Source organism: Streptomyces sp. NPDC001914 (genome assembly GCF_042891215.1).
GTDB lineage: Bacteria > Actinomycetota > Actinomycetes > Streptomycetales > Streptomycetaceae > Streptomyces.
In genome coordinates, this window is the sequence record NZ_JBIASW010000007.1 from 431,687 (window position 1) to 488,410 (window position 56,724).

A 56,724-nucleotide genomic window follows, 5' to 3' on the forward strand; every position below is an offset into this window, starting at 1 on the left:
CCAAGTCGATCATCCGGGTCACGCCCACCCGCTGGGGCCCGGTGGCCACCGGCGGCGTGCCCCCCCCCCCCGGCCCCCCCCCCCCCCCCCCCCCCCCCCCCCCCCCCCCCCGCCCCCCCCCCCCCCCCCCCCCCCCCCCCCCCCCCCCCCCCGCTTCGTACACCTCGGCCGCGACGTCCTTCAGCTCCTCGGCGTCCCGGACCTCGCTCTGCAGATCGAGGAAGATCTCGTCGAGGCCGACCTCGGCGTGGGCGACGAGGTCCGTCACGATCTGCCCGACGTCCCCCTGGAAGGGCCGCCGGTCGTCGCCCGCGTACGGTTTGGGCGTGTAGCGGGGATTGGTGCGCAGCACGGTCCGCAGCGGCCGGGTGCGCCCTCGCTCGGCGGCCAGATCCTGCAACCGGCGCCACTGCGCGGCCAGTTGCCCGGCCCCCATGCCGATCGGCATCCACCCGTCCGCGTGGTCCACGAGCCGGCGCCGCGCCCTGCCCGTGTTGGCGGCGAGCAGGATCGGGATCGGCCGGGCCGGCTTGGGGCCGACCACCGCCGAGGCGATCCGGGTGAGGGTGCCGTCGTACACCACGGGGTCGGGGCCCCACACCGCGCGGCACACCTCGATCACCTCGTCCAGGGCGTCGCCGCGCTCCTCGAAGGGCCGCGCGGAGGACGCCGCGTACTCGTCGAGGGACCAGCCCGTGCCGAGGCCCGCCACGACCCGGCCGCCGCTGGCCGCGTCGAGCGTGGCGAGGGACTTGGCGAGCTGGAAGGGCGTGTGCAGCGGCGCGACCAGGACGCTGGTGCCGAGCTCGGCGCGCTCGGTGACCGCCGCCGCGAGCGTCAGGGTCACCAGCGGGTCGGCGACCGCGCGGTAGGAGTCCGGCCAGGCCAGCCCCTCGACGCCGTACAGCCCCTGCCTCGGGGGGTCCGGGAACAGGGCCCGCTCGAAGACCCACAGACTGTCGAACCCGATCGCCTCCGCGGCGCGGGCCACGTCGGGCACGTCCTTCCCGAGGTCGTAGTGCTTCATCTGCGGGAGGGTGATGCCGAGTCGCGTCGTCATACGGGTGTACTCCTTCGCATCCGGGGTGTGCCGGAAGGTCAACGTACTGTGGGCGTCCGGTCGTTCCGGCGAGGACCGCGGGGCGTGGCCGGATCAGTCCGGCAGGGGAGTGAGCAGCATCCGGCCGACCAGGCCGACCGCCGCGTCGAGCCGGTCTGCGAACTCCTCGGCCAGGTCGGGCAGTCCGCGCAGCGCCCACAGGGCCCGCGCCGCCGCCCAGGTCGCCTCGCGGGCCCGCTCCAGACTCCACGAGCCGAGCAGATGGGTGAGCGGATCGGCGACCTGGAGCAGGTCGGGTCCCGGCATCAGCTCTTCGCGGACGCGCTCCTCCAGCGATACGAGGAGGTCGCCCACGCGGTCGAACTCGTCCTCCAGATCGGCCGGTTCGCAGCCGAGGGTACGACAGGCGTCCACGACGGCGAGCGCGAGATCGTGTCCGATGTGCGCGTTGATGCCCGACAGCGCGAACTGCAGTGGCCGTACTCCCGGATGACGGCGGAAGCGCAGCAGCGGCCGCCAGCAGGCGGGCGCGCGGCCCTCCTCGGCCACCGCCAGATAGCGCTCCGCGAACCGCACGTCCAGTGTCGCCGCGGCCCGCCGGTCGGGGAACGTCCCGGCGTCCAGACGACGGTCGAACTCCTCGGTGACCGTGAGGTAGACACGGTTGAAGACCGCCAGACCGTCGCGCTCGGGAAGCGCCGCGTCCAGGGCGCGCATACGGGCCAGGACCATGTCAACAGAAGTGGTGAACTGTGCCGACTGCACCATGAGGGCAGCGTCCCAGTCCTAGGGTGGCCCGCGTGCCGCCGGGCCGAAGGCTTCCCCAGAACGGGGGAACGCGGCCGGGGCCGGAGTGGGAGAACCGAACGTGTCAGGCTCACGTGGCCGGCGGCTCGTCGAGCGCGGGGCCGAGCGCGGCAGGTCGATGGGGCGCGGTGTCATGGTCGCCGTCGCCTCCCTCGTGGTGGCGACCGGCACCGTGACGGGATCGGTGTCCGCGCTCGGGCACCCCACGCGGGACGAGGGACGGCCGGTGGCCCGCCCGTCCGCGCACGGGCCGTCCGGCGCGCCGACGCCGGAGGGCGGTCCGGTCACCCTGTCCCCCGCGCGGCCCGCCTCCCCGGACGCGTCCGCCGGTCCCTCGCCGAGCGCGCGGAGGTCACGGACCGCGGCGCCACCGGCCCTCCTCTACCGCCACCCCGACACCCAGGCGCGCGCGTGGGTCGACGCGCATCCCGGCGACGCCCGGCGCGCGGTCATCGCGTCCCGGATCGCCGACCGCCCGGTCGCGGTGTGGTTCGCGGACTTCGCGCCCTCCACGATCACCGGGCGGGTCGGGGCCGTGACCTCGGCCGCCGCCGAGCGGGGGCGGGTGCCGGTCCTCGTGCCGTACGTGGTCCCGCGGCGCGACTGCGGCGGCGCCTCGGAGGGCGGGGCGCCCGGCCTCGCCGCGTACGACGGCTGGATCGACGGCTTCGCCGCGGGGCTCGGCTCCCACGAGGTCGTCGTCGTCCTGGAGCCCGACTCGATCGCCGATTCCGACTGCCTCACCGAACCGGAGCGGGCCGGCCGCTTCGCCTCACTGGCGCGCGCCGGCCGGGTCCTGAAGGCGGCGAACCCGAGAGCCCGGGTCTACTACGACGCGGGCAACTCCGACTGGAACCCGGCCGCCGCACAGGCCGCCCTGCTGCGCCGGGCGGGCGCGGCCTCGCCCGCGTCCTCCGACGGCGTCTTCACCAACGTCTCCAACTTCAACCGGACGGCCGACGAGACCGCCTACGCCCGGCGGGTCCTCGCCGCGCTCGGCGGGCCGTCGGGCCTCGGCGCCGTCATCGACACCAGCCGCAACGGCAACGGCGCGGCCCCCGACGGGGAGTGGTGCGATCCGCCCGGCCGCAGGATCGGGCCCGCGCCGACCCTCAGCACCGGGGAAGCCGGGATCGACGCCCATCTGTGGGTGAAGCCGCCGGGGGAGTCGGACGGCTGCCGGGGCGAACCGGGGACCTTCTCGGCCGAGTACGCCTATGAACTGGCGGGCTGATCCCCGGGCTCGTCGTACGCCGAGGTCCCCGAGTCGAGCAGCGGTTCCTGCTTGAGGTGGGCCGGGGCCATCGCCCGCAGCGCGTGATAGCCGGTGATCACGACGATGGTGCCCAGCGCGATGCCGTTCAGCGAGAAGTTGTCCGTGAACTTCAGGGTGACGCCGCCGATGCCGATGATGATGCCCGCGGCGGCGGGGACCAGGTTCAGCGGATTGCGCAGGTCCACCCGGGAGTTGAGCCAGATCTGCGCACCCAGAAGGCCGATCATGCCGTACAGGATGACGGTGATGCCGCCGAGGACGCCGCCCGGGATCGCCGCGACCACCGCGCCGAACTTGGGGCACAGCCCGAAGAGCAGGGCGAAGCCGGCGGCGGCCCAGTAGGCGGCCGTTGAGTAGACCCGGGTCGCGGCCATCACGCCGATGTTCTCGGAGTACGTGGTGTTGGGCGGGCCGCCGACCGCGGTGGAGAGCATGGAGGCGGCGCCGTCCGCGGAGATCGCGGTCCCCAGTTTGTCGTCCAGCGGGTCGCCGGTCATCTCGCCGACGGCCTTGACGTGTCCCGCGTTCTCCGCGACCAGCGCGATGACCACGGGCAGCGCGACGAGGATCGCGGACCACTGGAACGTCGGTCCGTGGAAGGAGGGAAGCCCGATCCAGTCCGCCTTCCCGACCCCGGAGAGGTCCAGGCGCCAGTGGTCGGTGACCTTGCCGCTCGCGTCCGCCGCGTGGATCCGGCCGAAGATCCGGTCGAAGGCCCAGGAGATCGCGTAGCCGAAGACCAGGCCCAGGAAGATCGCGATGCGGGACCAGAAACCGCGCAGGCACACCACGGCGGCGCCGGTCACCAGCATGGTGAGCAGGGCCGTCCACTGGTCCTGCGGCCAGTACGTGGAGGCGGTCACGGGCGCCAGATTGAAACCGATCAGCATGACGACCGCGCCGGTCACGATCGGCGGCATCGCCGCGTGGATGATCCTCGCCCCGAAGCGCTGGACGGCCAGGCCCACCAGGAACAGCGCGACGCCGACGACGAAGCACGCGCCGGTCACCGTGGCGCTGGTCCCGCCCTGCGCGCGGATCACGGCGGCCACGCCCACGAAGGAGAGCGAACAGCCCAGATAGCTGGGCACCCGGCCCCGGGTGGCGAGCAGGAAGATGACCGTCGCCACACCGGACATCATGATCGCGAGGTTGGGGTCGAGTCCCATCAGGACGGGTGCCACGAAGGACGCCCCGAACATCGCCACCACGTGCTGGGCGCCGAGCCCGAGGGTCCGGGGCCAGGAGAGGCGTTCGTCGGGGCGGACAACCGCTCCCGGGGCGGGAGTTCGTCCGTCGCCGTGCAGTTTCCAGCGCACGCCCAGGTCCATGGTGTCGAGTTCGCCTTCTGTCTACGTGAATGTGTCCGGACCATTGTCACGTCCGAACTGCCGCTCTACGCTCAACCGGTCCATCTCATGAACATCGTTCATATGTATGATCGGAGTGTTCTGTGAGTGCACGATCCAGACTGGCCCTGACGATCGCGGCGGCCACGGTCACGCTCGTGTCCCTCGTCACCCCCTCGGCGCCGGCCCGCACGGCGTCCCCGTCGGTCTCCGCCCTCGCTCGCGCCGCGTCCGCGACGGCCCCCGCGGTGTCCGGCCGGACCACGTCCGGACCGCCGCGGACCGTGGTCCTGGACGGCGCCCGGCTGTGGCGCACCCGAGCTCGGCTGGAGAAAGGGGACCGCAGACTCGCGCGTGCCCTTGGGGAGTTGACCGCCCGCGCCGACAACTGGCTGGACCAGGGCCCCTGGACGGTCGTCGACAAGCCGAAACCCGCCCCCGGCGGCGACGTTCACGACTACCTCAGCCAGGCTCCCTACTGGTGGCCCTCGCAGCCCGCCACCGCCGACAACCCCTGGGGCTGCCCGTACGTCCAGCGCGACGGGCAGCGCAATCCCGAGGTGGACACCGGCACCGACCGCCAGGACGTGGAGAAGGTGTTCGACTCGACGTACGACCTCGCGCTCGCCTGGTACTACACGGGCGAGAAGCGGTACGCCGTGAAGGCCGCCCAGGTCCTGCGCACCTGGTTCCTGGACCCGGCGACCCGGATGAACCCGAACCTGGACCACGGCCAGTTCATCCCCTGCAGGTACGACGGCCGGGCCATCGGCATCATCGACTTCTCGCAGTCCTACACGAGCGTCCTCGACGCGATCGCCCTCCTGGACACCGGCGCCCCCGGCTGGTCCCGGCGTGACAGGGCCGCGATGCTCGCCTGGAACACCGGCTACCGCGACTGGCTGACGGACAGCGCCTTCGGCAAGGAGGAGGGGGCCGCGCGCAACAACCACGGCACCTTCTACGACATGCAGCTCGCCGCCCTCGCCTGCGCGACCGGCGACAGGGGCCTCGCCCGGCGGACCGTGCTCGCCGCGGGCGCCCTGCGCGTCGACCCGCAGATCGCCTCCGACGGCGGCCAGCCCCAGGAGCTGGCACGCACCCGCAGCTGGCACTACTCGACCTTCGACCTGGTCGCCTACACCCGGCTCGCGGCGATCGGCCGCAAGGTCGGCGTGGACCTGTGGGCGTACCGGGGGCCGGACGGCCAGAGCCTGTTCAAGGCCGTCGGCTACCTGCTGCCCGCGGCGACCGGAGCCGAGCCGTGGAACCATCCCGAGCTGGAGTTCCACCGCTTCGCGGCGAGCGACGTCGTGCACGCCGCGGCCGACGCGGGGGACCGGGCCGCGCGGGCCGCCGTGCCGAGGCTGGAGGCGCCGCCCGGCGGTGACCTGTGGGAGCTGCGGCCGGCCGCCGAGCAGCTCGACTCCATCGCGGGCTGATCCCGCCCGGACGGGGTTCCTGAGCGTTTGCTTAGGATGGAGGTGTCTTTTCAGCCAGGCCCGCCCAGTGGCGCGCGCCGCAGCACGCTCCAGGAGCCCCGCCCGTGACCGCCGAAGCACCCGTCGCCCCCGCCCTCCCGTACGGACGGCTGCTGCCCGTCACCGTCCACTTCGACGACCTCGACGCGCTCGGACTGCTGCACAACGGCCGCTACCCGGTTCTCGTCGAGCGCGCCTGGACCGCGCTGTGGAACGAGCGCGGCTTCGGCTTCGAGGGCGACTGGGAGGCGGCGGGCGACTCGTGCAACGCCGTCAAGGAACTGCGGATCACCTATGAGGCACCCGTCAGCCGTCCCGGCCCGTACGCCGTCCACGTCTGGCTGGAACGGCTCGGGAACACCGGACTGACGTACGGCTTCCGGTTCTGCTCCCCCGACGGCGCGCTCACCTACGCGCACGGAACCCGGGTCCTCGTCCGGCTCGACGCCGGGACGCTGCGCCCGGCGCCGTGGAGCAAGCGGTTCAGGGCCGTGGGCCGGGAACTGCTGCGCTCGGAGGGCTGACCTTCGGGCTCACGCGATCCCCGGCGCGCAGCACACCCGCCAGCGCGACCAGCCCGAGCGCCAGGATCGTCACCAGTACGAACGACACCATCAGGTTCGTCGCCTGTGCCACGGACCCGATCAGGCTCGGCGCGATGAGACCCGAGGTGTACGTGATGGTCGCGACGCCGGCGATGGCCTGGCTGGGGTTGGGGCCGCTGCGTCCGGCCGCCGCGAAGCAGAGGGGCACGACGACCGCGATACCGAGGCCGAGCAGCGCGAAGCCGCTCATCGCCAGCGCCGGATGCTCCGCGACGACGACCAGCAGCCCGCCGGCCACGGCCAGCGCACCGCCCGCCCGCACGGTGCGTACGGCGCCGAAGCGGTTCACCACCGTGTCGCCGGCCAGCCGTGCCACGGCCATGGTGAGCATGAAGCCGGTCGTGCAGGCCGCGGCGAGGGCGGCCGAGCTGTCCAGCCGGTCGCGCAGATAGACCGCCGACCAGTCCAGGCTCGCGCCCTCCGCGAAGACCGCGCAGAAGCCGACCGCGCCGATGAGCAGCGCCGACCGGGGCGGCAGCGCGAACCGCGGCGGCGGCTCCTCGTCCTCGGTGGGCTGAAGGTCGAGCACCCAGCGGCAGGCGACCAGGCCGAGCAGGGTGAGGGCCGCCGCGGCCAGCGCGTGGTGCAGGCGGGCGTCGGCGCCCAGATGCGCGGCGAGTGTGCCGGCCGCCGCGCCGATCAGGGCTCCGCCGCTCCACATGCCGTGCAGCCCGGACATGATCGACTTGTCCAGGCGGTTCTCGACCTCGACACCCAGCGCGTTCATGGCGACGTCCGCCATCCCCGCGGTGGCGCCGTAGACGAACATCGCCAGGCACAGGGTCGTCAGGTTCGGCGCCAGGGACGGCAGGACCAGAGCCAGCGTCCACAGGGCGATGAGCCCGCGCAGCGCCGTACGGCTGCCGAAGTGGTGGGTGATGCGGCCGGCCAGCGGCATCGAGCAGGACGCGCCGAGCGCGGTGAACGCGAGCGCGAAACCGAGCTGGCCCGCGCTGACCGACGCGTGGTCCTGGATCCACGGCACCCGGGTCGCGAAGGACCCGGTGACCGCTCCGTGCACGGCGAACACGGCCGCCACGGCGTACCGGGCGCGCCTGACCTCGCGTTGGTCGTGGACGACTTCACTCATGCTCGGATCCCTCCCCAGGTGATGGTTCCACGGTGTGCCGCCGTAAACTATCAGGAACCCTGCCTGATAAATAGATGACCGCCCGCCGCCCGGTCGCCCGGTGGCCCCGCCGGTCTGGGAGGATTCCCGCCATGCCCGCATCCCCGAGCACCGCACGGGCCATCAACGACCGGCTCGCCCTGCGGCTGCTGCAGCAGGAAGGCCCTCTGACGGCCACGCGGTTGAAGCAGCTCACCGGCCTGTCCCGGCCGACCGTCGCCGACCTCGTCGAACGCCTCACGGCCTCCGGCCTGGTCACCGTCGTCGGGGAATCGGGGGAGCAGCGGCGCGGCCCGAACGCGCGGGTCTACGGGATCGTCGCGGACCGCGCCCACCTGGCGGCCCTGGACGTCCGCACGGAGGGAGTCTCCGTCGTCGTCTCCGATCTGGTCGGCCGGGTCCTGGCCGAGGCGTCCGCGCCCATCGGGGAGGACGCCGGGACCGGACCCGCGGTGGAGCGGGCGGTGGCGCTGGTGGAGCGGGCGGCGAAGGAGGCCGGGAGCCTCGGAGCGCCGCCCCCGCGCGACCGCGACCGGGGGTGGGGCAGGCTGCACACCGTCGGCATCGGGGCGCCCGGTCTGATCGACCCCGCCAGCGGTGAACTCCGTGACTCCACCGGTCTGCCCGAGTGGCACCGGCGTCTGGTCGCGGCCCTCCAGGAACGGCTTCCCGAGGCCCGCGTCCTCGTCGAGAACGAGACCAACCTCGCCGCCCTCGCCGAACAGCGTGACGGCGTCGCCCGCGACCGCGACACGTTCGTCCTGCTGTGGCTCGGTCACGGCACCGGCGCCGCGGTCGTCCTCGACGGCGCCCTGCGCCGGGGCGCCTCGGGAGGGACCGGTGAGATCGGCTTCCTGCCGGTGCCGGGCACCGCGGGCCTGCCCTCGGCGACCGACTGCGGGGGCGGATTCCACTCGCTGGTCGGATCCGCGGCGATCGCGGAGCTGGCGGCGGAGCACGGCGTCTCGGCGCGGCCCGAGGGCCATGAACCGTACGCCGCGGCACTGGTCCGGCAGGCGCTCGCGTCCCCCGGCTCGGCGGCGGCCGACGCCTTCCTCGGCGTCCTCGCCGACCGCCTCGCCATCGGGGCGGCCTCCGTCAGCGCCGTACTGGACCCCGGTTGCGTGGTCCTCGGCGGCGAGGTCGGCCAGGCCGGCGGCGAGGCGCTCGCGGCACGGGTCGGGCGACGGCTCGCCGGTATCTCGCCGCTCCCGACCGAGGTGCGCGCGAGCACGCTGGGCGGCGGAGCGGTGCTGCGCGGCGCCCTGCTGACGGCACGCGACGGCGCCCAGGACGAACTGTTCGCTCCGCCGTCGTCGCGGTAGTCCCCGGTGGATCCGGTCCGGGGCCGGTGGGGGACCCGGCGGCGGGGCAAGGGCCTTCGTCACCGCCGCCGGGTCGCTCGTGGGGGACCGGCAATGAATGATCACGCAGTCTTGATCGAGGACACTAAGAGGACTAGACCAGAGCGTCAATAGGTATGGACCAGTTGTGGGAACCCGGGTCACGTCCCAAGGCCGCCCGGCGCGGGGGAGGTTGACCCGGGAGGCCGCTCCGTGGAAGTCCATGCCGAGCGGCTGTGAGCCACCCCACAGAGGTGAGGCCGTATGGCCGAGGACCGGGCGTGGCACACTGGCCATGTACCAGAAGCAGCGCACTCCGGGGTCGGTGTAATTCCGAACCGGCGGTTATAGTCCGCGACCCGGTCGCTTCCAGCGGCCGGTTGACCAGGTGGAATTCCTGGACCGACGGTTAAAGTCCGGATGGGAGGCAGTGCGCGGCGGGCGGGCATTTCGTGCGCGCTGCCGTTTGTTGCTGCTCGTCCTGCGGGACGGGTGTCCTTTCGGCGTCGCTCCCGGTGTGCCGTTGTCCGCTCATTCTGTCGTCATCGACAGCCCCGGAGTCCGTGCCCCATGAGGCAGGAGGACCCGGGAAGTGTTCACCGGAATCGTCGAAGAGCTGGGTGAGGTCACCGCCGTCGAGATGCTCGACGACGCCTCGCGTTTCCGGCTGCGTGGCCCCGTCGTCACGCAGGGCGCGCAGCACGGCGACTCCATCGCCGTCAACGGAGTCTGTCTCACCGTGGTCGAGCACGAGGGCGACGAGTTCACCGCCGACGTCATGGCCGAGACACTGAACCGCTCCAGCCTCGGAGCCCTCACCGTCGGCTCCCGGGTCAACCTGGAACGGCCGATGGCCGTGGGCGAGCGCCTCGGCGGCCACATCGTGCAGGGGCACGTCGACGGCACCGGCGCGGTCATCGAGCGCAAGCCGTCCGAGAACTGGGAGATCGTCAAGATCTCGCTGCCCGCGGACCTTTCGCGCTATGTGGTCGAGAAGGGCTCCATCACCGTCGACGGCATCAGCCTGACGGTGGTCGACGCGGGCCCGGACTTCTTCACCGTCAGCCTCATCCCCACCACCCTCGACCTGACCACCCTGGGCCACAAGCAGCCCGGCGACCCGGTCAACCTCGAGGTCGACGTCATCGCGAAGTACGTCGAGCGTCTGCTCGGCACGCGGGGCGAGCAGCCCGGCGGTCTGCCGGGTGACCTGGGGGCCGGCCGGTGAACTGGCTCAACTCCGAGGCCTTCGTCCTCCTGGACCAGCACATCATGTGGTCGGACATGATCGGCAACGTGATCGGTCTGATCGCCCTCGCGCTCGGCTGGCGGCGCTCCGTGTGGAGCTGGCCCGTCCAGCTCCTGTCCGGGGTCGTCCTCTTCGTCGCGTTCTTCGGCCACCTCACCGGCAGCGCCGGCAAGCAGGTCGTGGTCATCGCCGTCGCCCTGTGGGGCTGGTGGCAGTGGAACCGCGGCGAGGGCAAGGACGGGCGCGTCTCCGTGCGGTTCGCCACCTGGCGCGAACGCGCGTACATGGCGGGCGCCGCGGTGATCGGCACCCTCGCCGTCAGCGGCCTGTTCCACGCGTACCCGTCGCTGTCCTGGGACCCCTGGCCCGACGCCTACATCTTCGTCGGCACGATCGTCGCCATGTACGCGCAGGCCCGCGGCATGGTCGAGTTCTGGTTCGCCTGGCTGCTGGTCGACCTGGTGGGCGTCCCGCTCAACTTCGCCAACGGCTACGCCTTCTCCGGTTTCGTCTACGTCCTGTACGGCGCGCTCGTCCTGTGGGGCATGCGCGACTGGTGGCTGCGCTCCCGTGAGGCCGGGCAGCCCGTCATGGAAGGAGCCCCGGCATGACAACGGCGCCGGTTTGGTACAGCACCGGGCACGATCAGGATGCCTCGGACTTCGCGCTCGACCCCGTCGAGCAGGCCATCGCCGACATCGCGGCCGGCCGCCCCATCGTCGTCGTCGACGACGAGGACCGGGAGAACGAGGGAGACCTCGTCGTCGCCGCCGAGATGGCGACCCCCGAGATCGTCGCCTTCATGATGAGCGAGTGCCGCGGGCTGATCTGCGCGCCCATGGAGGGCGACGAACTCGACCGGCTGCGCCTGCCGCAGATGGTCGACGACAACACCGAGTCCATGAAGACCGCGTTCACGGTGTCGGTGGACGCGTCCGCCGCCCACGGGGTCACCACGGGCATCTCGGCGGCCGACCGCGCCGCCACCCTCAGGCTCCTCGCGGACGGTGTCTCGGAGGCGGACGACTTCGTGCGCCCCGGCCACATCTTCCCGCTGCGCGCGCGGCCCGGGGGCGTGCTCGCCCGCAACGGCCACACCGAGGCCGCCGTCGACCTGGCCCGGCTGGCGGGACTGCGTCCGGCCGGAGCGATCGTCGAGATCGCGGGCGAGGACGGCCGGATGCTCCGGCTGCCCGAGCTGATCCCCTTCGCCCGCAAGCACGGCCTGACGATCATCTCCATCGAGGACCTGATCGCCTACCGCCGCACCGCCGAGCGCACCCTGGCCGCCGAGACCGGGACGGCCCCCGCGGCCCCCACCGTCCGGCGCGAGGCCGAGGTCCGTCTCCCCACCGCCTTCGGCGAGTTCACCGCGTACGGCTACCGCTCCACCGCCGACGGCGTCGAGCACGTCGCCCTCGTCCACGGTGAGATCGGTGACGGCGAGGACGTCGTCGTCCGCGTCCACTCCGAGTGCCTGACCGGCGACGTCTTCCACTCGCACCGCTGCGACTGCGGCCCCCAGCTCCAGACGGCCATGGAGCGCATCCAGGCCGAGGGCCGGGGCGTCGTCGTCTACCTCCGCGGCCACGAGGGGCGCGGCATCGGCCTGCTCTCCAAGCTCCGCGCGTACGAACTCCAGGAGCGCGGCCGGGACACCCTCGACGCCAACCTGGAGCTCGGGCTGCCCGCCGACGCCCGGGACTACGGCGCGAGCGCCCGGATCCTGGAGGACCTCGGCGTCCGCAGCCTGCGTCTGATGACCAACAACCCGGACAAGACCGACGCGCTCGTCCGGTACGGGCTGCGGGTCACCGGCCGGGAGCCCATGCCCGTCCAGGCGGGCGAGCACAATCTCGGGTACCTGCTGACCAAGCGGGACCGGATGGGGCACGACCTGCCCTGGCTCGACTCGACCACCGTGTCGGCCTGCGGGAGCCAGTGACCCGTACGAACGGGACCACCGGCACCACGGCACGACCGGCACCACGGCACCACCGGTGCGCGACACCGGCGGCACAGCACCATCGGCAACACGGCAACACCGGCACTATCGGCAACACGGCACAGCGGGACTGAAGGAGAGACGTGAGCGGCAAGGGTGCACCTGAACTGTCCGTACGCAACTGCGGCGACCTGCGGGTCGCGGTCATCGCGGCACAGTGGCACGACAAGGTGATGGACGGTCTCGTCGACGGCGCGCTGCGCGCCCTGCGAGAGCTGGGAATCGACGAGCCGACCCTGTTGCGGGTCCCCGGCAGTTTCGAACTGCCGGTCGCCGCCAAGGTCCTGGCCGGCCGCGGCTACGACGCGATCGTGGCGCTCGGCGTCGTCATCCGTGGCGGAACCCCCCACTTCGAGTACGTGTGCCAGGGGGTCACCCAGGGCCTCACCCAGGTGTCCATCGACACCGGCGTCCCGATCGGCTTCGGTGTGCTGACCTGTGACACCGAGGAGCAGGCCCTGGACCGGGCGGGCATCGAGGGCTCCAACGAGGACAAGGGCCACGAGGCGGTGACGGCCGCCGTGGCGACCGCGGCCACCCTCCGCTCAGTATCTGAACCCTGGCACTGAGGGAGGGGCCCGAGCGCGTAGGGTGAGGACCACCATGTCCAAGAAGACGTTCGAGGAGCTCTTCACCGAGCTCCAGCACAAGGCCACCACGGGCGATCCCGCCACTTCGCGCACCGCCGAGCTCGTCGGCAAGGGCGTTCATGCCATCGGCAAGAAGGTCGTCGAAGAGGCCGCAGAGGTCTGGATGGCCGCCGAGTACGAGGGCAAGGACGCCGCCGCCGAGGAGATCTCGCAGCTCCTCTACCACGTCCAGGTGATGATGGTCGCGCGCGGGATCTCCCTCGACGACGTGTACGCGCATCTCTAGGGGCCACTGAACAGCGGCCCCCGCCGAGCACGTCCGTCCGTTCGTCCCACCCACCCCGAACACCATCGAGCAAAGGAAGCCGACCTCATGCTGCGCATCGCCGTCCCCAACAAGGGTTCCCTCTCAGGACCTGCGGCGGACATGCTGCATGAGGCCGGCTACCAGCAGCGCCGGGAGTCCAAGGAACTGCGGATCGTCGACCCGAACAACGAGGTCGAGTTCTTCTACCTCCGCCCCCGCGACATCGCGATCTACGTCTCCTCCGGCCGTCTCGACATCGGCATCACCGGCCGCGACCTGCTGATCGACTCCGGAGCCGACGCCGAGGAGATCCTTCCGCTCGGCTTCGCCCGTTCGACCTTCCGCTTCGCCGCCAAGCCGGGCACCGCGAACGGCATCGCGGACCTGAAGGGCAGGACGATCGCCACCTCCTACGAGGGCATCGTCGCGGGACACCTCGCCGACCACGGCATCGACGCCTCCGTCGTGCACCTCGACGGCGCCGTCGAGACCGCCATCGAACTCGGTGTCGCCGAGGTCATCGCGGACGTCGTCGAGACGGGCACCTCGCTGCGCAACGCCGGCCTGGAGATCTTCGGCGAGCCGATCATGAAGTCCGAGGCCGTCGTCGTCCGCCGCGTCGGAGCCGGCCCCACCGAGGACGCCGAGCCCAAGGTGCAGCAGTTCCTGCGCCGCCTCCAGGGCGTGCTCGTCGCACGGACGTACGTGATGATGGACTACGACTGCCGCGCCGAGCACCTGGAGAAGGCCGTCGCGCTCACTCCCGGCCTGGAGTCGCCGACCATCTCGCCGCTGCACAACGAGGGCTGGGTCGCCGTCCGCGCCATGGTCCCCTCCAAGGAGGCCCAGCGGATCATGGACGACCTGTACGAGCTCGGCGCGCGGGCCATCCTGACCACGGCCATCCACGCCTGCCGGCTCTGACGGGATTCACGGACATGTCGGACCTTCCCCCACTTCCCATAACCTTCCGCCCCTCCCGGACCCGGGCCGTGCTGCTCACCGCGGGCGTGTCGATCCTTGTGGTCATCACCACGGTCGCCATGCTTCTGGAGCAACTGGGCCCGGGGGAGCGGCTCAGCTTCGTCCTCACCGCGGCGCTCCTCTTCGGAGTGCTCCTGCTGCTCTCGCGGCCCAAGGTCGTCGCCGACGAGAGCGGTGTCACGGTCGTCAACATCGCGAGCCGCCGGCACCTGGACTGGGCGGAGATCGTCCAGGTCAACCTGCGTCCGGGCGACCCCTGGGTGTTCCTCGACCTCAGTGACGGCACCAGCCTCCCGGCGCTCGGCATCCAGCCGGGCATCGCCCGGCAGCGCGCCATCGAGGACGCCCGCGCCCTGCGCGCGCTCGCTTCGGCCCGCGCAATCCAGGAGCCCGACGGGCACCGCGGCGAACATCACGGCTGACTCTCGGCCCTCCACCCTGCCCTGAGAGCCCATGTCTTGATTAATCTGTCGGCGGAGGCGTTTTTCACCGCGCCTCCGCCTTTGATGTGCTCCCGCCCTCAGAGGCCCCCTGCTACCAAAGGAGTGACTCCCTCCAGCGATGGACGGATCGTCCTGTAGTACCTGCGCCGCCCCCTTCCGACATAGCGAGGCGGCGGCATGATCATCCCCCTGTTGCTCCTCGGCGCGGCGTTCCTGCTGATTCTCGCCAACGGCTTCTTCGTGGCCGCGGAGTTCGGACTCGTCACCGTCGAGCGCCCCGACGCCGAGAAGGCCGCGGCCGACGGCGACAAACGCGCGGGCACGGTCGTCGAGTCGCTCAAGGAGCTGTCCTTCCAGCTCTCCGGCACCCAGCTCGGCATCACCATCACCTCGCTCGTCGTCGGCATGCTCGCCGAACCGGCCCTCGCCCAGCTCCTGGACGGCCCGTTCGAGGCGGTCGGACTGCCCGAGGGCGCGGTGCCCGGCTTCGCCGTGGTGACCGGCATGCTGCTGGCCTCGGCCGTGCAGATGGTGGTCGGCGAACTCGTGCCCAAGAACTGGGCCGTGTCCAAGCCGCTCCAGGTGGCCCGCTTCGTCGCCGGCCCCCAGCACGTCTTCTCCCGCCTCTTCCGGCCGGTGATCGCCGCGCTGAACACCGTCGCCAACCGGCTCGTCCGCGCCCTGGGCGTGGAACCCGCCGAGGAACTGGCCAGCGCCCGCACCCCCGGCGAACTCGTCTCCCTCGCCCGTCACTCGGCCCGCGCGGGCGCCCTGGAACAGGACACCGCGGACCTCTTCGTCCGCACGATGTCCCTGGCCGACCTCACCGCGCAGCACGTCATGACACCGCGGGTGAAGGTCAGCGCCCTCCAGTCGTCGGCCACCGCCGAGGACGTCGTCAACCTCACCCGTGCCACCGGCCTGTCCCGCTTCCCCGTCTACCGGGAGCGGATCGACGAGGTCGTCGGCATGGTGCATCTCAAGGACGCCCTCGCGATCCCCTCGCACGACCGGCTGCGCACCCCCGTCGGCCGGATCGCCCAGGCCCCGCTGCTCGTCCCGGAGACCCTGCCCGTGCAGCCCCTCCTGGAGCGGCTGCGCAGCGAACAGCCCATCGCCGTCGTCGTCGACGAGTACGGCGGCACGGCCGGCGTGGTCACCCTGGAGGACATCGTCGAGGAACTGGTCGGCGAGGTCCACGACGAGCACGACGACGTGCTGGGCGAACAGCCCGAGCTCGCGTCCGCCCCGCCGGAGGACGGCAGGCCCGCCTGGGACGCCGACGGAAGCTGCCGGGTCGACATCCTGCAGCGCATAGGCCTCGACGTGCCCGAGGGACCGTACGAGACCGTCGCCGGCCTCGTCGCGGACCTGCTCGGCAGGATCCCGGCCCCCGGCGACAAGGCCGAGCTGCCGGGCTGGCGCCTCGTGGTGCGGCAGGTCGGGCACTACCGTGCCGAACGCGTCCGCCTCGTGCGCACCGCGCTCGCCCCGGAGGCCGTCCGATGAGCATGCTCCAACTGCTCTTCGCGGGCCTCCTGGTGCTCGCCAACGGCTTCTTCGTCGGCGCCGAGTTCGCGCTCGTGTCCGTACGGCGCAGCCAGATCGAACCGCTGGGCACCGCCCGCTCCCGGCAGGTCCTGTACGGCCTGGAGCGGCTGCCGCAGATGATGGCGGCGGCCCAGTTCGGCATCACCCTGTGCTCGCTGACCCTCGGCGCGGTCGCCGAACCCACGGTCGCCCACCTGCTGGAGCCGCTCTTCGAGGCGGTCCACCTGCCGGACGGGGTGATCCATCCCCTCGGGTACGTGATCGCGCTCGCCCTGGTCGTCTTCTTCCACCTCGTCATCGGCGAGATGGTCCCGAAGAACCTGGCGATGGCCGCGCCCGAGAAGACGGCCCTGTGGCTCAGCCCCGGACTGGTCGCCTTCGCCCGGGTGTGCCGCCCGGTCACGGTGGGCCTCGGCGCCTGCGCGCAGCTCATCCTCAAGCTGTTCCGGGTCGAGCCCAAGGACGAGGTCGAGGCGGTCTTCACCAGCGAGCAGCTCAACCGGCTCGTGGAGGACTCAGGACAGGCGGGGCTCCTCGACCCCGAGGAACAGGAGCGTCTGGAGGACGCCCTGGAACTCGGCTCGCGCCCGGTCACCGACGTCCTGCTCGACGGCGCCTCGCTGGTCACGGTGGACCCTTCGGTCACCCCGGGCCAGGTCGTCGCGCTCACCGCGCGCACCGGGTACTCCCGCTTCCCTGTGGTCGCGGAGAACGGCGCCTTCATGGGCTGCTACCTCCATGTGAAGGACGTCCTCGACCTGGAGGAGTCCGAGCGCGCGGTCCCGCAGCAGATGTGGCGGCCGATGACCACCCTGCGCTCCGAACTCCCCCTGGACGACGCCCTCACCGTCATGCGCCGCGCCGCCACCCATCTGGCCCAGGTCGCCGACGCCTCCGGGAAGGTCCTCGGCCTCGTGACCCTCGAGGACGTCCTGGAACTGCTGGTAGGCGAGGTGCGGGACCCGGCGCACCGCGATGTCGCACCGGTCCGCGTCGCGGAGCCGCGCCCCAGCCAGGCCGAGGAGGCGCTGGCGAGCTGACCGCGAGCCCGGTCCCGGTTCCCGGGAGCCGTGCGACCCGTGACGGTCGTACGGCTCCGGCGGGACCGGGGCCTGCTCACATCGCCGACGGATCCTGCGGGCCCCGGCCCGAAAGGACCTCCCCGTAGGCCTGCATGAGGTCGGGCAGCCGCAGGGTCGACAGGTCGTCGCGCGAGGGCGTGCCGGGGTATCCCGACAGCCGCAGATCGCGGTACGCGCAGCTCTTCTCGTACAGGGTGCGCAGGAAGCGGCCGTTGCCCAGCTCGTCGATCCAGCCCTGGTCGACGACGTGCCCGGCGATCGAACGCAGCTCGTCCAGCGCCTCCTCGTCCCAGACGTCGCCGTTCTCCGCGGCCAGCACCTCGCCGATGGAGGTCAGTTCGAGCGGACGGTAGGACGGGAAGTCCACGCGGCTGGTGAAGCGCGAGGACAGGCCGGGGTTGGCGGCGAGCAGCCGGTCCATGCCCTCGGGGTATCCGGCGAGGATGACGACCAGGTGGTCCCGGTTGTCCTCGGCGCGCTTCAGCAGCACCTGGAGGGCCTCGTCGCCGTACGCGTCGCCCTTGCCGTAGCCGGAGTTGGACAGCGAGTACGCCTCGTCCACGAACAGGACCCCGCCGATCGCCGAGTCGATCAGCTCGTTGGCCTTCACGGCGGTCTGCCCCAGGTACTCGCCGACCAGGTCGGCCCGCTGCGCCTCGACCAGATGGTCCCCGCCGAGGAGCCCGAGCGCGTAGAAGACCCGGCCGAGAATGCGCGCCACCGTGGTCTTGCCGGTGCCGGACGGGCCGGAGAAGACGAAGTGCCGTTTGGGCGGCTGCACGGGCAGCCCCTGTCCGGTGCGCAGCCTGGCCATGTTCAGCTGCGCGGACAACGCCTTGACCTGCCGCTTCACCGGCTCCAGGCCCACCATGCGCTCCAGCTCGGCGAGCGCCTCGTCGAGCAGGGCGGGATCGGTGGGTCCCGCCGGCATCGGCTGCACCGGGATCACGGCCTTCTCCCGGAAGCCGTCCGGCTGGGGCGGCAGCCCGCCCGGCGGCGACGGATCGGCGTCCGGGAGCCGCAGGTCGCGCCCCTCGGTGCCGAACAGCGCGTCCATGCCGTCCGGACCCTCCAGCACGTCCTGCCCGATCCCGGCGAGCGTGATCGCCGCGAGGTCGGCGGCGGCGTCGTCGTACCCGTCCCCCTCCGCGATGGCGGCGAGCCGGGCGGAGGTGTCCATGAAGGAGGGGTCGACCCGGTGCACCGCCCGGTACAGGGGCAGTGCGGCGGCGGACCGGCCGGTGCCTTCGTGGGCGCGGGCCAGCCAGTACCGCAGTTCCTTGCGCTGCGGCTGCTCGCTGCGGCAGCGCATCAGCGCGGACGACAGCAGCGGCTCGGCCTGTCCGTACATCTCCAGCCGGACCCTCGCCATGCCGCCGAACAGTCCGGCCTCGATGCCGAGCATGGGATCGTTGATGAGCGGATCGGTGTGCCGCACCAACTGCTCCCAGTCCTTGACCAGATAGGCGCGGCACGCGTGCAGGAACCGCACCTGGTGGTCCGCGTCCACCGGCGGCAGCCCGGCGAGCGCCCGGTCCAGTTCGGGTACATGACGCCCGTCGAGCCAGTGCGAGGCGTGCGCGAGCAGCAGGTCGCGCGGGCTCTCCAGCACCGGCTGGACCCACCAGCCCAGCCAGTACCAGGAGTTGAGGGTGCGCCGGTGACGGGAGCGCTGCTCGCCGAAGCGGTCCCGGTGCCGGAACATCCGCAGCAGCGCGGTCGTCGTGTCCACGCGCAGCGCGTGCAGTCCGAGCCAGCCGTCCGCCATACCGGGGTCCATCCGGACCGCGGCGCGGAACTCCTCCTCCGCCTGCGGGTAGGCGCCCATCGTGTAGGCGTCCACACCTCGCAGCCAGGCGAGGTCGGCCGGGGCCTCGGGGCCCTGCGTGCCGAAGTCCATCACATCCCCCACAAACCGTGCCCCCGATGGTCGGGGAGTGCCTCGCGGATCAGGCCATCCCCTCGCCGCCGGGCCGGTGCCCGTCGGCAGCTCTGGTCGAACGACTGTGCCACGGACGGGAGTTGAAGCGGTGCGGGCAGAGCAGCCGTCCGAAGGTCGCACCGAGAGGCATGGTACCTGCGGTTGACGGGCCTGCCGAAGGGTGCCGCACAGCCCGTTCTGCGAGGTGGGAGCAGATGGGGCGCACTGCGAACGGTGACCCAGGGTGAGCGAATCACGTCGTGGGGCGTCCGGAAAGAGGGGGTCTGGGCAGAACGAAGCCCCCGATCACGGGGGAACAACCGGGGGCTTCGCGACTGCGGGCGGCTCCCGAAGGGCCGCTGCTTCAGAACGTAAGACCTGTACGGCCCCCTGGTCAAGCAGAGTTGGGGCACTGAGGCAACTTCTCCGGAGTGGGTCTTCACAACTTCAGCACGCTGCGGATGGTCCATCACACTGAGTGATGAACTGGTCCGGTCCAAGCGCCTCAGCAGGCCCCGGCAGCACCTCGTACCCCTCGGGACTCTGCCGCACCAGATGGTCCGCGAACGGTTGTGTGGGGTCATCGGTGAAGTGCCGGTGCTCGGCGCGGACCCAGCCGTCCCAGAAGTCGCTCTGCGCCTGCCCGTCGCGTCGCCGCCCCCGTGCCCAGGCCTCGTCGTGGGGCAACTCCATCCACAGGAGCCGCGCGAGCCGGGGCCGCAGCGCGCGGCGTCCCGCGCCGACGCCCTCGAGGAGCACGACGGGCGCGGCCGGCAGCTCGCGGACGGGTCCGAACTCCCGGGCCGTCCAGTCGTAGGGGGTGTAGTGCGCCGTCTCGCCCCGCTCGAACGGCTCGATCACCCGGCTCAGCAGGCGACCGGTCCAGTCGAACAGTTCCTCGTGGGTGGCGATGTCGTCGAGGTGGAGCACGGGTGCGCCGCCCAGGGCCGTCGCCAGTCTCCCGGCGAACGTGGTCTTGCCGGAGCCGGCGTGGCCGTCCACGCCGATCAGGCGGACGGGTCCGCAGGAGGGCGGCAGCCGGAGCAGGCGTGCGGCGAGGTCGTGCACGGCGTTTCCCGGGGTGAGGTGCGGGGCTTTGGGGGCGCGGTCGGCGCGGCCCTGATGAACATTCTATCGATGTGTCGTCCACAGCGGATCCATGGGTTCAGGATGGTGTCCCATTGAACTATTGATTGAACAATCCTCAAGAACTTCGGCGAGCCGCACCGAAAATTCCCGGCCACCCGGAACCAGGTATTTCGGATTGAGCGTTCCGGTACTCGGAGATGCTGAGTAGGGTTCCTGTTGCGGAACGGAAGCGTCGCACGGGGATGGACAGGGGAAGATGGCCGCGGGGTTATTCGAGGGGCAGTATGTGTGGCATCCGGCGGCCGACGACCGCAGACTCGCGAGCGTCTGCACGGACGTCAGGGCCGGCCGCTATCTGAGCGCCCACGAAGCTCTGAAGGAGACCCGCTCCGACTACGGATTACGGGCCCATCGGTCGCTGGTCCTCGCCTCGGAGGCGGCCGACTCCGATCTCGCCGAACGCTGGCTGGCGGAGGAACAGACTCCCGAGGCCGCTCTGCTCTGGGCCCGCGTGGCCGTCCTGCGGGCACTGCGCGCGGCCGACGCCAAGGACGACCGGGCCGAGGCGCTGGAACGCATAGCGCTGAGCGCCTGCGACCGGGCCGCGCTGATGGACCGGGCGGATCCCACGCCCTGGGTCGCCCGGCTGTCCATGGCCCGGCTGCACGACCTGCGCGACCCGGCCCCGCAGGGGCTGCTGACCCAGCCCCCCGGACCCTGGCGCCTGTTCTCGCACGTCCTGCGCCTCGACCCCTGGAACCGTGAGGGCCACCACCGGTTCCTCGCCTTCTTCTTCACGCGCCACGGCGGCTCCGTGAACGCCGCCTGGGACGTCGCCGCCTTCCTGAGCCAGCGCGCCCCCGCCTCCTCGCCGTTGCGGCTGCTGCCGCTGGTGGCCCTGGTCGAGAGTTACAACCCCACGCAACTGCTGGTCGACCGCACCTGGGAACAGCCGCAGTGGCGCTCCACCGCGCTCGCGATCTACCAGAACTGGCTGCCGGAGGTGGCCGGATACCGCTTCACCCCGGTGCTCGACCTGGCGTATCTGGCCCACGCGCTGTTCATGGCGCAGCGCGAGTTCGAGGCGCGCGCGGTGCTCATGGCCATGGGGCCCTACGCCTGCCGCATGCCGTGGAGCGTGTTCGGCGAACCCGAGGAGCAGCTGTCCCGCGCCCGCCGCGCCTGCGGCCTGCCCGTGCCGGGGGCCGGCTGAGCGCCGGCCCTCCCCGACGTCCCGCACCACCCCCCCGAGAGAGAGGACAGCCGTGTCAGAGCGCATATCGGTCCCGAGCCGGAGAGCGGGCGCAGGAACGAGTTCCGCCGCCCTGGACGACGACGCGACGCTTCACGCGATGGGATATCCGAGAAAACTGACCCGTCGATTCCAGGCGTTCGACAATTTCGCGATTTCCTTCACGATCATCAACATCATTTCGGGTATTTTCTCGTCCTTCGGGTTCGGAATGAACGCCGGCGGCCCGCGCATTCTCGTGTTCGGCTGGATCGGCGTCTCCGTGATGGTGCTCTTCATCGGTGCCGCGATGGCGGAAGTCGCTTCCGCCTACCCGACCAGCGGGGCGCTCTATTTCTCCGCCGGAAAGCTCGCCAAGCGGCACAAGGGTGCGTGGTCCTGGTACACGGGGTGGCTGAATTTCGTGGGTCAGGTGGGAGGCACGGCCGCCACCGGGTACGCGGCCGCCACCTTCATCCAGGCGTTCATCGCCCTGCAGTGGCATTCATACGAGCCGACCGCCCAGCAGACGGTCCTCATCACGGCGCTGATCATCGTGCTCCAGGGTTTGGCCAATACCTACACGGTCCAGCTCGTCGCCGTGCTCAACCGCATCTCTGTGTGGTGGCTGCTGATCGGGCTCGTCGTGATCGTGGGCACACTCGTCGTGATGCCCGACGACCACCAGTCGGCCTCGTTCGTCACGCATTTCGCGAACAACACCGGTTTCACGAACGGGATTTACGGAGGGATGCTCGGGCTGCTGGTGACGAGCTGGACCTTCACGGGCTTCGACGGCAGCTTCCACATGTCCGAGGAAACGGTGCGGGCCACGGTCAACGCGCCGAAGGGGATCACCCGTGCGATCGGCTATTCGGCGATCACCGGGCTGATCCTGATGCTTGCCCTTGTGTACAGCATTCACGACTATGACCGGGTCGCCTCGTCCTCGGCGCCGCCCGTGCAGATCCTCATCGATGGGCTTGGCATGGGCATGGCTAAGTTCATCCTGCTCGTCGTGATCGGGTCCATGCTCTTCTGCGGGCTGGCCAACCTGACCAGCAACACCCGGCAGATCTTCGCCTTCTCCCGGGACGGGGCCATGCCGGGCTCCCGCTGGTGGCACTCGGTCTCGCCGCGCACCCGTACCCCCGTCAAGGCCGTCTGGCTGGCGGTCGCCTGTTCGCTGGCCCTGGTCCTGCCCGGCTGGTGGTCGCACACCGCCTTCACGGCGATCGTCAGTGTCAACGTCGTCGGACTCTTCCTCGCCTACGCCGTGCCGGTCTTCCTGCGGCTGCGGCTCGGCGACGAGTTCCAGCCCGGCCCCTGGAACCTGGGCCGCTGGAGCAAGCCCGTCGGCTGGGTGGCCGTGACCTGGATCCTCGCCAGCAGCGTGCTCTTCATGCTGCCCCAGGTCTCGCCGATCACCGGGGACAACTTCAACTACGCCTCGATCGCCCTGGCCGTGGTCCTGGTCGTCGCCACGGTGTGGTGGTTCGCCACGGCACGCCGCCGCTTCCAGGGGCCCGTCAGCTACGGCCGCCCCGACGAGGTGGCCGCCATGGACCTCGTCTGACGGACCGTCCCCTCGGCCCCGGCACCCGCCGGGGCCGAGGCCGTCCCAGGTCATGCCAGTGGTCCGGACCAATATTGGTGGGCGCGGCACGGGCTCAAGTGCTGGCAGAAGTTGCCCTCGGGCGTCCATAGTTGGCGCACAACAGAACATCAGTTGTCGCACGACAGAGCATTGGGCCCGCCCGTTCCGGACACCTGGGGGTTCTCCACCCATGAGCAGAGCCGAACAGCCGTCCCGCAGAATCGTCCTGGCCGCCGCGGTGGCCGCGGCGGCGGTGGGGGCCGCCGGCCCACCGGCCGCCGCCGCCCCGGCCCGCCGGACCAGAGCGCCCGGGAGGCTTGTCGACAACCGCGCCTGGACCTCGTACAGCGACTGGCGCTCGGGCAGCGCGCGCGGTGCAAGGGCCCTGCCGGGTGTCCGCCCCGGGCTGGTGATCGGGGCCCCGGCCGGCACGACGGACTACACCGACCCGCACACCGGCAGGACCGCCACCTGGGAGTACGCGACCTGGACCTCGCCGGTCCACCGGCTCGCCGTCCCGTCCACGGAGGCCATCGCCTCCTGGAACGCGCAGACCCCGGCCGGCACCTGGCTCCAGGTCGAACTGACCGGCACCTACTCCGACGGCACGGACACGCCCTGGTACGTGATGGGCCGTTGGGCCTCGGGCGACCAGGACATCCGGCGCACCTCCGTGGACGACCAGACCGACGGACGCAGCACGATCTGGACGGACACCTTCTCCATCGACGACGCCGCCTCCGGCCTGCGCCTCGTCTCGTACCGGCTGCGCCTGACCCTCTACCGCACCCCGGGTTCCAAGATCACGCCCACCGTCTGGCGGCTGGGCGCGATGGGCTCCGACATCCCGGACCGCTTCACCGTCCCCGCCTCGGCCCCGGGCCTCGCCCAGGAGCTGAACGTCCCGCCGTACTCGCAGGAGATCCACGCGGGTCAGTACCCCGAGTACGACAACGGCGGCGAGGCCTGGTGCAGCCCCACCTCCTCGCAGATGATCATCGAGTACTGGGGGCGCAGGCCCACCGCCGAGCAGCTCGCCTGGGTCGATCCGGCCTACGCCGACCCGCAGGTGTGCCTCGCGGCCCGCTCCACCTACGACTACCAGTACGCCGGGTGCGGCAACTGGCCCTTCAACGCCGCCTACGCCGCCACGTACAAGGACCTCCAGGGCGTGGTGACCCGGCTCGGCTCGCTCACCGACCTGGAGACGCTGATCGCGGCCGGCATCCCGGCCATAACGTCCCAGTCGTTCCTCAAGACCGAGCTGACGGGCGCGGGCTACGGCACCTCGGGCCACCTCATGACGGTCATAGGGTTCACCGCGGACGGCGACGTGATCGCCAACGACCCCGCCTCGCCCGGCGACGACGCGGTGCGCAGGGTCTACAAGCGCTCCGAGTTCGAGACGATCTGGCTGCGGACCAAGCGCTACAACGCCTCCGGGAAGGTCGTCTCCGGCACCGGCGGGGTCTGCTACCTGTACTTCCCGGCGCATCCCTCGCCGCGCCAGCGCAAGGCTCTCGCGGCGGTGGGCGTCCGGTGACCTGAAGGGCGGCCCCCTGGCGGCCCCCGCCTGCCGGGGGCGCCGCGGGAGCGCCGCCCCGCAGGGGTGATCCCGGCCCGGCCCGAGCCGTGTGACGAGACGCACACGCGCGACGGCCGGGCGGAATTCAGCGGGATCCGGGGCGTCCGGCCGCGCACGTGACCTGGGTCTCTACCGGCGACGGTGGCTCCGGTGGCAAGGTGGTCGGGTCGGTGGGGAGCCGACGGGAGGCGGGGGACGTCACCGCACCACTACGTCAGCGAGATGCCATGACCGCGAGTTCCGCCACCGCCCCGCACCTGCGCACCCGTACGGGAGGCCCGAAGGACGACGGCCCGAAGATCCTCGAACACGTCGTGGGCTGGATCTTCGTGGTGGTCGTGGCGATGCTGGTGACGCAGCTCGGCCTGATCTGAGACGGCTCCGCCCCGGGCCCCGCTGCGCGGTCCCGGCCGGGACGCCGATCGCCCCCGGATGACGGTCGGCACGGTTCTGCCATACTGCGCATGTTCCGTCGGCAGTTGGAGACCAGGGCCGGAATTGAATAATAGTCAACAACGCGAGGTCGACCGCCCCCGGGCGCGGGGTACCCACCGCTCACTGGCGCGCCGCGCCGAACTCATCGCCATCGGGCGGAAGTTGTTCGCCGACACGTCGTACGACGCACTGTCGATGGACGACATCGCGCGGCAGGCGCACGTGGCCAAGGGGCTCATCTACTACTACTTCAAGTCCAAGCGCGGCTATTACCTCGCCATCGTCGAGGACTCGGTCGCGGAACTGGTCTCCCGGGCCGCCGACGGTCTGGAGCTTCCCCCGGTGGAGCGGGTCCAGCGCACGATCGACGGCTACCTCCGCTACGCCGAGCACAACCAGGCCGCCTACCGCACGATCATCGCGGGCGGCGTGGGCTTCGACGCCGAAGTGCAGGCGATACGCGACGGTGTGCGGGAGGCGATCGTCGCGACGATCGCCGAGGGGGCGTACGGCCGCAGAAGCGTGGGTCCGCTGCCCCGCATCGCCCTGCTCGGCTGGCTGCACAGCGTGGAGGGGGCCACCCTCGACTGGATCGGCCACCCGGTGCTGCCGCGCGAGACCATGCGCGAACTGCTGGTGAAGATGCTGGGGGGTGCGATGCGTGCCGTCGAGGAACTCGACCCCGCTTACGCGGCCCCGCCCGACGCCCGGCGGGACAACTGACTGAACGGTATGAGGACTAGACCACTCTGTCAATGGTTCGGACCAATTCCGTGCCCCCTCGGCAGCCCGGTCGTCGTCCGGGGGTGATGTGTCCGACGTGCCGTGTCCGCCGTGCCGTGTCCGATACGGCGTCAGGGGCAAGGTTCGACACGGTGTGCCGGTCAGGGGTCGTCACGTGTGCCGGGCGTGGCTCGGTGCGGTGTGCCGGGCGTTGCCCGGCGCGGTGTGGGCGGCAGGATTCGGCGCGGTGTTCCTGACGCGGCGTTCCTCCGTTCGGGCGTACTCCCGGCGCCACGGCCGCCGTTCGCCGGGTTCCGCGGCCGGGGCCGGGAGCATCGGCGGGGCCAGGTGAGTCCCGGCGGCGCGGCCCCCCGGGCGCGCGTCCGCCGCCGTGCCCGACCCCGTCAGGAGCGTCGCCGTGCCCGAACGCGCCCCGCAGCCGGTGGAACGCGACCTGCCCACGGACGAGGCCCGGGACCTCATCGCGCTCGTCCGTGACATGGCGCGCCGCGAGATCGCCCCGGACGCGGCCGAGGAGGAGGACGCCGGACGCTTCCCGCGTGAGCTCTTCCGGCTGCTCTCGGAGTCCGGGCTGCTCGGCCTGCCGTACGACGTCGCCGACGGGGGCGGCGGTCAGCCGTACGAGGTCTATCTCCAGGTCCTCGAAGAACTCGCCATGGCCCGCCTCACCGTGGGCCTCGGCGTCAGCGTCCACACGCTGGCCTGCCACGCCCTGGCGCACCACGGCAGTGACGAGCAGCGGGCCGGTCATCTGCCCGCGATGCTCGGGGGCGGCCTGCTCGGCGCCTACTGCCTCTCCGAGCCGTCCTCGGGTTCCGACGCCGCCGCGCTGCGGACGAAGGCGGTGCGCCGGGGGGACGACTGGATCGTCACCGGCACCAAGGCGTGGACCACGCACGGCGGGGTGGCCGACTTCTACACGGTGTTCGCGCGAACCGGCGGCGAGGGCTCCCGCGGCATCACCGCCTTCCTCGTGCCCGGCGACGCCGAGGGGCTGAGCGCCTCCCCGCCCGAGCGGAAGATGGGCATGAAGGGCTCGCCGACCGCCCAGGTCCACTTCGACGCGGTGCGGGTCCCCGACTCCCGCCGCCTCGGCGACGAGGGCCAGGGTTTCGCGATCGCCCTGTCGGCGCTGGACTCCGGGCGGCTCGGCATCGCGGCCTGCGCGACGGGCCTGGCCCAGGCTGCGCTCGACCAGGCCGTCGCGTACGCCGGAAGCCGACGCCAGTTCGGGCGGCCGATCGCCGACTTCCAGGGGCTCCGCTTCCTGCTCGCGGACATGGCCACCCGGGTCGAGGCCGGACGCGCGCTCTGCCTGGCCGCCGCCCGGCTGCGCGACGCCGGCCGGCCCTTCTCACGCCAGGCCGCCATGGCGAAACTGCTGTGCACGGACGGGGCGATGAAGGTCACCACGGACGCCGTCCAGGTCCTCGGCGGGTACGGGTACACCGCCGACTTCCCGGTCGAGCGGTATCTGCGCGAGGCGAAGGCGCTGCAGATCGTCGAGGGCACCAACCAGATCCAGCGCATGGTCGTCGCGCGGCACCTGCTCGGACCCGGGACGAGCTGAGGTCACCCGCGCGGGTCCGCGCCCATGCCGAACTCGTTCCGCGGATCCCGGGACACCCCGAAGCGGCCGTCGCCGTGCGGGTCCCGGCCCGGGGCGAAGCGTTCGTCCGCCCGCGGCTCGGTGAGCGCGCCGAACTGCCCGTAGCCGTACAGCACCGACGGCGCCGCGAGGCGCACCCACTCGGGGTCGTGACGCCCCGGCAGCGTGCGGCCGCGATCCGCCCAGGCGCGCATCAGGGCGCGGTAGATGGGCGGGTCCTGAGCCGGCGGGGCCGGCGGCGGTGGCGGTACCCAGTGAACCGATTCCGCCGGAGCCGGGACGAGGATCCGGCGCCGGTGCCCGGTCGCGGAAGGTGTGGGGCTCATACCGGGGCAACGTGCGGGCGGGCGGACAGGTCACCCGCCCGCGGAATCGGGCGTGTGTTCAGGACGGGACCCTCGCGGGCTCCGCGCAGGAGCACGACATCTGGTCCCCGACCGCTATCTGACGTACCGTCAATTCCGCCGCCGGGGGCCCGTGCCCCTCCGGGTGACCTCGCCTGCCCCGTCCCGCGTCTCCGCCGTGATCGACCGGACAGATCCCAGGAGGCCTGCCGTGAACGACGACCGTCCCGTCGCCCTCGACGAGTACCCCGTGCACCAGGTCCCGCTGTCCATGAAGCACGTGGCGAGCGGCGACCGCAACGCCTACGACCGCTGCATCTTCCACGTCCTCGACCACCGCGGACGGGCCCTGCTGATCCTCGGCCTCGGCGTCTATCCGAACCTCGGGGTGATCGACGCCTACGCCACGCTGCGCCTCGGCGACGCGCTGCACGCCGTCCGGGCGTCCGACGCGCTCGGCGACGACCGCATGAACCTGGCCGTCGGACCTTTGCGGATCACCGTCGAGGAGCCGCTGCGCAGGCTGCGGCTGCGCTCCGAGGACAGTGCCCTGGCGTACGACATCACCTGGACCGCCGACTTCCCGGCCCTCTGGGAGCCGCACCACGTCCAGCGGCGCGGCGGCCGGCTCACCCTGGAGGGCCGCCGCTTCGTACAGGCAGGGGGAGTCGAGGGCGTCATCCGTGTCGGGGGCGACGAGATACCCGTCGGCCCGGGGGAGTGGACCGGCACCCGCGACCGCAGTTGGGGGGTGCGCCCCCTGCCGGGCGAGGAGGGCGGCCGGCTCGCGGCCGAGCATCCGACGGAGGGATTCCACTGGATCTGGTGCCCGGTGCGCTTCGCGGACCGCTTCCTCATGGTCGTGGTCCAGGAGGACGCCGACGGATACCGCACGCTGGGCGACGCGACCCTCGTGCGCGACGGCGAGCGCGATCTCCAACTCGGTTGGCCCCAGGCCGACATCGCCTACCGCTCCGGTACCCGGCACCCCACCTCGGCCGTCATCCACCTGACCCGCTCCGTGGACCGCAAGCCGCTGGAGCTGGGGGTGGAGGTGCTGGCCTCGTCACCCCTCGCGGTCGGCGCGGGATACCCGCCCGCCGACGACTGGCAGCACGGCACCTGGCGCGGCCGCGGCTGGACCGACCACCGCGTCTACGACCTCTCCGACCCGGCCGCGCATCTCCTCGCCCGCTACGGGGTGACCGACCACGCGGCCCGCTTCACCCTCGACGGGCAGGTCGGGTACGGAATCTTCGAGCACGGCTCGTTCGGCCGCCACGATCCGAGCGGCTTCACCGGGTTCGACTCGGTCGCGCCCTGAGAGGAGTGCGAGATGGCCACGGCACCCCGACCGCGGACGACCACCCGCGACCCCGAGGACCTCGCGCGCAGGCTGACCGCCTGGCTGGACAAGCGGCTGCCGGGCGCCCGGGCGGTGGACGTGAGCGTCCCCGAGTCCAACGGCCTGTCCAGCGAGACCCTGCTCTTCGACATCGAACACCCCGAACCACCGCTGCGCGCCTGTGCGTTGAGACTCGCGGCGGACCCGGGGGCGTACACCGTCTTCCCCGTCTACGACATGGTCCGCCAGTACCGCACGATGCGTCTGGTCCGCGAGCGCAGCGATCTGCCGGTGCCGCGCGTGCGGTGGCTGGAGGAGGACCCCGGACCGCTCGGGGCGCCGTTCTTCGTGATGGAACGGGTCACCGGGCGCGTGCCGCCCGACGTCATGCCCTATACGTACGAGGGCAATTGGCTGCACGCGGCGACCGACTCCGAGCGCGAGCACCTGGAGGCCGCCTCGATCGCGCTTCTCGCCCGGCTCCACGATCAAGTCCCCCTGAAGGAGGCGGACTTCCTCGCGCTGCCCGGCGACGGCAGCCCGCTGCGCCGCCATGTCGCGGCCCAGCACGCCTACTACGCGTGGGTGACCGGGGGACTGTCCCGGTCCCCGCTCATCGAGAGCGCTTTCGGCCGGCTGGAGGAGCTGTGGCCGCGCGACGAGGGCGAGGCGGTGCTCAACTGGGGCGACGCGCGCATCGGGAACGTCGTCTACGACGGCTTCGACCCCGTCGCCGTACTCGACTGGGAGATGGCGGCACCGGCCCCGCGCGAGGTCGACCTGGGCTGGACCGTCTACCTGCACCGCTTCTTCCAGGACCTGACCACGGGGTTCGGGCAGGCCGGGCTGCCGGACTTCCTGCGCCGCGACCGCGTCGAGGACCGCTACGCCCGCCTCACCGGCCACACGCCCCGCGACATGGAGTTCTACACGCTCTATGCCGCCCTGCGGCACGCGATCGTCATGGTGCGCATCGCCTACCGGCAGGTGCACTTCGGCGAGGTGGGCGTCCCGCCGGACCCGGACACACTGATCCTGCACCACGGCAGCCTGCGGGCCATGGTGCAGGGCAGCTACTGGGACGAACGGGACGACGCCCGCTGAACGCGCCGAGCGGTCAGGCCGCGCGCCGCAGCGCGGAGACCCGCATCGGGACCGAGCCCGGTCCGCCCACGTGGGAGAACGGCTGCGTACGCCAGTTCAGGCCCTGAGGGAGCGTCAACAGGAGGGCGGTGTCCTGCTGCTGGGGTTCCGCGCTGTCGTCCGCGGACCGGGCCTCGGCGGCCGCGCGGCCGGTGCCCGAACAGACCGTGAGCCCGAACGGGTTCCACGGGGAGGCGCACAGGGCGTGCTCCGGCAGGACCTCCTCGTCCGCGAGCAGCGCGATGGGCTGCGCGCAGGCCGGGCAGATCACCCGATACATCTCGAAGGTGTCGTACGCGTCGAACTCGTCACCGTCCAGGGCGTCGGATTCGACGCCCTCCGGCTCGGGTTCGAGCACGGCCTGCTGCCGCTTGGGTGCGGTACGACCAGGGCGCTTAAGACTCTGCATGGGATTCTCCCCCTCGGGTGGGCCGACAAGGCGCTGCGACCTCGACCACAGCAAGCACTTCCCGTCCCGTCTCCGAGGTAATCACGCGAACGTGGCGGACCCGGTTGCATTCATGTGTCCTTCGTCACATGCCGCCCGCAGGTGCCCGGCGCCCGGCCGGACGAGTCGGCCACGTGGCGCGCGAACGGCGCCTCGCCACATCACAAAGCGGGTATGACCTGCGCCGCTGAGTACCCGGGGGGATCGGTCGCCCTGTAGGTTCTTGCGCCATGGAGGAGCTGGACCGACAGATCGTGCAGCTGCTCGTCGCAGACGGGCGGATGAGTTACACCGACCTGGGCAAGGCCACGGGCCTGTCCACGTCCGCCGTGCATCAGCGGGTGCGCCGTCTCGAGCAGCGCGGTGTCATCCGGGGTTATGCCGCGGTCGTGGACCCGGAGGCCGTCGGGCTGCCCCTGACCGCCTTCATCTCGGTGAAACCGTTCGACCCCAGCGCCCCCGACGACATCGCCGAACGTCTCGCGGGCGTCCCGGAGATCGAGGCCTGCCACAGCGTCGCGGGCGACGAGAACTACATCCTCAAGGTGCGTGTCTCGACCCCGCACGAACTCGAGGAACTGCTCGGGCGGCTGCGGGCGCTCGCCGGCGTCTCGACGCGCACCACGGTCTGCCTTTCCACGCCGTACGAATCCCGCCCGCCGCGCATCTGAGCCGGCCGCCGGGGCACGCTCGCGCGAACACGCCCGCCGGTCCGGACGGGCGGTCCGGGTCCGGCCGGCCCGCCGTGTCGACCCCACCCGGGCGACGGCCGGCCTCCGGCAGGCGCGAGACTGTCCCCATGAGTGAGAGCACCGCCCCGTCGGACACCGTGCTGCTGCGCGGTGGAGAAGTCCACAGCCCCGCCGACCCCTTCGCGACCGCCATGGTCGTGGAACGGGGACAAGTCGCCTGGGTCGGCTCGGAAGGCGCCGCCGACGCCTTCGCCGACGGGGTCGACGAGGTCGTCGACCTCGAAGGCGCCCTGGTCACCCCGGCGTTCACCGACGCACACGTGCACACCACCGCCACCGGACTCGCCCTCACCGGCCTCGACCTGTCCGACGCGCCGTCCCTGGACGCGGCCCTCGCCCTCGTACGCGACTTCGCCGCCGCCCGTCCGGCCGACCGGGTCCTGCTCGGCCACGGCTGGGACGCGGCCCGCTGGCCCGGCGGCCGCCCGCCGGCCCGCACCGAACTCGACGCCGCGACCGGCGGACGCCCGCTCTACCTCTCCCGCATCGACGTGCACTCCGCCGTGGCCACGAGCGCGCTCCTGGACCTGGTCCCCGGTGTCACCGCGCTCGCCGGGTACGAGCCCGACGGCCCCCTGACCCGCGACGCCCACCACGCCGTTCGCGCCGCCGCCCTGGGCGCGATCGGCGCGGCGCAGCGCACCGGGGCCCAGCGTGCCGCGCTCGCCCACGCCGCCTCGCTCGGCATCGGCTCCGTGCACGAGTGCGCGGGCCCCGAGATCTCCTCCGAGGACGACTTCACCGGACTGCTGCGCCTCGCCGCCGAGGAGCCCGGACCGCGGGTCGTCGGCTACTGGGCCGACCGCGACGTCGAGAAGGCGCGGGCCCTCGGCGCCGTCGGCGCGGCCGGCGACCTCTTCGTCGACGGCTCCCTCGGCTCGCACACCGCGTGCCTGCACGAGCCGTACCTCGACGCGGACCACACGGGCCTCGTCCACCTCGACGCCGACGCCGTCGCGGCCCACGTGGTCGCCTGCACCGAGGCGGGCCTCCAGGCGGGCTTCCACGCCATCGGGGACGCCGCGGTGACCTCCGTGGTCGACGGCGTCCGCGCCGCCGCCGAGAAGGTCGGCCTGGCCCGTGTACGCGCCGCCCGGCACCGCGTCGAGCACGCCGAGATGCTGACTCCGGACACCGTCGCGGGCTTCGCCGAACTCGGCCTCACTGCGTCCGTGCAGCCCGCGTTCGACGCGCTGTGGGGCGGCGAGGACGGCATGTACGCCCAGCGGCTCGGCGCCGAGCGGGCGCGGACGCTCAACCCGTTCGCGGCCCTGCTGCGCGCAGGTGTGCCGCTGGCCTTCGGTTCCGACAGCCCCGTGACCCCGCTCGACCCCTGGGGCACCGTGCGTGCGGCGGCCTTCCACCGCACGCCCGAACACCGGGTGTCCGTGCGGGCCGCCTTCACGGCCCACACGCGGGGCGGCTGGCGTGCCGTCGGACGGGACGACGCGGGGGTCCTGGTGCCGGGCGCGCCCGCGGACTACGCCGTGTGGCGCACGGGCCACCTCGTGGTCCAGGCCCCCGACGACCGGGTCGCGCGCTGGTCCACCGACCCCCGCTCCGGCACTCCCGGCCTCCCTGATCTGACCCCCGGCGGCGACCTGCCCGTCTGCCTGCGCACCGTGGTCGGCGGACGGACGGTATTCGTACGGCCCAACGAGTGATGTCCCGGGACGCCCGGTGCGCTTCCGGGGCCCGGCACCTCGTCGTTCGACCTGCGCATCCTCGGCCCTGACCAGGGCTTTGTCGGAAAAGGCGCAGATCAAGCCAGTGTTGACAGCCTGCGGCAGGGGGCGGGTAGGTTCTGCCGGGTCCACCACCGGACGGCCGACGGGGGAACTCCGCACGGCCTCGCGGCGCCGCTGGGTCAGGGGTGGTGCGCCGCACCGGCGTACCGCCACTGGGAGCCAGGCCCAGCACCGGCGCCACGAGGCGAGGGAACGTTCCGACAAGTCGGCAGGTGTGACCCGGGTGGGGCCCGGACGTTCAGTAGACAACGGCTTTCGGTCGACCCGCAGCCAGCGGGTCCCAGGTCGGCCCGAAGGGCGCCGGGCCCCGATCCGAAGGACGCGATCGGCCTCCGGCGCGTCCGCTCTTACCCACCTCTTGGTGATTCGACACCCCCGTAGGGCCGCCGCGACACAGTGGCGCAGGCTGGGCGCACTATGGTGGAGCCCTGCGTACGGATACGAAGGGGCAGCAGTGAACGACGGCGACGGGACCCTCGCGGCGGAAGCCCAGGGGAGGCGGTTCGGCCCGCTCGGCACGGCCTTGGTGATCATTCCGACCTACAACGAGGCGGAGAACATCAAGAAGATCGTCGGCCGGGTGCGCTCCGCCGTGCCCGAGGCGCACGTCCTGGTGGCGGACGACAACAGCCCCGACGGCACGGGCAAGCTGGCCGACGAGCTGGCCGCCGACGACGGACAGGTCCAGGTCCTCCACCGCAAGGGCAAGGAAGGGCTCGGGGCCGCCTACCTCGCGGGGTTCCGCTGGGGTCTGGAGCACGGCTACGGCGTACTCGTCGAGATGGACGCCGACGGCTCGCACCAGCCGGAGGAACTTCCCCGCCTGCTGACCGCGCTCAAGGGCGCCGACCTCGTCCTCGGCTCGCGCTGGGTTCCGGGCGGCCGCGTGGTGAACTGGCCCAAGTCCCGCGAGTTCATCTCGCGCGGCGGCAGCCTGTACTCCCGCGTCCTGCTCGACGTGCCCATCCGGGACGTGACCGGCGGCTACCGCGCCTTCCGCCGCGAGACCCTCGAAGGCCTCGGCCTCGGCGAGGTCGCCTCCCAGGGCTACTGCTTCCAGGTCGACCTGGCCCGCCGCGCGGTGAAGGCCGGCTACCACGTCGTCGAGGTCCCGATCACCTTCGTCGAGCGCGAGCTGGGCGACTCCAAGATGAGCCGGGACATCCTCGTGGAGGCGCTGTGGCGCGTCACCACCTGGGGTGTGGGCGAGCGGGTCGGACGGATCACCGCCCGCCGCAAGCAGCCCTGACCCCGCCCCGACACCCGGAGGCGCACGCACCCGGCCCGTCCTGGCGCCACGCGAGGCGCATGCACCGGCCCTTCCTGACACCACGCGAAGCGCACTCACCGGCTCGTCCTGGCACCACGGGCGTCCGGTGGGCGCTTCCTGGGCGGTCGGCCACGGTGCGGCCGCCGGTGCGCAGACGGGGCCGGGAGTCCGTTCCTGGTGGCCAGGGCGGTCCGGCCCGGATGACAGGCCCCGGTGGGGTTGAGCGTTCGCTTATCCCGATCTGAGGCGCGCCCAGGCACACTGGGAGCATGACGACAGGCGTTTCGACCCCCACCCGCCCGCAGCGCTCGCGGCTGCGCACCTTCCTGCCGCTCGGCGTCGCGGTGTGGCTGGTGCTGGAGATCTGGCTGCTGACGCTCGTCGCGCGTGCCACGAGCGGTTTCGTGGTGTTCCTACTGCTGGTCGCCGGGTTCGTCCTCGGCTCCGTGGTCATCAAGCGGGCCGGCCGCCGTGCCTTCCGCAATCTCAGCCAGACGCTGCAACAGGCGCAGGGCGGAGTCGCGCCCACGGGTGAGAGCGGCCGGGGGAACGGCCTGACCATGCTCGGCGGTCTGCTCCTGATGATCCCGGGCCTCATCTCCGACGCCGTCGGCCTGCTCCTGCTGGTCCCGCCGGTCCAGAAGGGCGTCAGCCGGTTCGCACAGAGCACCTTCGAGCGCAAGATGCGGCTCGCCGCTCCCGGCACCGTCGGGGACGCCTTCCAGCAGGCCCGTATCCACCGCCCCGACGGCAAGGTGGTCCAGGGCGAGGTCATCAGGGACGACGTCCCGCGCGAGCCCGGCGGCACCTACCCGCCGCTGAACCGCTAGCCATTGCGCCGCACCGCCCGGTGCCCGAGGACCGCACGCCGGTCCCCGGACACCGGGCGGCCGGCTTTCCGGTCCCGGGTCAGTGCTCCATGGAGGCCGGACAGCGGGTTTGGGTCCCGGGTCCGTGACCTACGCAAGCGGGGCGGCCGGCTTCCGGGCCCGGGGCCCGTGACGCGCCGAAGCCGGACTCCGGGCCGCGTCGGGCGACGGAAGGCCGGACGCCGAAGGCCCGACGCCGAGGTCCCTGCTGAGGGACGGACGCCGGACGCCGGGCCCCGTGGGCCGAGCCGACGGTTCCCGGCTCTCCAGTGCTGGAATTCACCGGAACGCACGAGACCGCGGGCCCCGTACCTGACGTACGGTGCCCGCGGTCTCGGCGTGCGGTGTCTGCCGCTCGACCCTCAGAAGGGGTCAGGCGGACTTTCGGCTGTCCCGCGGATGCACCGCGATGTTCATCGCGCCGGAGCGAAGAACGGCCAGACGCTCCTCGAGGACCTCTTCGAGCTCCTCGCGAGTGCGCCGCTCCATCAGCATGTCCCAGTGCGTGCGCGCGGGCTTCGCCTTCTTTTCCTCAGGGCCGTCGCCGTCGACGAGAAGTGCCTGGGCCCCGCAGACCTTGCACTCCCACTCCGGCGGAATTTCGGCCTCCACCGAGAAGGGCATCTCAAACCGGTGCCCCTTCTCGCATGCGTACTCCACGGCCTGGCGCGGGGCCAGGTCGATGCCGCGGTCCGTCTCATAGCTGGTCACTACGAGACGTGTGCCGCGAAGAGCTCGCTCACTCATGAATCGTGCCTCCCGGGCTTGTCGCCCACAGGACAGGTGTCGCTGTCGTCGTCATCCGGTCAACGTCCGGTCGGCGGTAAAGATTCCCGTTGTGGGTCATGCGTCGCCGTCGTAGCCGCCCCTTGTTGTACCCACCGTCGCCCGGTTTGTCACATCTGGCATCAGATGTCACCCAACGCTTCAGTATCATTGACGCGCAGTAACGGTACGCCAGGCAGGCCAAACGCGTACACTACCGCTCTTTGGCGCCGGACGCTAAATCATCTCGGGTACGGGATTGCCCGCGTCCCGGACCGCCCGACGCACCGGGACCCGCGCCAGCAGCACGAAGCCGATGACGAAGAAGGCCACGAGCGAGACGATCGCGTCCCGGTAACTTCCCGTGAGCTGGTAGGTCAGTCCGAAGAGCAGCGGGCCGAGCCAGCTCATCCCGCGGTCGCTCATCTCGTACGCGGAGAAGTACTCGGCCTCCTTGCCGCTCGGCACGAGGTGCGAGAACAGGGAGCGCGACAGCGCCTGGCTGCCGCCCAGGACCAGTCCGATGCCGGCGGCGAGCACGAAGAACCACACGGGCGCGCCCGCGGGCAGGAAGTACCCGGCGGCGAGGGTGAGCGTCCAGGCGACGAGTGAGCCGAGGATGGTGCGTTTGGCTCCGTACGTACGGGCCAGCCGGCCCATGCCCAGTGCGCCCCCGACCGCGAGCACCTGGACCAGGAGTACGGCCGTGATCAGGGTCGACTGGCTGAGGCCCAGCTCCTCGGAGCCGTAGACGGAGGCCTGCGAGATGACCGTCTGGATGCCGTCGTTGTAGATGAGGTAAGCGAGCAGGAAGGAGAGCGTGAGGGGCTGGCGGCGCATGTCGCGCACCGTGGCCGCGAGCTGCCGCCATCCGTGCGCGGAGGCCGGTCCGGCGGAGGCGGCGGTCCGGCGGTCGCGGAGCCGCTTCAGCGGGATGAGGGTGAAGGCGCCCCACCAGACACCCGCCGAGGCCAGACAGATGCGCACGGCCGTCGACTCGGAGACGCCGAAGCTGTCGTGGGCCGTGAAGAGGACCAGGTTCGCGACCAGGACCACGGAGCCCGCCGCGTACCCGAAGGCCCAGCCCCGGGACGAGACCGCGTCGCGTTCCTCGGGCGGGGCGATCTGCGGAAGGTAGGAGTTGTACAGGACCATCGACACGGCCAGCGAGGCGTTCGCGACGATCAGCAGCAGCCCGCCCAGCAGATAGCGGTCGCCGTCCAGGAAGAACATGCCCGTGGTGGCCCCGGCGCCCAGATAGGCCGCCGCCGCGAGCAGCGGCTTCTTGCGGCCCGTCCGGTCGGCGGCGGCGCCCGCCATCGGCATCACGACGATCGACAGGATCACCGAGGCGGAGACCGCGTACGCGAAGAAGGAGCCGGCGCGTACCGGTATCCCCAGCGGGTGGACGAACCCGTCCGCGTCCGCCGCGTGCTTGGCCACCGCCGTCAGATAGGGGCCGAGGAACACGGTGAGCACGCTCGTCGAGTAGACGGAGCAGGCCCAGTCGTAGAAGTACCAGCCGCGCTGTTCCCGCCTGCGCTCCGCGGCCTCCTCGGCCGCCCCCGCCCGCACGGTGTCGGTGCTCACCCGTGCCCTCGCTTCCCCGTGAACGGACCGCGCGAGGAGGTTCAGAACCAGGTGCCCCGGTCTTCCAGGACCTTGCGCAGCGTGTCGATGTGATCGGTCATGATGCCATCGACTCCCAGGTCCAGGAGCCGGTGCATGCGTTCCGATTCGTTCACGGTCCACACGTGCACCTGGAGCCCGCGGGCGTGGGCGGCCCGTACGAAGCGGCGGTCGACCACCGGTACGCCCGACTGCGTCTCGGGGACCTGGGCCGCGACCGCGGAGCGCCGGACCGCGGCGGGCACGCCCCAGGAGCGCAGCCGCAGGTTGAGCACCCCCCGGGTGCCGAACGAGGTGGCCAGCCGCGGCCCCGCCAGATGCTGGGCACGGGTCACGCGGGCCTCGGAGAACGAACCGACGCAGACGCGGTCCCAGGCGTCGGTGCGGCCGATCAGGTCGAGCAGCGGGGCGAGCGCCGGCTCGGCCTTGACGTCGACGTTCCAGCGCGTCTCGGGAAACTCCTCGAGCAGGTCCTCGAAGAGGGGGACCGGCTCCTTGCCCGCCACGCGTGCCTGGCTCACGTCGGCCCAGGGGAGGTCCGCGATCTTGCCGGCACCGTCCGTCACCCGGTCGAGGGTCGTGTCGTGGAAGGCGACCAGCCTGCCGTCCGCCGTGGCGTGCACGTCGGTCTCGATGTAGCGGTACCCGGCGTTCACTGCCCGCCGGAACTGGGTCAGGGTGTTCTCCAGGCCGTCCGCAGATCCGCCGCGGTGGGCGAAGGGAATCGGACCCGGGTGGTCGAGGTAGGGATGAAGAGTGCGGGTGCTCACCCGGGCAGTATGGCGCGCTCGGGTTGACCTGGGGCGACAACGGCGCTGACGACCGGTGCCGGACGGGCGGCGAACACCTTCAGGAAGAGCTGGGCCAGCGGTCCGATGGCGACGGCGTAGAGCACCGTGCCGACCCCGACCGTGCCGCCGAGCGCGAAGCCGGTCGCGACGACGGCCACCTCGAGGACCGTGCGCACCAGACGGACCGAGCGGCCCGTGCGCCGGTGCAATCCCGTCATCAGGCCGTCGCGGGGCCCCGGTCCGAAGCTGGCCGAGATGTACAGGCCCGTGGCCACGCCGTTCAGTACGACGCCCGCCACCAGCAGCGGAACCCGCAGGGCCAGGGAATGGACGTCCGGGACCAGTGCGAGGGTGCCGTCCATGGCCAGGCCGACCACGAAGACGTTGGAGACGGTGCCGAGGCCGGGACGCTGGCGCAGCGGGATCCACAGGAGTAGCACCGCGGCCCCCACGATGATCGACACCACGCCGATCGTCAGGCCGGTCAGCTCGGCCAGGCCCTCGTGCAGCACGTTCCACGGCTCGAGGCCCAGACCCGCCTCCACGAGGAGCGCCGAACTCGCTCCGTACAGGGCGAGTCCCGCGTAGAGCTGGACGAGACGGCGGGGGAGCCGCCCGGGCCCGGCGACCCCGGCGGGTGCGGATTCGGCGGTCCCGGCGGGTGCGGACTCGGCGCGTGTGGACAAGGGATGCCCCCCTCAGTGGTGATAGTGGCCTGGCGCATGACACTCTGTGGCTTGAGAAGTGGTCGCAACCATGGCCAATTCGGGGAAGGTGGACTGGAATCATGGCGCAGTGGACTTCGGCGGTGGGGGCCGCGCAGCTCGCCCGGCTCCTCAACTCCCAGCAGGAACGGCCCGCCGGCCCGGGCACCCGGCGTCCGCCCGCCTATCGCGCCCTCGCCGACGGCGTGCGGCTGCTCGTGCTCGAAGGGCGGGTGCCGGTCGCCGCGCGGCTGCCCGCCGAGCGGGAACTGGCGCTGGCCCTGTCCGTCAGCCGGACGACCGTCGCCGCGGCCTACGAGGCGCTGCGCGCGGAGGGCTTCCTGGAGTCGCGCCGCGGAGCCGGGAGCTGGACCGCGGTGCCCGCCGGGAATCCGCTGCCCGCGCGCGGCCTGGAACCGCTGCCTCCCGAAGCACTCGGTTCGATGATCGACCTCGGCTGCGCCGCGCTGCCCGCGCCCGAGCCCTGGCTGACCCGCGCCGTGCAGGGCGCGCTGGAGGAGCTGCCTCCGTACGCGCACACGCACGGCGACTACCCCGCGGGTCTTCCCGCGCTGCGGGCCATGATCGCCGAGCGGTACACGGCGCGCGGCATCCCGACCATGCCCGAGCAGATCATGGTGACCACCGGGGCCATGGGCGCGATCGACGCGATCTGTCATCTCTTCGCGGGCCGCGGCGAACGCATCGCCGTCGAGTCCCCCTCCTACGCCAACATCCTCCAGCTGATGCGGGAGGCCGGTGCCCGGCTGGTGCCCGTCGCGATGGCCGAGGGGCTGGCCGGCTGGGACATGGACCGCTGGCGCCAGGTCCTGCGCGACGCCGCGCCCCGGCTCGCGTACGTCGTCGCCGACTTCCACAACCCCACCGGCGCGCTCGCCGACGACGATCAGCGGCGCGGGCTCGTGGAGGCGGCGCGCTCGGCCGGCACCGTGCTCGTCGTCGACGAGACGATGAGCGAGCTGTATCTGGACGAGGGGCTGGAGATGCCGCGCCCCGTGTGCGGGTTCGACCCGTCCGGCTCGACGGTGATCACCGTGGGTTCGGCGAGCAAGGCCTTCTGGGCCGGCATGCGGATCGGGTGGGTCCGGGCCGCGCCCGACGTCATCCGCAGCCTGGTGGCCGCGCGCGCCTACGCCGACCTGGGCACGCCCGTGCTGGAACAGCTCGCCGTCAACTGGCTGCTCAGCACGGGCGGCTGGGAGGAGGCCGTCGACATCCGGCGCGGGCAGGGCCGCGAGAACCGCGACGCCCTCGTCGCGGCGGTCCGCAGGGAGCTGCCCGGGTGGGAGTTCTCCGTGCCGCGCGGTGGTCTCACCCTGTGGGTGCGTACGGGCGGGCTGTCCGGCTCGCGGCTCGCCGAGGTCGGCGAGCGCGTCGGCGTGCGGGTGCCCTCGGGGCCCCGGTTCGGGGTGGACGGCGCCTTCGAGGGGTACGTGCGGCTGCCGTTCACCGTGGGCGGCGCGGTCGCGGACGAGGCGGCGGCACGGCTGGCCGCGGCCGCCCGCCTGGTGGAGACCGGCGCGACCGGAGGAGAGGACGGCCCCCGCACGTTCGTGGCGTGACGCCGACGGGCCCGGGCGTACGTGGCATGACGCCGACGGGGTCCCGGGCCCGGGTCGGACATGCCGGGCCGCCCCGCTTGGTCCCGGGTCGCGCCAGGCGGGGCCTCGGCGGTTTTTGCATGACGTCCATACGTCGTCGGCGTCGCGTGTTCGTCGTGTCGCGCCGGTCGGGTGGTTCCGTGCGGGTATCGCCCTACGTCGTACGGCCCCCGGGTTCGTCGCCGGACGCCGGACGGGCCGGAGACCCGTTTGGGTTTCCGGCCCGTCCTGTGGGGGCCTGGGGGCTCGGGGCGTGGCTAGCCCTCTGCCACCGCGACGCCCGCGATCCCGGAGGGCAGTTGCTCCGCCGCGTCCGCCGGGGTCGTCCGTTCCGGCAGGAGGTCGAGCACCGCCCGCCGCTGCGCCTCGCTCGTGGCGTCGTCGTAGGGGTCGGGTGTGGCGGGGACCTGGAGGCGCAGGACAGGCCCGGTGCCGAGGCGGGCGTAGCCGCGGCCGGGCGGGACGTCCCGGGTCGGGGTCGTGTGCGGGGGCGTGCCCAGGACCGATTCCAGCTCGGCGGCCGAGGCGGTGCCGAGCACCACGCGCGCGCGGGTGTGCTGCCGTACCGCGTCACCGATGAAGTCGAGGTTCTCGAAGTGCTCGGCGATCACGACCGTGACGCCCGCCGCGCGGCCGTGCCGCAGCGGCGTCTGGAGCAGCGACTGCGGGTCCTCGCGTCCGTCGGCCGCGGCCAGGTGGCCGAGCGCGCTCGGCCGGTCCATCAGGATCCACAGCGGGTTCCTGATGTCGTCGGGGGCGGGATGCCCCGCCTGGCGGGCGCGGTTCGCGGCGATCAGCCGCCGCTCGGTCTCGTGCGCCGCCCATTCGAGGCTGGCGAGCGCCCCGCCCGTCGAGCACTCGACGGCCAGGACGCCCTCGCGCCCGGTCAGACACGCGTACTCGCCGGTTCCCCCGCCGTCGACGACGACGACGTCGCCGTACTGGAGGGCCTGCAGGGCGATGGAGCGCAGGAGGGTGGTCGTGCCGGCGCCCGGTTCGCCCGTGATCAGCAGATGCGGCTCGGTGGAGCGGGCGCCGGTGCGCCAGACGACCGGCGGAACGTCCCGCCGCTCCTCGCCGTGGGTGAGCGGGAGCGTGCGCTGGACGTCGGCCGGATCGGTGAATCCGAGGACCGTCTCGCCGGGCGCGGTGACGAAGCGCTGGGCGGCGATGTCGGTGGGCAGGGGCGCGAGGACCGTGACGGTGAGTTCGTTGCCCTCCTCGTCCCACTCGAAGTGGTATTCGCGGCCGCGGCCCGACTTGGCGTAGAGGAGCTGCTCGATGCGGGCGCGCGCGTCCGCCTCGCCGTCGGTGAAGTACGCGGGGTAGTGGACGAGCAGCCGGGAGATCCGTCCGTCGTCGTCGAAGTCGTACGAGGTGAAGGCCTTCTCCCAGTCGCCTCCGTGGGAGTAGAGGGGAGCGGGGTCGTCGGCCGCGGAGAAGTACGGGACGAGCGCCTCGTACAGGGACTGGAGGCGTTCGGTCTGGGCCTCGTCCGGGCCGGTCGCGGGCGGTGGGGTGCGCTCGCGACCGGTCCAGGCCGCCGCCGCCATCAGGGTGATGACGGCGAGCAGCGGTCCGTACGGCACCAGGGCCACGATCAGGACGACCGAGGCCACCAGGAACAGCAGCGGCCCGCGCCGGTCCTTGGGTGTGGCGGCCCACTTGCGCCGTCCGGCGGCTGCCAGCCGGCGCAGTCCACGGGTGACCGTGATCAGTGGATGGAGGACATCGGTGGCGCTGTCGGCTGCCGTCCTGGCCAGCTCCCGGCTCTTGGCGATCTGTGCGGTGCCGTTGCTGAGGATGCGGGGGAGAGGGCGCCGAGCCACTGCTGTCTCCTGAAGGTGCGTACGAGGTGGGGGGACGTCGTCAGAACTTGATTCCGCCGAGGAGGCCCGCCAGGCTCTCCCCGCCGGCCTTGATGCTCGGTGCGATGGCCGTGCTGGCGAGGTAGAAGCCGAAGAGTGCGGCCACCAGGGCGTGCGACGCCTTCAGCCCGTCCTTCTTGAAGAAGAGGAAGACGATGATGCCGAGAAGGACGACGCCTGACATGGACAGAATCATTTGAGCTCTCCTGGATCGTGGGGACGGTCACCATGAGTTGTCCCAGGATCACAGCATGTATCCATACGATAAAAGGTGCAACAGGGTGAAAACTGGCTGATTTCACCCGCGCGACGGAGCCGGTTTGCGCCGCCTGAGCTGGTCCGTTGCGCCCGATGCGTACTTTGTGATCTTTGCCGCACAGGTTGCCTGTCATGTGCCGCCGGAGCCAGTACCCTGTCGATTCACCCGAACGGTTGCAGTGAGAGGCGGTCCGGCCGATGAGCGAAGCCCCCGACCCCGAGGTCGTGGAGCTCGCGACCAAGATCTTCGATCTTGCGCGACGCGGCGAGACGGAGACGCTCGTGGCGTACGTCGACGCGGGTGTACCGGCCGACCTCACGAACGACCGCGGCGACTCGCTCGTGATGCTCGCCGCCTACCACGGTCACGCCGACGCGGTCCGCGCCCTCCTGGAGCGCGGCGCCGAGGCCGACCGGGTGAACGACCGGGGCCAGACCCCGCTCGCCGGAGCCGTGTTCAAGGGTGAGGAGGCCGTCATCCGGGTCCTCCTGACCGCCGGAGCCGATCCGGCCGCGGGTACCCCCTCGGCCGTCGACACGGCGCGCATGTTCGCCAGGACGGACGTGCTCGAATTGTTCGGCACGCCATGAATCGAACGCCCTGACCAGGCGAAACGCAGGAAAAAAGGGAGGCGGAACGGGGCCGCCGGAAATACGGTCGCGGCAGGAAGAAGTGCCGAGTCATCATGACGACGTGATTCACGGACGCGACGGCTGGGCAGGAGTTGCCGCACCGCGCGGGCCGTGACTCGGCCCGCATGGGCCACCTACGAGAGGCAGAGGAAGATGGTCTACAGCAAGCAAGAGACGGCGGGCGCCCCGACGTGTTGTCACGCGGCCAGGTAATGCAGGATCCCGGTTGCGTCGACGCTTGATGTGAGGCTGTTTCCCATGTTCGATCCGGTCATAGCGCCCAGCGGAACCCTGCTCGGCCTGCTCCAGAGGGGCCGCGGCGACGGCACGCTGCACGCACTCACCGCTCCGCGGGCCGAAGCGCTCGCGGCACTCAACCACTGCGTTCTCAGGGACCCCCGCCACGACTGGCAGGTGGAGAACCGCTCCCTGTACTACGCCCGTCTCTACCTCGACCTGAACGGTGAGCTCGACGAGATCGAGCGGCACCTCTTCGACGCCGAGGACGTCCTGGACGACTGCGAGTCACGCACGGGGCTCGCCCTCGCCGTCCTCGGCCACCTCGCCTCCTACGGCAGGCGCGACGCGCTCGCCCTGCTGCGCAGGTACGCCGCGGTCGGCTCCAACTGGGCCTGGGCCCTGGACGAACTGGCCCTGCGCGACGACGACGCGGGCCTGCGCGCCCTCGCCGCCCCCGTGCTGGCCCGGTTCCCGGCCGATCCGGAGGGCGAGGCCGCCCTTGCCGCCGTCGTGCGCGACTCCTTCGAGCCACGGCCCTGGCGGCTGTGGGCCGACGACTCCCGCACGTCCATCGCCACCCGCGTACGCGCCGCCCAGGAGGCCGGGTCCTTCGACCGCTGGCAGCGCCAGATGCGACCCACCGGGCCCCGCCCCGGGTGGAGCGTCGAAGCCGTCTTCGCGTGGGCCCAGCAGGGCGTCGAACGCGGAGCCGCGCTGCACGTCCCCGCCGCCCGCTGCCTGACCGCCGTCGCCGGACCCGAGGACCGTCCCGAGATCGTCGGCGCCGCGCGTCACGGCTCGGAGGGCGCTCGCTGCACGGCCCTGCGCTATCTCGCCGACGGCAACGACCCCGAAGCCCTCGACCTGATCGAGGCGGCCGTCGCGGACGGTTCGACGCCCGTCGTCGACGCCGCCGTCGACGCCTTCGAACGGATGCGCAGCGTCGCCGCCGTCGACCGGGCGCGCGGCTGGGCCCACCGGCCCGACGCCCTGGGAGCCGCCGCGGGCCGCGTGCTCGCCTGCCGGGGCGGCGCACAGGACCGCGATCTCGTCCTGGGCGCGCTGCGCGAGGCGGTACGGGGCGAGGGCCCCGACGCACCGACCCTGTGGACCCTCGTGGACGGCGCCGGACGGCTCGGCATCGCCTGTGCCGCCCCCGTGCTGCGGCACATCTACCGGGAGACCGCGTCGTCGCATCTGCGGCAGCGCGCCGCCCGTGCCCTCGCCGTCACGGATCCCTCCTTCCCCGCCGGCTTCGCCGTCGAGTGCCTCTGGGACTGCGAGGAGACCACCCGGGAGACCGCCGCACGGCACGCCGAGACCGGCGACGCGCGCGTGGTCGACCAGCTCCGCCGGCTGGCGGCGGATCCGGCCGAGGAGGCCGAGGTCCAGACAGCCGTACGGAGCCGGATCGGGCCCGACATGCCGGCCGTATGAACGTTCGGTGACCCGGGAGTCAGGAGCGCGTGGACGGGGGCTGACCTGCCCGGGGGCGGAGCGCAACGCTCACGGGACGTTCATCGTTCGCATAGATCGACGTTGACGCGGCCACGTCCAGCGGGGCGAGAACACCCGTATGCGTGTCGTCATCGTGACCGAATCCTTTCCCCCCGATGTGAACGGCGTGGCCCACTGCGCGCTCCAGACCGCCCGGCACCTCGTCGATCGCGGTCACGCTCCCCTCGTCGTCGCTCCCGCTGTCTCCCCCAAGTTCTCGGCCTCCCCCGACCAGGGAGGCGCCCCCACCGGGAACGGGCCCGACGCCCTCGCGCCGTGCCCGGTCGTCCGTGTCCCCTCCATCCCGCTCCCGGGCTACCCCCAGGTCCGCGTCGCCCTCCCGAGCCGGCGCGTCGCCGCGGCCATCACCGAGCACCGCGCCGACATCGTCCACCTGGCCAGCCCCTTCATCCTCGGCGTCCGCGGCATGGCGGCCGCCTCCCGGCTCGGCATCCCCGCCGTGGCCGTCTACCAGACCGACCTCGCCGGCTACGCCCGCACGTACATCAGCGCGGGTGAGGCCACCGCGTGGCGGCGCATCCGCTCGGTGCACGCCGCGGCCGACCGGACCCTCGCCCCCTCCAGCGCGGCCCTGTACGACCTGGAGGCGCACGGTGTGCCCCGGGTGCGGCTGTGGGCGCGCGGCGTCGACACGGCCCGGTTCCGCCCCGGCCGACGTGACGAGGCACTGCGCCGCGAACTCGCGCCGAACGGCGAGGTGATCGTCGGCTACGTCGGCCGGCTCGCCCCCGAGAAGCACATCGAATTGCTCTCCGGCGTCTGCGGACTCGACGGCGTCCGCGTCGTCGTGGTGGGCGACGGACCGAGCGAGACCACCCTGCGCGGCGCGCTCCCCGGCGCGGTCTTCCTCGGCCGGCGCACCGGCCACGAACTCGCCCGGATCTTCGCCTCGCTGGACGTCTTCGCGCACACCGGCCCCTTCGAGACCTTCTGCCAGACCGTGCAGGAGGCCATGGCCAGCGGAGTCCCCGTCGTCGCGCCCGCCGCGGGAGGCCCCCTCGACCTGGTCGACCACGGGCGCACCGGGCTGCTGGTCCCGCCGCGCGACGCCGACGCCGTACGGGAGGCGGTGCGCACCCTGGCCGCCGATCCCGGGCTGCGCGCGGCCTACGGCGCCGCCGGACACGCCACGGTCGGAGGCCGCACCTGGGCCGCCGTCGGCGACCAGCTCATCGGCCACTACGAGGACGTGCTCTCCGCGCGGAAGCTGGTGGCGGCATGAGTCTGCGGATCGTACGGCTCGCCAACTTCGTCGCCCCCTCCTCCGGAGGACTGCGCACCGCCCTGCGGGAGCTGGGAGCCGGTTACCGGCAGGCCGGCCACGAACCGGTCCTCGTCGTCCCCGGCGAGCGCGCGAGCGACCGCGACACCGGGCAGGGGCGGGTGATCACCCTGCCCGGCCCGCTGCTGCCCGGCACCGGCGGCTACCGCGTCCTCACCGACAGGCGGCGCCTCGCCCGGCTCCTGGAGTCGCTCGCCCCCGACCGCCTGGAGGTCTCGGACCGCACCACCCTGCGCTGGACCGGGGTCTGGGCACGGCGGGCCCGGGTGCCCGCCGTGATGGTCTCCCACGAGACCGCCGACGGCGTCCTGCGCACCTGGGGACTGTCCGAGACGCTGGCCCGGCGGACCGCCGACGCCCTCAACGTCCGCACCGCGCACTCCTACGCGCGCGTGGTGTGCACCACCGAGTTCGCCGAGCGCGAGTTCGTACGGATCGGCGCCCGCAACGTCGTACGCGCCCCCCTCGGCGTCGACCTGGTGGACCGGCACCCCGCCCTGCGCGACCCGGCCCTGCGCGCCCGCCACGCCCGCCCGGACCAGGTCCTGCTCGTCATGTGCTCCCGCCTGTCCGTCGAGAAGCGCCCCGGCACGGCGCTCGACGCGCTGGAGGCGCTGCTGCGGCGCGGTGAGCGGGCGGTGCTCGTCGTCGCCGGGGACGGGCCGCTCAGGGCCCGTCTCGAGCAGCGCGCCCGCGAGCGCGGGCTGCCCGTCACCTTCCTCGGGCACGTCGCCGACCGCGCCCTGCTCGGTTCCCTCCAGGCCTCGGCGGACGTGTGCCTGGCACCCGGGCCGGCGGAGACCTTCGGGCTCGCCGCCCTGGAGGCCATGGCCTGCGGCACCCCGGTCGTCGCCAGCGCGCACTCCGCGCTGCCGGAGATCGTCGGCTCCGCCGGAGCGACCGCCGCCGACAGCGGGGACTCGTTCGCGGACGCGGTGGGGCTGCTGCTCGGCCGCGCCGAGAACGAACGCAGGCAGGCCGCACGCGCGCGTGCCGAGTGCTTCGGCTGGGACGCCGCCGTGACGGGCTTCCTCGCCGCGCACGACGCCGTGGCCCTGAACCGCCCGCGTCTCCAGGAGGGCGTGGCATGAGACCGGTGCGGTTCGTCGCCCTCGGGGACTCCCTCACGGAAGGCGTGGGCGACCCCGTGGGGGACCGGTGGCGCGGATGGGCCGAACTGCTCGCCCCGGGGCTCGCCCCCGCGGACGCGCCCGTGCGGTTCACCAACCTCGCGGTCAGCGGGGCGCAGACACGGGACGTCCTCGAACGGCAGACACCGGCGGCGCTCGCCCTGGAGCCCGACATCGTCTCCGTCGTGATCGGCGTCAACGACACCCTGCGGTACACCTTCGACATCCGCTCGGTGGCCGAGCGGCTCGACACCGTGTACGCGGCGTTCCGCGCGCGGGACACCGTCGTCCTGACGGCCTGTCTCCCGGACCCCGGCTCGATGCTCGGGCTGCCGGGAGCGCTAGCCCGCCCGCTGGCCCGGCGTCAGCACGCGGTCAACGCGGTGGTGCACGCGCTCTCGAAGCGGCACGGGGCGATGCATCTGCACGCGGCCGAGGAGGACTGGATCGAGGACCGCGCGGTGTGGAGCGCCGACCGGCTGCACCCGGGGGAGCTGGGGCACCGTCAACTGGCCCTGCGCTTCCACGAGCTGCTCGCCGAGGAGGGCGTCGCCGACGGGCGCGTCCCGTCCGCCGAGGCGGAGTTCCCTCCGCCGACCCGCACCGCGAGCCTGCTGTGGCTGGCCACGGCGGGAACGGGCTGGGTGGCCAGGCGCTGCACGGACCTGCTGCCGCAGTTGCTCACCCTCGCCGCGTCCGAGGTGCGCCACCGCGCGCGGGGCACCAGCGCCCGCCTCGACCTCAGCGCGTCGCACGCCGTCGCGTCCGCCCTGGCGGCCCTGTCGGTGGCCGAACGGCCGGACGTGGCCTGACGGGCGCGCGGGTGACGGGTGTACGGGTGCCGGGTGTGCGGGTTCTGGGCGTGCGGGTTCCGGGCGTGCGGGTTCCGGGCGTTCCGCCGGGCGGGGCCCGGGCACCGGTCGTAGGGACCGGTGCCCGCCCCTCCCGCGGGCGCGGGGCCCGGGCGGCCTCAGCGGCGGCGGACCGCCAGGAACCGCACCGGGGTTCCCGGGACCGCCTGGGCGGCCGCCGGGAGGTCGGCGGGACGGACGACCGCGATCACCGGGTACCCCCCGGTGGTCGGGTGGTCGGCGAGGAAGACGACCGGGCGGCCGTCGGGCGGCACCTGGACGGCACCCAGCACCAGCCCCTCACTGGGGAGTTCGCCGGAGACGGCCCTTTCCAGCGACGGCCCTTCCGTACGCAGGCCGATGCGGTTGCTCGCCGACGAGACCCGGTAGAGGCGCGTGGTGAGCGTCCGCAGGGCCGGTCCGGTGAACCAGTCGTCGCGCGGGCCGAGCGTCACGCGCAGGACCAGCTCGGCGGGCGGGGCGCGGTGCGGCACGACGTCCACGCGCGCGTGGAGGGCGCCGGGACTCCCCAGGGGGAGCACCGCGCCGTCCGTCAGCGGTGGCGGGCCGAGCCCCGAGAGAAGGTCGGTCGAGCGGCTGCCGAGCACCGGATCGACCGCCACCCCGCCGGACACGGCCACGTAGCTCCGTAGCCCCGCGCGCGCGGAACCGATGTCCAGGAGGGCCCCCGCGGGCACCCGGACCGGAGCCCCCCAGGCGGCCGGACGGCCGTCCACCCGCACCGGACAGGGCGCTCCCGTCACGGCCACGGTGACCGTCGAACGGGGGCGCAGGGAACAGCCGTCGACCGTCGTCTCCAGCACGGCCGCCCCGGCGGGGTTGGCGACGAGCCGGTTGGCCAGCGCCGCCGCGGGCGCATCGAGCGCCCCGGAGCGCGGTACGCCGAGATGGGCGTGGCCGGGCCGTCCCTGGTCCTGGACGGTGGTCAGGGCACCGGCCCGCACCACCGACAGGGCCCGGTCGCTCATGAACACCTCTCCGGCACGAAGCGCACCCGCGCGCCGGGTGCCAGCAGCGCGGCCGGCACGCGCGCGTGGTCCCACAGCATCGCCTCCGTCGTCCCGATCAGCTGCCAGCCGCCCGGAGAACTGCGCGGGTACACACCGGTGTACGGGCCCGCCAGCGCCACGGAGCCCGCGGGCACCGCCGTGCGCGGGGTCGCCCGGCGCGGCACGTCGTACCGCGCCGGCAGTCCCGTGAGATAGCCGAAGCCGGGTGCGAACCCGCAGAAGGCGACCCGGAACTCGGCCGCGGCGTGGATCTCCGGCACCTCGCCCGGTGCCACCCCCCAGTGGGCCGCCACATCCGCCAGGTCGGGTCCGTCGTACCGTACGGGGATCTCGACGGTGGTCTCCGCGCGCGTGTCCAGCGGGGGGATCTCCCAGCCGGGCAGCAGTTCCGCGAGCCGGCCGGGGTCGTCGAGGCCGTCCAGGAGCACCGTGCGGGCCGCCGGGACGATCTCCCGTACGGACAGCGAGCCCGCCGCGCGGCGCCGCAGCAACTCGGCGTGCAGCGCCTGGGCGGCCTCCCCCGAGGAGACCTCCACCAGCAGCGCCCGCTCGCCCACGGGCAGGACCTTCACACCGCCCCCGTCCACGCCGTCGCCGGCCGGCACCGGGGCGCTGCCACGCCCGGTGGCCGTGCCGCTCACGCGAACGCCTCCACGCGCACGCCCGAGGACTCCAGGCGCGCCCGCACCCGGCGGGCCAGGTCCACCGCCCCCGGCGTGTCCCCGTGCAGGCACAGGGAACGCGCCCGGACCGGAACGCGCTCCCCGGAACGGGCGGTGACCGTCCCGGAGTGTGCCAGTCCCAGTGAGCGCTCGACGACGGCCTCGGCCTCCGTGATCACCGCGCCCTCCTGGGTACGCGGCACCAGGGTGCCCTCCTCGGTGTACGCGCGGTCCGCGAACGCCTCGGGGACGACGGGCAGTCCGGCCCCCTCGGCGATCTTCAGGAAGCGCGAGGACGGCAGGCCGAGCACCGGCAGCCCGGCCCCCGCGAGCCGGACACCGTCCACGACCGCCGCCGCCTGCTCCTCGTCGTGCACGACCCGGTTGTAGAGCGCGCCGTGCGGCTTGACGTACGCCACCCGTGAGCCCGCCGCGCGCGCGAAGACCTCCAGGGCGCCGATCTGGTAGGCCACTTCGGCCGCCAGCTCGTCGGACGGCACGTCCATCGCCCGCCGCCCGAACCCCGCCAGGTCACGGTAGGAGACCTGGGCGCCGATCCGTACGCCCCGCTCCGCCGCCAGCTCGCACACCCGCCGCATGGTGGCCGCGTCCCCGGCGTGGAAACCACAGGCCACGTTGGCGCTGGTCACGACGGACAGCAGCCGTTCGTCGTCGGTCAGCCGCCAGCGGCCGAAGCCCTCGCCGAGATCGGCGTTGAGATCGATGGGGGTCATGGGCTGCCGTTCCTCCTCCTCCGGCCCGTTCAGGCCACTCGGTACTGCTCGTCCCGCGTGTCCGTGATGAACATCCGGCCGGGCGCGTGGGTGATCGCGAACGGCGGACGCGACGCCATCACGGCCGCCTGGGGCGTGACTCCGCACGCCCAGAACACCGGGATGTCGCCCGGAGCCGCGACCACCGGATCGCCGAAGTCCGGTCGCGACAGGTCCTCGATGCCGAGCCCCGACGGATCCCCGCAGTGGACCGGACTGCCGTGCACGGCCGGCAGCAGACTGCTCTCCCGGATCGCCGTGCTCAGGTGCTCGGGCGGCACCGGACGCATCGAGACGACCATGGGGCCGCGCAGCCGTCCCGCGGGCCGGCACTGACGTGCCGTCACGTACATCGAGACGTTGCGGCCCTGCTCGATGTGCCGCATCGGGACGCCCGCCGAGCTCAGCGCCCACTCGAAGGTGAAGCTGCACCCGATCAGGAACGACACCAGGTCGGACCGCCAGTGGTCCACGACGTCCGTGGGCTCGGCCACCAACTCGCCGTCTTCCCAGACCCGGTAGCCCGGCAGATCGGTGCGCAGATCGGCGCCCGGGGCGAGGACCGTGGTCCAGGACCCGGCGTCGGTGACGTCGAGGACCGGACACGGCTTCGGGTTGCGCTGGCAGAACAGCAGCATCTCGTACGCCCAGTCGGCGGGCACCGACACGAGGTTGGCCTGGGCGTGGCCCGCGGCGATCCCGGCCGTGGGGACCGACAGCCCCGAACGGAACCGCCTACGGGCCTTTTCGGGGGTCCACGCGCGCGCGTGGCCGGGGGTCTTCAGCGGGCTCGCCGAGCCGTCCCCGGGGAGGGCGGGCCGCCGGACCTGGACGGTGTCGTTCACAGGAGCTCCTTGCCGCGCGTCTCGGGCAGTCCGGTCAGGGCGAGGGCGGCGAGGGCGTATCCGATCGCGCCGAAGACCAGCGCTCCGCCCACGCCCCAGCTGTCGGCCAGGAAGCCGACCGTGGTGGGGAAGGCGGCACCCACGGCCCGCCCGGTGTTGTACGCGAAGCCCTGTCCCGTGCCCCGCACCGCCACCGGGTACAGCTCGCTGAGGAACGAGCCGAAGCCGCTGAAGATCGCCGACATGCAGAAGCCGAGGGGGAAACCGAGCACCAGGAGAAGGGTGTTGGCGCCGCTCGGGATGTTCGCGTAGGCGAGGATGCAGGCCGCGGACAGGACCGCGAAGAGCAGGATGTTGCGTTTGCGGCCCAGCCTGTCGGTGAGGAGACCGCCGGTGAGGTAGCCGAGGAAGGCTCCGGAGATCAGGAGCGTCAGATAGCCGCCTGTGCCGACGACGGACAGTCCGCGTTCCGTCTTCAGATAGGTGGGCACCCAGGTCGCCAGCGTGTAGTAACCGCCCTGGACACCGGTGGAGAGCAGGACCGCGAAGACGGTGGTGCGCAGCAGGCCCGGCGCTCCGGCCGTGCCGGGCTTGAAGATCGCGGTGAACGATCCTCTGTCCGTGCTCTTCTCGCGGGCCGCGGCCGCCTCGGGGGCGTCGCGCACCTCGCGCCTGACCCAGACCACGAGCAGTGCGGGCAGCGCGCCGGTCCAGAACATCACGCGCCAGGCGAGGTCGCCGTCCAGGTACTGGAAGACCAGCGTGTAGACGAGCACCGCCAGGCCCCAGCCGACCGCCCAGGCGCTCTGGACCGCGCCGAGGGTGCGCCCCCGGTGCCGCGGGCTCGCGTACTCGGCGACCAGGACCGCGCCGACCGCCCACTCGCCGCCGAAGCCGAGGCCCTGGAGGGCGCGGAACACCAGCAGCGTCTCGTAGTTCGGCGCGAAGCCGCAGGCCACGGTGAACACCGCGTAGGTGATCACCGTGATCATCAGCGCCTTGACCCGCCCGATGCGGTCCGCGATCACGCCCGCGACCGCGCCGCCGACGGCGGACACGACCAGGGTGACCGTGGTGAACAGCCCTGTCTGGCCGCTGTCGAGGCCGAAGTAGGCCGCGAGGGCGACCATGCTCAGCGGCAGGGTGAAGTAGTCGTACGAGTCGAGGCCGTAGCCGCCGAACGCGCCGCCGAACGCGCGCCGGCCTCGCGGGCCGAGCGCGCTCAGCCAGCCGAACGCGCCTTCCCGGGAGCCGGGTTCACCCGGGGCGGACGACGTGCCGGGGGACAGGGCCTGGGGTGGAGGGGTCGTGCTCATGGGCACCTCGCAGTGAGGGACGGAGAGTGCATGAGGACTGAGCCGGGCCGTGCGGAAGCCTTCGGGCGCCCGGCAGTTCGGGGTGCAACGGAGAGCGCCTGACCGACAAGGTAGAGGATCGTTGAACGATCCCTCAATACCCGTGTTGTTTCGTTCTTCTCTCTGCGGTTGAATTCCGGGCATGGCAGAGCTGACGGAACTGGCCGACGACCGTGCCCTGTTGGGCCGCACCAGCACCGCCGAGCGGGTCTCGGACATCCTCAGGAGCCGGATCGCCGACGGCTTCTTCCCACCCGGGACGCGGCTGTCGGAGGACAGCATCGGCGGCGCCCTCGGGGTCTCGCGCAACACGCTGCGCGAGGCGTTCCGGCTGCTCACGCACGAGCGGTTGCTGGTGCACGAGCTCAACCGGGGGGTCTTCGTACGGGTCCTCACCGTCGAGGACGTCGAGGACATCTACCGCACCCGGTCCCTCGTCGAGTGCGCCGTGGTCCGCGGACTAGGCGATCCGCCCTACGCCGTGGAGGGGATCGACAGAGCCGTCTCCGAGGGGCAGCGGGCCGCGCGCGAAGGTGACTGGAAAGGTGTGTCGACCGCCAACATCCACTTCCACCGCGAGCTGGTCGCCCTCGCCGGCAGCGCCCGTACGGACGAGGTGATGCGCAGCGTCTTCGCGGAGCTGCGTCTCGCCTTCCACGTCGTGGACGACCCCCAGCGGCTCCACGAGCCCTACCTCGCGCGCAACAACGAGATCCTCCGGACCCTGAAGGACGGCGACCGCGACGGCGCGGAGCGTCTCCTCGCGGCCTACCTCGACGACTCGCTCACGGGCCTCGTCGAGGTGTACGGACGCCGGGTCGCGGACGGGGGAGAGGGCACGGGTTCGGGCTGACGCGGCGGGTGCCGCCCGGGCCGGTGGCTGACCAGGCGGCTTGGTGACGCTTCGGTGAGCCCGGCCTGGGGGCGTGATGTGTGGGATCGATGTGTGGGATCGGACACGTGGGCCGACGCCGTGTCGTCGGCCCACGTGAGGCGGCCGCGCGGGTGCCCCGCCGGCCCTGGGCGGCTGCGGCGGTGCCAGGGTCGGCGCCGGCTCGGGGCGTCGACGGTTTGCGGGGGTCCGGGCCTGGCGTCGGCGTCGGTTCGTGGGCCGGTCGGGGTGGTGGTCGCGCGTGGTCGGCCGGGGCGAGGCGGCCGTGGCGGTGCCCGAGCCGTGGTCGGCTCGGGGTGGCGACGGGGTTCGGGGGCGCAGGGGCCGATGGTTTGCGAGGGCCGGGCCCGGCGCCGACGGCCGGTTCGGTGCCTGGCCGGGGACGGCGGTCGCACGCGTGGTCGGCCGGGGCGGGGCGGCCGGCGGTGTCCGAGTCGAGGTCGGCTCGGGGGCGGCGACGGGGTGTGGGGGCGCGGGCCGCGACGGGTCGTGGGGGCGGGGTCCGGTCCCGTGGCGGACGCGGGCCCTTGCCGCGGGGTGTGCGGCCGGCCGGGACGGCGGGTTCGTGGGGCGGCCGGGGCCGCGGTCGCTTCTGCGCCGTTTCGACCGTTGTCGGACCGAGGACCTAGTCTGTGCACCGTGACTTCGCCAGCATCGACGGACAGCGTTCCGCCCCAGTTCAGCGCGGGGCCGCGCCCGGCGCCGGGCCCGGCCGCCGACGAGGGCCTGGCGCGGCGGCTGCGCGCGCTCGCGTGCACCGCGCCGCTGCACGACCTGGACGTGCGCAAGGCGAACCTGGCGGGCGAGTACACGGTGTACGGCATGGCCGAGGTCGCCCTCGCCGCCATCGATCTCGTCACACTGAACATGGATTTCGACACGGGTGCCGACCACGACCAGATAGTGGCCAGGCTCATCCCGCGCATCGCCGCCCAGGCCCCCGGCCGGCCCGTCGCCGAGCACGAGCGCGTGGCCCGGTGGGTCCTGGAGAACCTGATCAACGTCGGCAGCGTCGACCGGGGCTTCCGGGCCGTGTACGGCACCTTCGCGCCCGACGGCACCTACGTCCGCCGCGACTACGACTTCAAGCTGATCGAGGAAGTGCCCGGCTACGGAGGTGGCGTCTACCTCCGTACGACCGACGAGGCTGTCAACGTCCTCGTCGGCGCCCTCGACACCGACGTCACCAGCGCGCAGATCGCCGCCGAGGTCAAGCTGGAGGTGCTGATCAGCCGCGGCCGGCTGGCCGACGCGCAGCTCGCCGCCGAGCAGGCCCGCTACCGCACCGTCCAGTACGCGGAGACCCTGCGCAAGGCCCTCGACGCCACCCGGCGCAACGTCCGGGCCGTCGACTGGCTCCAGGCCGTGCCCGACATGATCGCCGAGGCCCTGGACCACGTGGCCGACCGGTACCGCCACGAGAACGCGATCCTCACGAACATCCGCAAGGCCCGCGACGAGTCCGAGGACCCCGAGCAGAAGCGGCGCGCGGCCGAGCTCGTCGACATAGTCAAGGACTGCATCCGCCGGCACACCCAGCTCCAGTCCCGCCTCCTGGAGGCCGGGCCGCTGTTCCGCGCCGAGCAGGACCGGCAGGCCTTCGGCACCCCCATGACGACCTCGGGGATCGACCTCTACGGCCACCTCGTCGCCCCGGTGCTGCCGCTGCCGGTGGAGCAGGCGCTGCGCGTCACCGACGCCTTCTTCAAGCAGGGGACGGGCCTGCGCACCCCCGTCGCCGTACGGGTCGCGGACCTCGTCGACCTCCTGCTGACACCGCCGCTGGAGCGCGAGCACCTCGGCGCGGAGATGCCCGAGCCCGACCTGATCGCCACACCGGACGACAGCCGCTTCAGCGAGGAGCAGCTAGCCTCCGCCAAGGACCTGCTGAACCTGCCGCCCGACGCACCGCGCAGGCTGTCCGGACTGCTCGCGGAGGCCCGCCGCAGCGATCCCGAGCTGCCCTATCTGGTGGCTCTGCTGGCCGTGCACGCCGCGAGTCCGCCGGTCGGAACCGCCTACCGGCAGGGCGAGGAGCGCCTGCTGTTCGCCGTGGACGACGGGACCGAGCTGGACGACCCGGAATTCGGCGGGGCCGATCTGATCGTCGGCATGGCGCTGCTCGACGCGGCGGGAATGAAGGCGGACCGGGCATGAACCGTCCACCACGACAGGCCGCGCGCGGCGGGACGCCCCGGCTCCCGGAGCCGCGCCGCACGGGTCGCACCGGCCGCACCGGTCGGGGGGAACCACACGCCGGTCCCGCGGCGCCGTGCCCCGCGAAGAACCACGCCCGTTCGGTGGGGCCTCAGGCTCGTTCGGTGAGGCCGCACACAAGTACTTCGCAGGTGCGCGCCTCCGGTCCGCGAGCCCCGCACGGGACGCCCGTCCGTCCCGGCGCACGTACCCTCGTCCTTTCGAACAAGGAGTCCCAGCCGTGACCGAGCACGTCGAGTGGAGTGAACCGGAGGCCACCGCCGCACC

The 56,724-nt window shown here is 72.6% G+C and carries 52 protein-coding genes, 1 pseudogene and 1 riboswitch (1 of these 54 running past the window's edge); of the genes and pseudogenes, 34 read left to right on the forward strand and 19 right to left on the reverse strand.

What is annotated here, in order from left to right; translation table 11 throughout:
• Positions 1–136: 136 nt before the first annotated feature.
• A pseudogene (locus tag ACFYYF_RS22375) lies at positions 137–1,060 on the reverse strand (LLM class F420-dependent oxidoreductase); the annotation flags it as partial.
• A 93-nt stretch (positions 1,061–1,153) separates the two neighbouring features.
• Entirely contained in the window at positions 1,154–1,828 is a 675-nt protein-coding gene (locus ACFYYF_RS22380; protein ID WP_388778266.1) for a DUF5995 family protein, read from the reverse strand.
• Positions 1,829–1,928: 100 nt separating this feature from the next.
• Between ACFYYF_RS22380 and ACFYYF_RS22385 the strand changes: the two genes are divergently transcribed.
• Positions 1,929–3,101 (forward strand): glycoside hydrolase family 6 protein, encoded by a 1,173-nt coding sequence (locus ACFYYF_RS22385; protein ID WP_388778269.1) that lies wholly within the window; start codon positions 1,929–1,931, stop codon positions 3,099–3,101.
• Here the strand turns inward: ACFYYF_RS22385 and ACFYYF_RS22390 are convergent.
• The gene (locus ACFYYF_RS22390) at positions 3,083–4,474 is read right to left on the reverse strand and encodes a solute carrier family 23 protein (RefSeq protein WP_365491947.1); all 1,392 of its coding nucleotides are present in this window, start codon (positions 4,472–4,474) and stop codon (positions 3,083–3,085) included. The two genes, ACFYYF_RS22385 and ACFYYF_RS22390, sit on opposite strands and share 19 nt — an antisense overlap.
• A gap of 122 nt (positions 4,475–4,596) precedes the next feature.
• On the opposite strand from ACFYYF_RS22390, the gene ACFYYF_RS22395 reads away from it, so the two are divergent.
• Together ACFYYF_RS22395 and ACFYYF_RS22400 are read left to right on the forward strand one after the other, a co-directional pair.
• Positions 4,597–5,934, forward strand: a complete 1,338-nt coding sequence (locus tag ACFYYF_RS22395) for an alginate lyase family protein (RefSeq protein WP_388778273.1) — start codon at positions 4,597–4,599, stop codon at positions 5,932–5,934.
• 104 nt (positions 5,935–6,038) lie between these two features.
• Positions 6,039–6,497: an acyl-CoA thioesterase gene (locus ACFYYF_RS22400; RefSeq protein ID WP_388778276.1), complete on the forward strand. Its 459-nt coding sequence runs from the start codon at positions 6,039–6,041 to the stop codon at positions 6,495–6,497.
• Here the strand turns inward: ACFYYF_RS22400 and ACFYYF_RS22405 are convergent.
• Complete coding sequence (locus ACFYYF_RS22405) at positions 6,457–7,668, reverse strand: MFS transporter (RefSeq protein WP_388778279.1); 1,212 nt, start codon at positions 7,666–7,668, stop codon at positions 6,457–6,459. The two genes, ACFYYF_RS22400 and ACFYYF_RS22405, sit on opposite strands and share 41 nt — an antisense overlap.
• 131 nt (positions 7,669–7,799) lie before the next feature.
• Between ACFYYF_RS22405 and ACFYYF_RS22410 the strand changes: the two genes are divergently transcribed.
• From ACFYYF_RS22410 to ACFYYF_RS22455, 10 genes are all read left to right on the forward strand, one after another.
• On the forward strand, positions 7,800–9,032 hold the full coding sequence (locus ACFYYF_RS22410) for an ROK family transcriptional regulator (protein WP_388778282.1): 1,233 nt from the start codon (positions 7,800–7,802) through the stop codon (positions 9,030–9,032).
• Positions 9,033–9,357: 325 nt separating this feature from the next.
• Positions 9,358–9,488, forward strand: a riboswitch (FMN riboswitch).
• 154 nt (positions 9,489–9,642) lie between these two features.
• Positions 9,643–10,278, forward strand: a complete 636-nt coding sequence (locus ACFYYF_RS22415; RefSeq protein ID WP_361688184.1) for a riboflavin synthase — start codon at positions 9,643–9,645, stop codon at positions 10,276–10,278.
• Positions 10,275–10,910 carry a nicotinamide mononucleotide transporter family protein gene (locus ACFYYF_RS22420; RefSeq protein WP_365491930.1) on the forward strand — a complete coding sequence of 212 codons (636 nt, stop codon included), beginning with the start codon at positions 10,275–10,277 and terminating at the stop codon, positions 10,908–10,910. Before ACFYYF_RS22415 ends, ACFYYF_RS22420 begins: the two co-directional genes overlap by 4 nt.
• A complete protein-coding gene (locus ACFYYF_RS22425) occupies positions 10,907–12,244 on the forward strand; it encodes a bifunctional 3,4-dihydroxy-2-butanone-4-phosphate synthase/GTP cyclohydrolase II (RefSeq protein WP_388778287.1) in 1,338 nt (445 codons plus the stop codon). Before ACFYYF_RS22420 ends, ACFYYF_RS22425 begins: the two co-directional genes overlap by 4 nt.
• 143 nt (positions 12,245–12,387) lie before the next feature.
• On the forward strand, positions 12,388–12,873 hold the full coding sequence (gene ribH, locus ACFYYF_RS22430; protein ID WP_151468514.1) for a 6,7-dimethyl-8-ribityllumazine synthase: 486 nt from the start codon (positions 12,388–12,390) through the stop codon (positions 12,871–12,873).
• Positions 12,874–12,907: 34 nt separating this feature from the next.
• Entirely contained in the window at positions 12,908–13,180 is a 273-nt protein-coding gene (locus ACFYYF_RS22435) for a phosphoribosyl-ATP diphosphatase (RefSeq protein ID WP_355773816.1), read from the forward strand.
• Positions 13,181–13,267: 87 nt separating this feature from the next.
• A complete protein-coding gene (gene hisG / locus ACFYYF_RS22440) occupies positions 13,268–14,125 on the forward strand; it encodes an ATP phosphoribosyltransferase (protein ID WP_361688195.1) in 858 nt (285 codons plus the stop codon).
• A 14-nt stretch (positions 14,126–14,139) separates the two neighbouring features.
• The gene (locus ACFYYF_RS22445; RefSeq protein WP_388778291.1) at positions 14,140–14,607 is read left to right on the forward strand and encodes a PH domain-containing protein; all 468 of its coding nucleotides are present in this window, start codon (positions 14,140–14,142) and stop codon (positions 14,605–14,607) included.
• Positions 14,608–14,805: 198 nt separating this feature from the next.
• Positions 14,806–16,137, forward strand: coding sequence for a hemolysin family protein (locus ACFYYF_RS22450; RefSeq protein ID WP_361688201.1), 1,332 nt, complete (start codon positions 14,806–14,808; stop codon positions 16,135–16,137).
• The gene (locus ACFYYF_RS22455) at positions 16,134–17,219 is read left to right on the forward strand and encodes a hemolysin family protein (protein WP_361688204.1); all 1,086 of its coding nucleotides are present in this window, start codon (positions 16,134–16,136) and stop codon (positions 17,217–17,219) included. Before ACFYYF_RS22450 ends, ACFYYF_RS22455 begins: the two co-directional genes overlap by 4 nt.
• 76 nt (positions 17,220–17,295) lie before the next feature.
• Here the strand turns inward: ACFYYF_RS22455 and ACFYYF_RS22460 are convergent, their stop codons facing one another.
• Both ACFYYF_RS22460 and ACFYYF_RS22465 read right to left on the reverse strand, forming a co-directional pair.
• Complete coding sequence (locus ACFYYF_RS22460; RefSeq protein ID WP_365491916.1) at positions 17,296–19,161, reverse strand: AAA family ATPase; 1,866 nt, start codon at positions 19,159–19,161, stop codon at positions 17,296–17,298.
• Positions 19,162–19,629: 468 nt separating this feature from the next.
• Positions 19,630–20,250, reverse strand: a complete 621-nt coding sequence (locus ACFYYF_RS22465) for a uridine kinase (RefSeq protein WP_388778297.1) — start codon at positions 20,248–20,250, stop codon at positions 19,630–19,632.
• A 277-nt stretch (positions 20,251–20,527) separates the two neighbouring features.
• Between ACFYYF_RS22465 and ACFYYF_RS22470 the strand changes: the two genes are divergently transcribed.
• The 6 genes from ACFYYF_RS22470 (at position 20,528) to ACFYYF_RS22495 (ending at position 27,433) form a co-directional block, all read left to right on the forward strand.
• Positions 20,528–21,484 (forward strand): hypothetical protein, encoded by a 957-nt coding sequence (locus ACFYYF_RS22470; RefSeq protein WP_361688213.1) that lies wholly within the window; start codon positions 20,528–20,530, stop codon positions 21,482–21,484.
• Positions 21,485–21,536: 52 nt separating this feature from the next.
• Positions 21,537–23,078, forward strand: a complete 1,542-nt coding sequence (locus tag ACFYYF_RS22475; protein WP_388778300.1) for an amino acid permease — start codon at positions 21,537–21,539, stop codon at positions 23,076–23,078.
• Positions 23,079–23,289: 211 nt separating this feature from the next.
• Entirely contained in the window at positions 23,290–24,642 is a 1,353-nt protein-coding gene (locus ACFYYF_RS22480) for a peptidase C39 family protein (RefSeq protein WP_388778302.1), read from the forward strand.
• A 269-nt stretch (positions 24,643–24,911) separates the two neighbouring features.
• Complete coding sequence (locus tag ACFYYF_RS22485) at positions 24,912–25,058, forward strand: SCO1431 family membrane protein (RefSeq protein ID WP_388778305.1); 147 nt, start codon at positions 24,912–24,914, stop codon at positions 25,056–25,058.
• Between the two features lie 124 nt (positions 25,059–25,182).
• On the forward strand, positions 25,183–25,842 hold the full coding sequence (locus ACFYYF_RS22490; RefSeq protein ID WP_388778308.1) for a TetR/AcrR family transcriptional regulator: 660 nt from the start codon (positions 25,183–25,185) through the stop codon (positions 25,840–25,842).
• Positions 25,843–26,260: 418 nt separating this feature from the next.
• Positions 26,261–27,433 carry an acyl-CoA dehydrogenase family protein gene (locus ACFYYF_RS22495; protein WP_388778311.1) on the forward strand — a complete coding sequence of 391 codons (1,173 nt, stop codon included), beginning with the start codon at positions 26,261–26,263 and terminating at the stop codon, positions 27,431–27,433.
• A gap of 2 nt (positions 27,434–27,435) precedes the next feature.
• Here the strand turns inward: ACFYYF_RS22495 and ACFYYF_RS22500 are convergent, their stop codons facing one another.
• The gene (locus tag ACFYYF_RS22500) at positions 27,436–27,798 is read right to left on the reverse strand and encodes a hypothetical protein (RefSeq protein ID WP_361688231.1); all 363 of its coding nucleotides are present in this window, start codon (positions 27,796–27,798) and stop codon (positions 27,436–27,438) included.
• A 229-nt stretch (positions 27,799–28,027) separates the two neighbouring features.
• On the opposite strand from ACFYYF_RS22500, the gene ACFYYF_RS22505 reads away from it, so the two are divergent.
• On the forward strand, positions 28,028–29,140 hold the full coding sequence (locus tag ACFYYF_RS22505; RefSeq protein ID WP_388778316.1) for a hypothetical protein: 1,113 nt from the start codon (positions 28,028–28,030) through the stop codon (positions 29,138–29,140).
• Positions 29,141–29,152: 12 nt separating this feature from the next.
• A complete protein-coding gene (locus tag ACFYYF_RS22510; protein WP_388778318.1) occupies positions 29,153–30,265 on the forward strand; it encodes a phosphotransferase family protein in 1,113 nt (370 codons plus the stop codon).
• A gap of 13 nt (positions 30,266–30,278) precedes the next feature.
• Here the strand turns inward: ACFYYF_RS22510 and ACFYYF_RS22515 are convergent, their stop codons facing one another.
• Entirely contained in the window at positions 30,279–30,713 is a 435-nt protein-coding gene (locus tag ACFYYF_RS22515; RefSeq protein ID WP_388778321.1) for a hypothetical protein, read from the reverse strand.
• A gap of 269 nt (positions 30,714–30,982) precedes the next feature.
• Here ACFYYF_RS22515 and ACFYYF_RS22520 point away from each other — a divergent pair, with 269 nt between their 5' ends.
• From ACFYYF_RS22520 to fxsA, 4 genes are all read left to right on the forward strand, one after another.
• Positions 30,983–31,423 carry an Lrp/AsnC family transcriptional regulator gene (locus tag ACFYYF_RS22520; RefSeq protein WP_361688243.1) on the forward strand — a complete coding sequence of 147 codons (441 nt, stop codon included), beginning with the start codon at positions 30,983–30,985 and terminating at the stop codon, positions 31,421–31,423.
• Between the two features lie 128 nt (positions 31,424–31,551).
• Positions 31,552–33,168: an amidohydrolase gene (locus ACFYYF_RS22525; protein ID WP_388778324.1), complete on the forward strand. Its 1,617-nt coding sequence runs from the start codon at positions 31,552–31,554 to the stop codon at positions 33,166–33,168.
• A gap of 538 nt (positions 33,169–33,706) precedes the next feature.
• Positions 33,707–34,501 (forward strand): polyprenol monophosphomannose synthase, encoded by a 795-nt coding sequence (locus ACFYYF_RS22530; protein ID WP_361688249.1) that lies wholly within the window; start codon positions 33,707–33,709, stop codon positions 34,499–34,501.
• 290 nt (positions 34,502–34,791) lie between these two features.
• Positions 34,792–35,352 (forward strand): FxsA family membrane protein, encoded by a 561-nt coding sequence (gene fxsA / locus ACFYYF_RS22535; RefSeq protein WP_388778327.1) that lies wholly within the window; start codon positions 34,792–34,794, stop codon positions 35,350–35,352.
• Between the two features lie 411 nt (positions 35,353–35,763).
• Here fxsA and ACFYYF_RS22540 read toward each other — a convergent pair whose 3' ends face one another.
• The 4 genes from ACFYYF_RS22540 to ACFYYF_RS22555 form a co-directional block, all read right to left on the reverse strand.
• Positions 35,764–36,138: an RNA polymerase-binding protein RbpA gene (locus ACFYYF_RS22540; protein WP_003977404.1), complete on the reverse strand. Its 375-nt coding sequence runs from the start codon at positions 36,136–36,138 to the stop codon at positions 35,764–35,766.
• 255 nt (positions 36,139–36,393) lie between these two features.
• The gene (locus ACFYYF_RS22545) at positions 36,394–37,746 is read right to left on the reverse strand and encodes an MFS transporter (RefSeq protein ID WP_388778329.1); all 1,353 of its coding nucleotides are present in this window, start codon (positions 37,744–37,746) and stop codon (positions 36,394–36,396) included.
• A 41-nt stretch (positions 37,747–37,787) separates the two neighbouring features.
• Positions 37,788–38,555 carry a glycerophosphodiester phosphodiesterase gene (locus tag ACFYYF_RS22550; protein ID WP_361688258.1) on the reverse strand — a complete coding sequence of 256 codons (768 nt, stop codon included), beginning with the start codon at positions 38,553–38,555 and terminating at the stop codon, positions 37,788–37,790.
• Positions 38,552–39,148 (reverse strand): YitT family protein, encoded by a 597-nt coding sequence (locus ACFYYF_RS22555; RefSeq protein WP_388778450.1) that lies wholly within the window; start codon positions 39,146–39,148, stop codon positions 38,552–38,554. The genes ACFYYF_RS22550 and ACFYYF_RS22555 overlap by 4 nt, the downstream gene beginning before the upstream one ends.
• 215 nt (positions 39,149–39,363) lie before the next feature.
• Between ACFYYF_RS22555 and ACFYYF_RS22560 the strand changes: the two genes are divergently transcribed.
• Positions 39,364–40,863, forward strand: a complete 1,500-nt coding sequence (locus ACFYYF_RS22560) for a PLP-dependent aminotransferase family protein (protein ID WP_361688261.1) — start codon at positions 39,364–39,366, stop codon at positions 40,861–40,863.
• Between the two features lie 296 nt (positions 40,864–41,159).
• On the opposite strand, the gene ACFYYF_RS22565 is transcribed toward ACFYYF_RS22560, so the two are convergent.
• Together ACFYYF_RS22565 and ACFYYF_RS22570 are read right to left on the reverse strand one after the other, a co-directional pair.
• Positions 41,160–42,731 (reverse strand): hypothetical protein, encoded by a 1,572-nt coding sequence (locus tag ACFYYF_RS22565; RefSeq protein WP_388778332.1) that lies wholly within the window; start codon positions 42,729–42,731, stop codon positions 41,160–41,162.
• A gap of 40 nt (positions 42,732–42,771) precedes the next feature.
• Positions 42,772–42,966, reverse strand: a complete 195-nt coding sequence (locus ACFYYF_RS22570; protein WP_037621052.1) for a hypothetical protein — start codon at positions 42,964–42,966, stop codon at positions 42,772–42,774.
• Between the two features lie 260 nt (positions 42,967–43,226).
• On the opposite strand from ACFYYF_RS22570, the gene ACFYYF_RS22575 reads away from it, so the two are divergent.
• The 5 genes from ACFYYF_RS22575 to ACFYYF_RS22595 all read left to right on the forward strand — a co-directional run bounded on the left by ACFYYF_RS22575 (position 43,227) and on the right by ACFYYF_RS22595 (position 48,643).
• A complete protein-coding gene (locus ACFYYF_RS22575; protein WP_388778335.1) occupies positions 43,227–43,619 on the forward strand; it encodes an ankyrin repeat domain-containing protein in 393 nt (130 codons plus the stop codon).
• Between the two features lie 300 nt (positions 43,620–43,919).
• Complete coding sequence (locus ACFYYF_RS22580) at positions 43,920–45,338, forward strand: HEAT repeat domain-containing protein (protein WP_388778338.1); 1,419 nt, start codon at positions 43,920–43,922, stop codon at positions 45,336–45,338.
• Between the two features lie 139 nt (positions 45,339–45,477).
• Entirely contained in the window at positions 45,478–46,641 is a 1,164-nt protein-coding gene (locus ACFYYF_RS22585; RefSeq protein WP_388778341.1) for a glycosyltransferase family 4 protein, read from the forward strand.
• Positions 46,638–47,792, forward strand: coding sequence for a glycosyltransferase (locus ACFYYF_RS22590; protein WP_388778343.1), 1,155 nt, complete (start codon positions 46,638–46,640; stop codon positions 47,790–47,792). The genes ACFYYF_RS22585 and ACFYYF_RS22590 overlap by 4 nt, the downstream gene beginning before the upstream one ends.
• On the forward strand, positions 47,789–48,643 hold the full coding sequence (locus ACFYYF_RS22595) for an SGNH/GDSL hydrolase family protein (RefSeq protein ID WP_388778346.1): 855 nt from the start codon (positions 47,789–47,791) through the stop codon (positions 48,641–48,643). Before ACFYYF_RS22590 ends, ACFYYF_RS22595 begins: the two co-directional genes overlap by 4 nt.
• Positions 48,644–48,801: 158 nt before the next feature.
• Here the strand turns inward: ACFYYF_RS22595 and ACFYYF_RS22600 are convergent, their stop codons facing one another.
• From ACFYYF_RS22600 to ACFYYF_RS22620, 5 genes are all read right to left on the reverse strand, one after another.
• The gene (locus ACFYYF_RS22600) at positions 48,802–49,671 is read right to left on the reverse strand and encodes a biotin-dependent carboxyltransferase family protein (protein WP_388778348.1); all 870 of its coding nucleotides are present in this window, start codon (positions 49,669–49,671) and stop codon (positions 48,802–48,804) included.
• Positions 49,668–50,285 (reverse strand): 5-oxoprolinase subunit PxpB, encoded by a 618-nt coding sequence (gene pxpB / locus ACFYYF_RS22605; protein WP_388778453.1) that lies wholly within the window; start codon positions 50,283–50,285, stop codon positions 49,668–49,670. Before pxpB ends, ACFYYF_RS22600 begins: the two co-directional genes overlap by 4 nt.
• 65 nt (positions 50,286–50,350) lie before the next feature.
• Entirely contained in the window at positions 50,351–51,109 is a 759-nt protein-coding gene (locus ACFYYF_RS22610; RefSeq protein ID WP_388778350.1) for a LamB/YcsF family protein, read from the reverse strand.
• 29 nt (positions 51,110–51,138) lie between these two features.
• The gene (locus ACFYYF_RS22615) at positions 51,139–51,933 is read right to left on the reverse strand and encodes a putative hydro-lyase (RefSeq protein WP_388778455.1); all 795 of its coding nucleotides are present in this window, start codon (positions 51,931–51,933) and stop codon (positions 51,139–51,141) included.
• A 56-nt stretch (positions 51,934–51,989) separates the two neighbouring features.
• On the reverse strand, positions 51,990–53,309 hold the full coding sequence (locus ACFYYF_RS22620; protein WP_388778352.1) for an MFS transporter: 1,320 nt from the start codon (positions 53,307–53,309) through the stop codon (positions 51,990–51,992).
• A 181-nt stretch (positions 53,310–53,490) separates the two neighbouring features.
• Between ACFYYF_RS22620 and ACFYYF_RS22625 the strand changes: the two genes are divergently transcribed.
• The 3 genes from ACFYYF_RS22625 to ACFYYF_RS22635 all read left to right on the forward strand — a co-directional run.
• A complete protein-coding gene (locus ACFYYF_RS22625; RefSeq protein WP_361688291.1) occupies positions 53,491–54,201 on the forward strand; it encodes a GntR family transcriptional regulator in 711 nt (236 codons plus the stop codon).
• A gap of 678 nt (positions 54,202–54,879) precedes the next feature.
• Positions 54,880–56,397 (forward strand): hypothetical protein, encoded by a 1,518-nt coding sequence (locus tag ACFYYF_RS22630; protein WP_388778355.1) that lies wholly within the window; start codon positions 54,880–54,882, stop codon positions 56,395–56,397.
• Positions 56,398–56,677: 280 nt separating this feature from the next.
• Positions 56,678–56,724, forward strand: partial view of a hypothetical protein gene (locus ACFYYF_RS22635; protein ID WP_361688297.1) — the start only. Its footprint extends 832 nt past the window's final position; only the first 47 of its 879 coding nucleotides appear in the window; the start codon lies at positions 56,678–56,680; its stop codon lies beyond the right edge, outside the window.

Bases quoted from the DNA above. Each gene is read 5' to 3' on its own strand.
- ACFYYF_RS22500 (WP_361688231.1), bottom strand. From the start codon at position 27,798: ATGAGCCCCACACCTTCCGCGACCGGGCACCGGCGCCGGATCCTCGTC.
- ACFYYF_RS22405 (WP_388778279.1), bottom strand. From the start codon at position 7,668: ATGAGTGAAGTCGTCCACGACCAACGCGAGGTCAGGCGCGCCCGGTAC.
- ACFYYF_RS22560 (WP_361688261.1), top strand. From the start codon at position 39,364: ATGGCGCAGTGGACTTCGGCGGTGGGGGCCGCGCAGCTCGCCCGGCTC.
- ACFYYF_RS22610 (WP_388778350.1), bottom strand. From the start codon at position 51,109: ATGACCCCCATCGATCTCAACGCCGATCTCGGCGAGGGCTTCGGCCGC.
- ACFYYF_RS22435 (WP_355773816.1), top strand. From the start codon at position 12,908: ATGTCCAAGAAGACGTTCGAGGAGCTCTTCACCGAGCTCCAGCACAAG.
- ACFYYF_RS22410 (WP_388778282.1), top strand. From the start codon at position 7,800: ATGCCCGCATCCCCGAGCACCGCACGGGCCATCAACGACCGGCTCGCC.
- ACFYYF_RS22510 (WP_388778318.1), top strand. From the start codon at position 29,153: ATGGCCACGGCACCCCGACCGCGGACGACCACCCGCGACCCCGAGGAC.
- hisG (WP_361688195.1), top strand. From the start codon at position 13,268: ATGCTGCGCATCGCCGTCCCCAACAAGGGTTCCCTCTCAGGACCTGCG.
- ACFYYF_RS22570 (WP_037621052.1), bottom strand. From the start codon at position 42,966: ATGATTCTGTCCATGTCAGGCGTCGTCCTTCTCGGCATCATCGTCTTC.
- ACFYYF_RS22620 (WP_388778352.1), bottom strand. From the start codon at position 53,309: ATGAGCACGACCCCTCCACCCCAGGCCCTGTCCCCCGGCACGTCGTCC.
- ACFYYF_RS22625 (WP_361688291.1), top strand. From the start codon at position 53,491: ATGGCAGAGCTGACGGAACTGGCCGACGACCGTGCCCTGTTGGGCCGC.
- fxsA (WP_388778327.1), top strand. From the start codon at position 34,792: ATGACGACAGGCGTTTCGACCCCCACCCGCCCGCAGCGCTCGCGGCTG.
- ACFYYF_RS22520 (WP_361688243.1), top strand. From the start codon at position 30,983: ATGGAGGAGCTGGACCGACAGATCGTGCAGCTGCTCGTCGCAGACGGG.
- ACFYYF_RS22585 (WP_388778341.1), top strand. From the start codon at position 45,478: ATGCGTGTCGTCATCGTGACCGAATCCTTTCCCCCCGATGTGAACGGC.
- ACFYYF_RS22425 (WP_388778287.1), top strand. From the start codon at position 10,907: ATGACAACGGCGCCGGTTTGGTACAGCACCGGGCACGATCAGGATGCC.
- ACFYYF_RS22460 (WP_365491916.1), bottom strand. From the start codon at position 19,161: ATGGACTTCGGCACGCAGGGCCCCGAGGCCCCGGCCGACCTCGCCTGG.
- ACFYYF_RS22485 (WP_388778305.1), top strand. From the start codon at position 24,912: ATGACCGCGAGTTCCGCCACCGCCCCGCACCTGCGCACCCGTACGGGA.
- ACFYYF_RS22575 (WP_388778335.1), top strand. From the start codon at position 43,227: ATGAGCGAAGCCCCCGACCCCGAGGTCGTGGAGCTCGCGACCAAGATC.
- ACFYYF_RS22590 (WP_388778343.1), top strand. From the start codon at position 46,638: ATGAGTCTGCGGATCGTACGGCTCGCCAACTTCGTCGCCCCCTCCTCC.
- ACFYYF_RS22540 (WP_003977404.1), bottom strand. From the start codon at position 36,138: ATGAGTGAGCGAGCTCTTCGCGGCACACGTCTCGTAGTGACCAGCTAT.
- ACFYYF_RS22600 (WP_388778348.1), bottom strand. From the start codon at position 49,671: ATGAGCGACCGGGCCCTGTCGGTGGTGCGGGCCGGTGCCCTGACCACC.
- ACFYYF_RS22380 (WP_388778266.1), bottom strand. From the start codon at position 1,828: ATGGTGCAGTCGGCACAGTTCACCACTTCTGTTGACATGGTCCTGGCC.
- ACFYYF_RS22450 (WP_361688201.1), top strand. From the start codon at position 14,806: ATGATCATCCCCCTGTTGCTCCTCGGCGCGGCGTTCCTGCTGATTCTC.
- ACFYYF_RS22455 (WP_361688204.1), top strand. From the start codon at position 16,134: ATGAGCATGCTCCAACTGCTCTTCGCGGGCCTCCTGGTGCTCGCCAAC.
- ACFYYF_RS22515 (WP_388778321.1), bottom strand. From the start codon at position 30,713: ATGCAGAGTCTTAAGCGCCCTGGTCGTACCGCACCCAAGCGGCAGCAG.
- ACFYYF_RS22595 (WP_388778346.1), top strand. From the start codon at position 47,789: ATGAGACCGGTGCGGTTCGTCGCCCTCGGGGACTCCCTCACGGAAGGC.
- ACFYYF_RS22390 (WP_365491947.1), bottom strand. From the start codon at position 4,474: ATGGACCTGGGCGTGCGCTGGAAACTGCACGGCGACGGACGAACTCCC.
- ACFYYF_RS22445 (WP_388778291.1), top strand. From the start codon at position 14,140: ATGTCGGACCTTCCCCCACTTCCCATAACCTTCCGCCCCTCCCGGACC.
- ACFYYF_RS22580 (WP_388778338.1), top strand. From the start codon at position 43,920: ATGTTCGATCCGGTCATAGCGCCCAGCGGAACCCTGCTCGGCCTGCTC.
- ACFYYF_RS22470 (WP_361688213.1), top strand. From the start codon at position 20,528: ATGGCCGCGGGGTTATTCGAGGGGCAGTATGTGTGGCATCCGGCGGCC.
- ACFYYF_RS22525 (WP_388778324.1), top strand. From the start codon at position 31,552: ATGAGTGAGAGCACCGCCCCGTCGGACACCGTGCTGCTGCGCGGTGGA.
- ACFYYF_RS22480 (WP_388778302.1), top strand. From the start codon at position 23,290: ATGAGCAGAGCCGAACAGCCGTCCCGCAGAATCGTCCTGGCCGCCGCG.